Below are 57,671 nucleotides of genomic sequence, written 5' to 3'. Positions count from 1 at the left end.
CCGTGCCGGGTATGATTTCCAGCTACGCCAACCGTTGCGGCGTCGCCGCCAACTGGTGCCTGGCGGCGCCGGGGGATTTCGTATCCGGCAGCAGCGGCACACGCGTCTTCGGCACCTCGTTCGCGGCACCCGCCGTCACCGGCGCGGCGGCGCTGGTGCAGCAAGCCTATCCCTGGATGAATGCCGACCTGATCCGCCAGACCATTCTCTCCACCGCCACCGACATGCACGATACCGCCACCTATGGCTGGGGCTTGCTGAATGCCAGCAAGGCAATCAACGGTCCGGCGCTGTTCGACCAGCGGCTGGCCCTGGGTCCCAATGTCGTTGTCCAGTTCGATAACGCTGTTTCGGTGTTCAAGAACGATATCGGCGGCGATGCGGGTTTGAACAAGAGCGGCAGCGGCCAGCTCACTCTGGCCGGCAACAATACCTATCAGGGCGACAGCAATATCCTCGGCGGCAGCTTGAACATCACCGGCGCTGTCGCTGCCAATGTGAATGTCGGCGGTCTCGGCCAGCTGGCAGGCGCTGGCGGCACTGTGCACGGCAATGTCAGTAATAGCGGCCGTCTCAACAATAGCGGCGCCGGCCTTACTATTGGCGGCAATTACGTCGCCACGCCGAATGCGGTGCTGGCCAATCAACTGAATACGACCTTGATGGTAGGCGGCGCGGCAATTCTTGGCAATTCCCACCTGATCGCCACCACGCCGGTCGGCAACAGCGATCCGTCGGGTTATGTGACGCAGCAGGCGGGCGTGACCGGTAAGGTGCTCACGGCTGCAGGCGGCGTCAGCGGCCAGTTCAGCGATCTCAGCTTTGAAGCCGATGGCGTCCGCTTTACACCGGGCGTGTTCATTGCCGCCAACTTGTCGTACCAGGCTAAGGAAGTGGATTTGCACATCAGCCGCACCAACGTCGCTACCATGGCGGCGCAAACCTTCGGCAGCGACGCCACTCGCAACAATGCCGCCGTCAACCTGGAAACCGGCCTGCAAGCAGCAGACCAGATGGTTGCCAGCGGCAACACCAGCGGTGCCAATGGAGAATTTCTTGCCAGCGCCGCGGCGATACAGAAGAGCGCCAGCGTGGCGGTGGCGGGACAGGTGCTGGACAGTTTATCCGGCCAGATCCACGCCTCGGTGCAAGCCTTGACCTTTCAGCAATCGCAGGCGATCAACCGCGATCTGGCGAATCGCCTGGCGATGCTGGGCGGCCAGCCCGGCGGCCATGACGGCACCGGCCTCTGGGTCAGCGCCATCGGCGCCTCCGGCAGGCTGAGCCAGAGCGGTTATGCCACGGGCGATACGTCTTTGTGGGGTGGCCAGTTCGGGGTCGATACCCAGCTCAACGCCGGCACTATCATCGGCGCGGCGATCGCCTATTCGGACAGCAAAGCCAGCTTCGACCGGCTCGGTGGCCAATCTAAAAGCCACGATACCGGCGTTTCGCTGTATGGCAGGCATGCCTTCGGCGACTCGGGCTGGTACGCCTCGGGACGGCTTGGCGCAGCCACGGTCAACAGCACGGTGACGCGCGACGCCGTGATCGGCAATGCCACGCAGAGCCTGGGGGCAGGACATACCGATAATCTGTGGTCGGCTTATGGGGAGAGCGGCTATGTCTTGCCTTTGTCCGACAACACCCGGCTGACGCCGTATGCGGGCGTCGCCTATGACCGGCTCAAGCGCGGCGGTTTTACTGAAAGCGGCGGCGTGTTCGGCTTGACTGCAGCGAGCCAGGCGTATCAGCAAACGGCAGGACTGCTGGGTTTGCGTGGCGACACCAGCTTCCAATGGGTTGGCGGGGCCAGCGTGCTGCAAGCTTACGCCGCATGGCAGCATGCGTTCAATGACGGCAACCTGGATTTCAACGCCGCTTACGTCGGCGCGCCGGCGGCGGGTTTTACGGTGCAGGGGATAGGTTTGGCGCGCAGCACGGGCTGGCTCGGGCTGGGCTTGAATACGGCGGTGGACAAACGCTGGGGCTGGTACTTCAACTATGATGCGCAACTGGGCGGTGGCGGCTTGCGCAATAGTGTGCTGGCGCTGGGCTTGCGCTTTGCATTGGACTGACTGGATTGATGTGTGCGACGGTTGTCATCGAAGCCTGTTTTTTTAAGACCGGCGGCTCAGCAATCTGGCCGCCAACGACAACCGTCTGCCATCAATCGCAGCTTGCAATTACATTGTGCTACCGGCCGCTGTATCTTCAATTGCCGGTGTCATCGCAGGCGTTTCTGCTTCCATCGCCGGCGAGGTTTTTATGATGCGTTTCTTGCCCATGAGGCCCAGGTCCGCTCCGGTAATGCCGTATTCCTGCATCTTGGTTTTAATCTCGGTAATGACGTCAGCGATTTCAGCCTGACGCAATTCTTCTGCCTGTTTCCTCAATTGCTCGATTTGTGCTTGCAGTTCTTTGTAGGTCGTCATTTCTATTGCTCTCTATCTGCGTTTTGGACGGGCAAGTATACCGTAACCAGAGTACCGCACGAAATGCTTGCCGATAGCGCAGGGATTTCGATAGAAATCCCGCTCCCGCTTTTTTTCCTGTAAATTTTGCTTGAAGAAGTGCGTTCTTTGATACATGTTGTTGCAATCATTACCGATTTGTATCGGTCATTCGGATTGCACAATCTATATTGAATACAGGGAGACACAGTTGTGTCGCCGTAATGAGCGGCGGCATTGGAAGTTCGAGGTCTTGCTATGAAAAAATTATTGATTCTTTGGCTGGCTGTGATTGCGCTGATGTTGTCAGGCGCCTCGGGTTCGGCGTTTGCCCGTAACGGCGGCTACCATGGTGGCGGATTTCACGGCGGCGGCGGTTTTCATGGCAATGGCGGCATGCGCTATGGCGGCGGCCAGCAAGCGAACCACGGTTATCGCAGGTTCCGTGATTTCCACGGGCGCGGGGTGATCGTGATCGGCGGCCCTTTTTTCTGGGGGCCTTATTACTACGATCCTGCGCTTTATCCGGTGGGCGCAGCGTATGTCGCGCCTGATGGCAACTACAGCTATTACTGCAACGATCCTGCGGGCTACTACCCTGAAGTGCCAAGTTGTCCGAATGGCTGGCTACGCGTGGTTCCGGGTGATCCTGCCTATTAGAAACCAGCCAGAAGCCACTGCGCGTCATTGCAGCAAAAACGCTATCCGCCGGGTAGCGTTTTTGTTTGGCGAGATCGAAAGCACAGTTCGAATTCCTGTTGCCTATCTTGCTGCCAGCTAACATGGCGGGTAACATGGGGCTTGGTTCATTCGACTTTCTATCCCGGAGAAATACATGTCAATTCATATGATTGAAGCAGTGCGTTTTAATGTCGAGGGTGACCGGGTTGAGGAAGTACGCTGGGGGCGTGCGAAGCCGCAGGATGATGGCTCGATCGGATGGGAACACAAGACTTCCGAGCAGGATGTCAGCCTGGTGGTCGACGCACTGCATTTCGGCGACGAAGTGGCGACGGCATTTTCAGTGGATGGAAAAATCGTACGCGGTCCCAGTGTTGCGCTGGTGATCCACGAGCATGGCATAGAAGGAATCGGCATCGCGGAGCGCGATTCTTCCGGGCACACTCTTGCCGACTTGCCGCGTTTCTAAGTCATCCCAGGCGACGTCAGAAACTGGTGGAGGATGCCGGCCCCAGGCTGCTGCTGTTGAGCCGATTACCGCCAGTTTCGTCGTTGTGGGTTTCCCGCCATTGCTGGCGTTGCCATTCGAGCTGACTCCATTGATCAGCGCGGCGTTTTTCCCATTCATTGCGTTCACGCCAGACCGGAGCAACTGTTATCGCCGGCGGCGCCAGGAATAAGGGTGCCAGATGCATTTCCGCGCCATACAACGGAGATGGTGCAAAAATTGGGGCCTGGCCCCCAATTACCGCGCCCGTAACGCTATCGGCAATAGCCTGGCCGGGTATTGCTGCAGCAACGGCACCCAATAGCAATACTAGAAGTATCTTTTTCATATGATCTCCCGCTTGACCAGCCCACCCGAATCACAGCCGACAGTGAAATATTGCAAGTGCGTCTCCGGATTTCATTCTAGGAAACAAAACGCAGCTAAGCTAATAGAGAATTGCTACTTTGTCCGGCTTTTCGAGCATCCTGGGCAATCCGCTGCGTGAATTGGTTGCTGGTGGTAATGTTTATCTCCCGACGGTGATAAAGCTGCCGCCAGGCATCAAGAACAAACGAGGATTTTTGTTGAAAATCCCGCAAAAGCGATTTCATATTGGAGATATTGCATGCATGTCCAGATCGAGAAAGCCCGGATTTTCCAGCAGTTGCATGCGCGCGAGGGCGCTTTCATCATTCCCAATCCATGGGATATCGGCAGCGCCAGGCTGTTAGCCTTGCTGGGGTTCGAAGCCTTGGCCAGCACCAGCGCCGGTTATGCCTTCTCGCGTGGCTTGACAGATGGCGCCATAGGCCGCGAGCAGATGATGGCGCATTTGACCGAGCTGGCGGCGGCCACCGATTTGCCGCTCAGCGCCGATCTGGAAAACGGCTTTGGCGAGTCGCCGGAAACCGTGGCGGAAACGATTCGCCTGGCCGCAGCCACCGGCATCGTCGGAGGTTCTATCGAAGACGCCAGCGGCCGGCGCGAGACGCCGATTTATCCCCTGGAGCTGGCTGCCGAACGGGTGCGCGCCGCCGTCGCGGCGGTGGCCGGGCTGGATTTCCCGTTTGCCCTCACCGCACGGGCCGAAAACTACCTGCACGGCAGAAGCGACTTGAGCGATACCATCAAGCGGCTCCAGGCTTATCAGGAAGCCGGCGCTGACGTGCTGTACGCCCCGGGTTTGAAGAGCAAAGAAGAAATCGCCGCGGTAGTCAGTTCGCTGGACAAGCCGGTGAATGTCGTCATGGGATTGCAGGGTGCGCAGCTAAGCTTGAAAGAGCTGGCGGACATCGGCGTCAAGCGCGTCAGTGTCGGCGGTTCCCTGGCGCGCGCGGCGCTTGGGGCATTCTTGCGGGCGGCCGAGGAAATGCGCGAGCACGGAACATTTACTTACGGGAATGAGGCGATCGGCTCACGCCAGATCGGCGAGATGCTGCTGGCCGCCAACAAACTATAGGCAACAGACGACTCGGATAAGTTATATGCTGGTTAGTGTAAGATCCTTGCTTTCCGCGCTGAAGAATGCCGCATCATGAAAGTCTACAATTTAGCTTGTGAACAGAATCATTGCTTCGAAGGCTGGTTTGGCTCGGAAGATGATTTTCTTTCGCAGTCGGCCGGGCAGCAGATCGTCTGTCCGATATGCGAGAGCGTGAAGGTCGGCAAGTTGCCTTCGGCGCCGCACTTGAACCTCTCTGCAGCCAAGCCGGCTACCGCTAGCCGCCATGCGGCCGGAACGGCTTCGCCGGCAGCGGTGCAGATGAAAAAACAGCTGATGGACATGGCGCGCCACGTCATGGAAAACACGGTAGATGTCGGCGAAAGTTTTGCCGAAGAGGCGCGCCGGATTCACTACAAGGAAGTGCCGGAGCATGGCATACGCGGCTTGGCGTCGGCAGAACAATGCGATGAGCTGGCCGAGGAAGGTATCGACGTATTTCAACTGCCGATGCCAGCCTTGCGCAAGTCAACGCTGCAATAGGCAAGAGGTAATAGCCAAGGTCAAGCAAATACAAACGAGATTCGGTAAGCCGGTTTCAGGAGCCGCAACAACGGCTTCCTGCAAGATCAGCTACGGTCGCGCAAAATCCGTGTCACGCCGCGGATGCGGCGCACGTTGCGCATCAGCCGCGCCAGGTGTACCCGATCCTCGACCTGGATCGTGAAGACCAGTTGCGTCATCAGTTGGTCTTTATCGTCATCCATGTTGACATAGATGATGTTGGCGTCGGAATCGCCGATTTCAGCGGCAACCCGCGCCAATATGCCTTTGTCGTTATGCACCAGCACCTTGATGCGGCAATCGAAGCGGCGGTTCAGATCTTCACCCCACAGCACTTCAATCCAGCGGTCCGGATCCTTGTTGCGCTGGCGCTTGGCGATGTTGCAGTCTTCCGCATGCACCACCAGACCCTGGTCACGCTTGAGCTGGCCGGTGATATGGTCACCTGGAATCGGCTGGCAGCACGGCGAAAGCTGCACCGATATGCCTTCGCTGCCATAGATCACGACCGGATCCATTTTGGCGGGAGCGGCGATGCCTTCCATGTCTAGTAGCGGCGTCTGCAAAGGCTCGTTTTCCAGCAAACCCATGATGTGGCGCGCCACCAGGGTCGCCATACGCTTGCCGACGCCAATGTCGGCGTAGATTTCTTCCAGAGATTTGGCGCTGGACTCGTTCAACAGGCGGTCGACGACGACAGGCGCAAGCACCGGATTGAGATTGAGCGTCGCCAGTGCTTGTGACAGCAACCGTTTGCCGAGTTCTACCGACTCGCCCAGATTGACTGTGCGCAGGTGATGGCGGATCGCCGAACGCGCCTTGCCGGTGCGCACAAAGCTTAGCCAGTTAGGGCTGGGGCGCGAGCTGGCCGAGGTGATGATTTCGACGATGTCGCCGTTGTGCAGCTCGGTGCGCAGCGGCGCCGGCTCGTGATTGATCTTGGCGGCGATGGTCTGGTCGCCGACGTCGGTATGGATGGTATAGGCGAAATCCAATGCAGTGGCGCCACGCGGCAGGGCGATGATTTTCGATTTCGGCGTGAACACGTAAACCGAATCGGGAAACAGGTCGACTTTGACGTGTTCCAGGAATTCAGCCGAATCGCCGGTCTGTTTCTGGATATCCAGCAGCGACTGCAGCCAGGCATGGGTACGTTGCTGCAGGTCGCTGAGATTGCCTTCCTCATCCTTGTACAGCCAATGCGCGGCAACGCCCGATTCGGCGACGCGATGCATGTCCTGGGTGCGAATCTGGAATTCCACCGGCGTGCCGTAAGGGCCGATCAGGGTGGTGTGCAGCGACTGGTAGCCGTTCAGCTTGGGAATCGCGATGTAGTCCTTGAACTTGCCCGGCATCGGCTTGTACAGCGCGTGCAAGGTGCCCAGCGCCAGATAGCAATTGGCGAAGGTATCGACCACGATACGGAAGCCGTAAACGTCAAGCACCTGCGAAAACGACAGGTGCTTGTTATGCATCTTGCGGTAGATCCCGAACAGGCTCTTCTCGCGGCCGTCTATCTGCGCATTGATGCCGGTGGCCGCCAGCGTGGTGCTGACCGATTCCAGGATCTTGCTGACCACTTCACGCCGGTTGCCGCGGGCGGCCTTGACGGCTTTCGCCAGGGTGCGGTGACGCAGCGGATACAGGTGCGAAAACGCCAGCTCCTGCAGTTCGCGGTAGATATTGTTGAGCCCGAGCCGATGCGCGATCGGAATATAGACCTCCATGGTCTCGCGCGCGATGCGGCGTTTCTTTTCCGGGATCATCACGCCCAGCGTGCGCATATTGTGCAGGCGGTCGGCCAGCTTGACCAGGATCACGCGGACGTCGCGCGCCATCGCCAGCAGCATCTTGCGGAAATTTTCCGCCTGCGCTTCGATCTGGCTCTGGAATTCGATCTTGTCCAGTTTCGACAAGCCGTCCACCAGGGTCGCCACCGGCGCCCCGAAACGTTCGATCAGCTCGTCCTTCTTGACGTCCTGGTCTTCCATGACATCGTGCAGCAGGGCGGCCATGATCGCTTGCGCGTCAAGCTTCCAGTCGGCGCAGATTTCGGCGACAGCGATCGGATGTGAAATATAGGGTTCGCCGGATTTACGCATCTGACCCAGATGCATTTCATCCGAAAAGCGGTAGGCTTCCTTGACCTTCTTCAGCTCGGCTGGAGTCAGGTATTCGGCAAGCTTGGTGGTCAGGTGCGTAATCGAGGCGACGCCGGGCTGGAGGGCGGGCTGAGGATCTGGCAAGGTGGGGGTATTAGCGGGTTTTCTGGCTGAGCGGGAGGAGGCCGCCCGTTTTTTTGTGGTTGCGGCTGATGACATGCTTGAATCTGGAGATGTCAGGTTCATACTGGGTCGATGGCAGCCGCATGAGTTTTGCTAATTGCAGGACAGAGTCGACAAGTCACAAAGGCGTGACGCATATCTCTTCCGTCCCCAATTAAAAAAATTAACCAGGTACCTTCTTGAGCATTTCGATGCCGATCTTGCCGGCAGCGATTTCGCGCAGGGCAACCACGGTTGGCTTGTCCTTGGCGTCGACTTTTGCCGTGTGGCCTTGCAGCAGCTGGCGCGCGCGATAAGTCGCGGATAAAGTCAGCTGAAAACGGTTAGGGATCTGTTTCAAACAATCTTCAATAGTGATGCGGGCCATAAATTTCTCCAGAATGCAGTACGAGCTAAGTGGCGTTTAATGCCAGTTAGCTAAATATCAACTTAAATTTGCATGAATGCCCAATTGGGCAAATAAAGAAGCGTTGCGCACTGCCTGCTGCGAAAAGCGGCAGCGTGTAGCTTTGACAATTGCAGTTAATTCCGACAGGGCAGTCGCAAACTCTTGATTAATAATAACATATTCAAACTCGGGGGCGTGCGCGATTTCGCCGCCGGCGGCAAGAATCCGACGCGTGATGACCTGCGGTTCGTCCTGGCCGCGCTTTTTCAGGCGGTCTTCCAAAGCTGCGATGGATGGCGGCAGGATAAAAATCCCGACCGCGTGCGGAAACTGCTTCTTGACCTGTTGCGCGCCTTGCCAGTCGATTTCCAGCAAGACATCGGTGCCAGACTGCATTTGCTCGGCGATCGTGAGCCGTGAAGTGCCGTAGTAATTGCTGTGGACTTCGGCCCATTCCAGGAATTCGCCCTGTTTATGGCGGGCGCGGAAATCTTCCACTGTAGTGAAATGGTATTCGCGGCCGTTCTGCTCACCCGGGCGCGGCGGCCGCGTGGTATAGGAAATCGACAGCTTGATCGCTTGTTCCTGGGCCAGCAACGCGTTCACCAGCGTCGATTTGCCGGCGCCGGAAGGAGCGACCACCATGAACAGGCTGCCCGACATCGGGTGCTCGTCTGGCATTGCTGAGCTGTTTGCCAGCTCGGCAGGAGGAATGGGTAGCAGTGGAGGTGTCATAACAATTGAAAGATGTGCAGCCGTCAGATATGCAAAATACCTGGTTGGCTAAGTGTGACATTGTATCAGCGTGGCAATAAGGCTGCAGGGAGGATTTGTATATTTATGCATGGCGCGCACAGGCGGTATATTGGTGTAGTGATAACGCCCGGTTGCTGCATGGTGTACATTTATGGGTTTCCCAAAAAATCGCTGGTATCGGCCATGCGTTTTGAAGATGTACAACAGACAAGGAAGGACGCCATGGCGATCAAATTGCGGCAAACTGAACAGAAAGACCTGATCGGATCGATCCAGCGTTATTTTAAAGAGAACATGGAGGAGCCGATAGGCGACCTCAAAGCTGGCATGCTGCTTGATTTCTGCCTGCGCGTCATCGGCCCCGGTATCTATAACCAGGCGATTGCCGACGCCCAAGCGCATATGGAAGCCAAAATTTCCGACCTGGCCGTCGAGTGCTACGAAGAGACCGGCGATTACTGGAAGAAAAAATAAGCGTTGTTCGGACTGTTCGGCCAAAGCTGACAGCAGCAGGGTAGCGGACGCTATAATGCACATGAGCTTGCAACAGCCTGATCAGCATCTGATCTGTATTTGCCCTATATCTGACACCTACCGACTTCATTCACACATATGCATTATGTTTCTACTCGCGGCCACGCAGCTGCGCAAAATTTCTCTGAAATCCTGCTGGGCGGCCTGGCGCCTGATGGCGGTTTATATCTGCCGGAGGAATATCCGCAAGTCACGTCGGCCGAGCTGGATCAATGGCGCAGCCTGTCGTATGCCGATCTGGCGTTCGAAGTGCTGAAGAAATTTGCAACCGATGTGCCGGAAGCAGATTTGCGGGCATTGACGTACAAGACTTATACCGCTGATGTCTACCGCAACGCCCGGGCCGGCGAAGACGCCGGCCGGATAACACCGCTGAGCGTGCTGGAAGAAGAGAAGGACGGCAGCAAGCTGCTGTTGCAAGCATTGTCGAACGGCCCGACGCTGGCGTTCAAGGACATGGCGATGCAGCTGCTCGGCAATCTGTTCGAATATACCCTGGCCAAGAACGACGCCAAGCTGAACATCTTCGGTGCGACTTCCGGCGATACCGGCAGCGCTGCCGAATATGCGATGCGCGGTAAAAAGGGCATCCGCGTGTTCATGCTGTCGCCGCACAAGAAGATGAGCGCATTCCAGACCGCGCAAATGTTCAGCCTTCAGGACCCGAATATTTTCAATATCGCGGTCGAAGGCGTGTTCGACGATTGCCAGGACATGGTGAAAGCGGTATCGAATGATCACGCCTTCAAGGCCAGCCAGAAAATCGGCACGGTCAATTCGATCAACTGGGCGCGGGTCGTGGCGCAAGTGGTGTACTACTTCCGCGGCTACCTGAGCGCCACCACCAGCAACGACCAGAAAGTATCGTTCACTGTGCCGTCGGGTAATTTCGGCAATATCTGCGCGGGCCATATCGCGCGCATGATGGGCTTGCCGATCGATAAGCTGGTCGCAGCCACCAACGAGAACGACGTGCTCGACGAGTTTTTCCGCACCGGCATCTACCGCGTACGCAAGTCGGCAGAGACGTATCACACCAGCAGCCCGAGCATGGACATCAGCAAGGCATCGAATTTCGAACGCTTCATCCATGACCTGCTGGATGGCGACAGCGTGCGTGTGCGCGCCTTGTTCCACAAGGTCGAGACAGAAGGTGGTTTCAGCCTGGCCGGCGGCCCCGGCAGCGATGGCGATGAATTCGCCAAGATCGCCCGTTTCGGTTTCCAGTCCGGAAAATCGACCCATGAGGACCGGCTGGCCACCATCCGAGACATCCAGCAACGCTACAACGTCACCATCGATACCCACACCGCCGACGGCGTCAAGGTCGCGCGTGAATACATGGCGCCGGGCGTGCCGATGATCGTGCTGGAAACAGCGTTGCCGGCCAAGTTCAACGAAACCATCCGCGAAGCGCTGGGGCGCGACGCGCAACGGCCTGCCGGCTTTGAAAACATCGAAGCGTTGCCACAGCGGTTTGAAGTGATGGCGGCTGATGTCGCTCAGGTGAAAACCTACATCGCTACCCACACCGGCTTGTAAGACGCAACGAAAGCTGTAGAGAAAATGATGCAAAAGCCACCGATGTTAACTGTAGCCGAAGCTCTGGCGGTACTGTTGGCTGCCGATCGCCCGCTGGTCGCTGAAGTCCAGATTGCGCCGCTTGAGCTGATCCCGACGCTGGCCGCTAACGGCCGGGTGCTGGCAGGCGCTCAGACTTCGCAACTCAACGTGCCGCCGGCGGATAATACCCAGATGGACGGCTACGCAGTACGCGCTGCCGACTGCGCCAGCGGCGCAGCGCGCTTGCCGGTATCGCAAAGGATTCCCGCCGGCCACGTCGGCGCGCCGCTGCAGGCCGGCACCGCAGCCCGGATTTTTACCGGCGCCATGATTCCAGCCGGCGCCGATGCCGTAGTCATGCAAGAAATGTGCGAAGCCGATGGCGATGCGGTATTGATCCGGCACGCGCCGAAATCCGGCGAATGGGTACGCCGCAGCGGCGAAGACATTCGCAGCGGCAGCGTCATCCTCGCTGCCGGTACGCGCTTGCGGCCACAGGATCTCGGCTTGGCGGCATCGGTCGGCCTGGATAAGCTGCCGGTGTTGCGCAAGTTGCGGGTAGCGATGTTTTTCACCGGAGACGAACTGGCCATGCCCGGCCAGCCCTTGAAACCGGGCGCGATCTATAACTCCAACCGCTTCGTCCTGCGCGGCTTGCTGGAAAACCTGGGTTGCGAGATTACCGACTACGGTATCGTGCCGGATAACCGGGACGCCACCCGCGAAGCCCTGCGCCGCGCTGCGCAAGAGCATGATCTGATCCTGACGTCGGGTGGCGTTTCTGTCGGTGAAGAGGACCACGTCAAGCCGGCGGTTGAAGCAGAAGGGCGTCTGAACATGTGGCAAATCGCCATGAAGCCGGGCAAGCCGCTGGCTTTCGGCGAAGTGCGCCGGGCCGATGGCGGCAACGCTTTCTTTATCGGCTTGCCCGGCAATCCGGTATCCAGCTTTGTCACTTTCCTGGTTTTCGTGCGGCCTTTCATCTTGCATCAGCAAGGCGTGGCGGCGAACGCCCTGGCGCCACAGGCGCTGGCTATGCGCGCCGATTTCGACTGGCCCAAGGCTGATCGCCGCCAGGAATTCCTGCGGGTGAAAATCAATGCCCGGGGTGGCCTGGATCTGTTTCCGCAACAAGGTTCCGGCGTACTGACCTCGGCCGTGTGGGGCGATGGCCTGGTGGATAATCCCGCCGGGAAAACCATCGCCAACGGCGACTTGCTGCGTTTTTTGCCGTTTTCTGCTTTGCTGCACTAAGTTAACCTAAGCTAGCATTAAGTACCGGCTTGGACCTGATGGAACATGAGAATGCAATGAAAATCGAATTACGTTTTTTTGCCAGTCTGCGCGAGAAGCTCAGGCTGTCGCAGGAGGCGCTGGAGCTGCCTGACAGCGTGACGACGGTTGGCGACGTGCGTGCCTATCTGCGCGCGCGCGGCGGCGTCTGGGCCGAAGCGCTGGCCGACGGCCGTGCGCTGCGGATGGCTTTCAATCAAGAGTTGGCGAACGCCGACACCGTCTTGATCGACGGTGGCGAAGTCGCATTTTTTCCGCCGGTTACCGGCGGCTGATTTTTTTGCCGGCAATGAGGCTCTGACTATGCCAATTCGCGTCCAGACTGAAGATTTCGATTTCGCCGCCGAACTGGCGCAATTGCGGCTTGCCAATCCCAAAATCGGCGCTGTAGTCAGCTTTCTGGGCACCGTGCGCGATCTGAACGACGGCAGCAGCGTCGCCCAGATGGAGCTGGAGCATTATCCCGGCATGACCGAGAAGGCACTAACGGCCATCGTGGCCCAGGCCAAGCAACGCTGGGAAATTTTCGACGCCCTGGTGATTCACCGGATCGGCCCCTTGCTGCCGCTGGACCAGATCGTGCTGGTGGCGATCACTTCAGCGCATCGCGGCGATGCCTTCGCCGCCTGCGAATACATCATCGATTACCTCAAGACCGAAGCGCCGTTCTGGAAGAAGGAGCATACCGATCAGGGTGCGCGCTGGGTCGATGCTCGCAGCACTGACGACGAAGCACTCGCCAAATGGGAGCAGGACGGATTGCCGCTGCCGATGCGCGAAAGCAAAAAATGAGCTGGCTCGCGGTCGGCATCGACGCCGTCCTTGGCGCCAGACTGCGCTAGGACCTGTTGTGTATCGCTGGATTTACGACATATCGCTCCTTGCTTTCCTGGTTTCAGAATTTCCTTAGCTTGAATTGCGCAAGTTAATCGAATGTGTTGTTGAAAAAAAGAATAAGATGCAGACATCAGGCGGGGCGGGCTCTGGCAGGCATGCTTCAGCCATTGGGTGCGAAATTTCGGCTCTTGGTTTGTCTAGACCCGATGTCGGTGCGTGACTCATGACGATGGTCGATTTTGTAAGGACGGCGCAATGGAAGCTAAATCTAAGGTGCCGTACCTCAGGGAAGAAATCGGCAAAAGGAAAAATCAAACCGGGCGATCGTTTGACGGTGGCGATGGTGGCGGCTATGATGCCAATATGGAAACCAGAGTGATGAAGCTTGAAGAATTTGTGACCGATGCGCGAGATCGTCTGACGCGAATAGAAACACGCCTTGACCAGACCGCGACCAGCGCCGAAATGCACAGAGAGATGACAGATCAAACCTGGCGCCTGGTGACGTTTGTATGCGGATTTGGCGCAGCGCTGGTCACAGCGACTTACTTTATGGCCACCCAGATCAAATAATGCGGCATCAAAATAATCCCCAAGCCCTTCCCACGAAGGGCTTTTTAACTTCTGGTGCGCGCCTATCTCTTTCGTCGCGTTGATAGTGGCCCATTCTATTGCTTAGTTTCTCTGCGCGAGCTTGAAATAAACCGGCATGTCCCAATTTTCTATTCATTAGATCTCTTGGAGGAACCATGCGTTTCGATAAATTAACCACGAAGTTGCAAGAAGCTATTGCGGACGCCCAAAGCCAGGCGGTCGGTAACGATAATCAATACATCGACCCCGTGCATGCCTTGATCGCCTTGTTGAACCAGGACGACGGCAGCGCCACCTCCCTGTTGCAGCGCGCCGGCGTCAATGTCGCCGCTCTGGGCGCGGGGCTCAAGGCTGCGCTGGAACGCTTGCCCAAGGTCATCGGCAGCGGCGGTGAAGTACAGATCGGCCGCGAACTGCTGGCTTTGCTCAACCTGGCGGACAAGGAAGCGCAAAAGCGCGGAGACCAATTCATCGCCAGCGAAATGCTGCTGCTGGCCCTGCTCGACGACAAGTCCGATGCCGGCCGGCTGGCGCGTGAAAACGGCTTGACGCGCAAGGCGCTGGAAGCCGCCATTACCGCGGTGCGCGGTGGCGCCAATGTCGCTTCACAGGATGGCGAAGGGCAGCGCGAAGCATTGAAAAAATACACATTGGATCTGACCGAGCGGGCTCGCCTCGGTAAACTTGATCCGGTGATCGGCCGCGACGATGAAATCCGTCGCGCGATCCAGATACTGCAACGCCGCAGCAAGAACAATCCGGTGCTGATCGGCGAGCCCGGCGTCGGCAAGACCGCCATCGTGGAAGGCCTGGCGCAGCGTATCGTCAACGGCGAAGTGCCTGACAGCCTGAAATCGAAGCGCGTTTTGTCGCTCGATATGGCGTCCTTGCTGGCCGGTGCAAAGTTCCGCGGCGAGTTCGAAGAGCGCTTGAAAGCCGTGCTCAAGGAAATTGCCCAGGACGAAGGACAGACCATCGTTTTCATCGACGAGCTACACACCATGGTCGGCGCCGGGAAGGCGGAAGGGGCGATGGATGCCGGCAATATGCTGAAGCCGGCCTTGGCGCGCGGTGAGTTGCATTGCGTCGGCGCCACCACGCTGGATGAATGCCGCAAATATATCGAGAAAGATGCCGCACTGGAGCGTCGTTTCCAAAAGATCCTGGTGGATGAGCCTAGCGTCGAGGCCACCATTGCTATCCTGCGCGGCTTGCAAGAAAAATACGAAGTCCATCATGGCGTGGAAATCACCGATCCGGCAATTGTCGCGGCGGCGGAATTGTCGCACCGCTACATCACCGACAGGTTCTTGCCCGACAAGGCGATCGACCTGATCGATGAAGCCGCCGCCAAGATCAAGATTGAAATCGACTCCAAGCCGGAGGTGATGGACAAGCTTGACCGTCGCCTGATCCAGCTCAAGATCGAGCGTGAAGCCGTGCGCCGCGAGAAAGACGAGTCGTCGCAAAAACGCTTCGCCCTGATCGAAGACGAGATTGACAAGCTGTCGCGCGAGTACGCCGACCTGGAAGAAATCTGGAAATCGGAAAAAGCCAGCGCCCAAGGCAGCAAGCACCTGAAAGAGGAAATCGAGAAGCTGCGTCTGCAGATCGATGAGGCGACCCGCAACAGCGACTGGCAGAAAGTGTCGGAGCTGAAGTACGGCAAGCTGAACGAGCTTGAAAAAGCGCTCGAGAGCCAGTCCAAACAGGATGCGCTGGCGGCGCAGAACCCGGATCCGGATGGCAAGCCGCAATTGGTGCGGACCCAGGTCGGCGCCGATGAAATCGCCGAAATCGTCTCGCGCATCACTGGCATTCCGGTGTCGAAGATGCTGCAAGGCGAGCGCGAGAAGCTGGTCAACATGGAAGCCGAACTGCATCGCCGCGTGGTGGGTCAGGACGAAGCCATTGTCGCCGTCTCGGACGCCATCCGCCGTTCACGCGCCGGCCTGAGCGATCCCGATCGGCCGTATGGCTCGTTCATGTTTCTTGGTCCGACCGGCGTCGGCAAAACCGAATTATGCAAAGCGCTGGCCAATTTTCTGTTCGACAGCCCCGATTCGATGATCCGCATCGACATGAGCGAATTCATGGAGAAGCATTCGGTCGCTCGCCTGATCGGCGCGCCGCCGGGCTATGTCGGCTATGAAGAGGGCGGGTACCTGACCGAGCTGGTGCGGCGCAAGCCCTATAGCGTGATCTTGCTGGATGAAATTGAAAAAGCCCATCCGGATGTGTTCAACGTGCTGCTGCAAGTGCTGGATGACGGCCGCATGACCGATGGCCAGGGCCGTACCGTGGATTTCAAAAATACAGTCATCGCGATGACCTCGAATCTCGGTTCGCACCGGATCCAAGCCATGGAAGGCAGCGACCCGGCGGTGGTGAAGATGGAAGTCATGGCGGAAGTCAGGAACCATTTCCGTCCGGAGTTCATCAACCGTATCGATGAAATCGTGGTGTTCCATGCGCTCGACGAGAAAAACATCGGTGCGATCGCCCTGATCCAGCTCAAGATCCTGGAGCAACGCCTGGCGAAGATGGACATGGGCCTGGAAATCTCGGAAGCGGGCCTGCAAAAAATCGCCGAAGCAGGTTTCGATCCGGTATATGGCGCACGGCCGTTGAAGCGGGCAATTCAACAGCAGATCGAAAATCCGCTATCAAAATTGATTCTTGAAGGCAAGTTTGGTCCTAAAGACGTTGTTCATGTAAATGTTAACAATGGTGAGATAGTGTTTAAAGTAGCAAGCTAAGCTCAGATTTACAGTCGCAAAAGGGTAGAATCGCGACAAGCTTAATCGTGCTGATTTATGTTTTAAAGGTCACATGGCGCAGCCACGTGGCCTTTTTTCGGATTTATGCGGTGTAAACTGTTGTCTTGGTCCAGTAAGAATTGAATGTTATAAATTGTGCATTGCGTGTTGCCTCAACGCATCTGCACTTTTAAACATCGCCAAGATGCAGGAATGTGTCCTTAAGTCGGATATTGCCGATTCTTGTGTTATTTCGAGGCAATTTTGAAGCGAACCTCACTGCAACGCTTATTCATTTTGCCGTTTGCAGCGCTATTGTTATGTCTGGCCGTTTCAGTCGGCTGGCTTCTTTATCAGGCCGGCCAGGATGCTACCGATGCGTTATCGCAAAAGGTCCTGGCAGACATGATGGGGAGCATCAACAGTGCAATCAACAGGCAACTTTTCGACGCCGGCGCCGCGTTGCGGGTAGTCGCGCCCGATCAGGTTGCCGATGCCGGCGACAAGACACCGACGCCGATTCCTTTTCCTGCCAACGTACGGCGGCTGGAAGAGCGCATGTGGATTGCCAGCGGCCTGTTTCCGGCGGTCGGCGGATTTATCGGTTTTGCCGGCGCTGACGGTCATTTCGTCGGCATCCGCCGCACCGCCGCCAATGAATTCCGGGTCCGCCTCAGAGGCGCAGGCGAAGAACCAAGCCATCTTTACCGCAGCCGCGGGCCGGCAACCGAAATGACTTTCCTGGAATCGGAAGAGTACGATCCACGCGCGCAAAGCTGGTATCAGAATGCCGCGAGCCGGAAAAAAGATACATGGTCACCGGTCTTGTTGGACAGTAGCAGCAATGAGCCGGTACTGATGCTGGCGCGGCCGGTGTTGGGCGCCGGCCACGATATGCTGGGCGTGGTGGCCAGGGAGCTGTCATTGAAGCCGCTGCGAGAATACTTGCAGGCGCTGTCGATGGATAGAAATGGCGTTGCGTATATTGCAGAACGCAACGGCGAACTGATTGCTTCCTCCAATGGCGAAAATGTTTTCAATTCCGCTCCGGATATCAGTCCCAGCGGCAAGCCGCTGTATGTCAGGAATGAACTATCAAGCGTCGCTTCGCCGTTCATGCATCAGAGCTGGCAACTGGTACAAGCCTATCTGCAGAAACATCCCGGCGTGGTGCCGATCACCGACCCGGTCATTCCGTCGACCATCAGCCCGCCCAAGCCGGGCAAGCTGATTATCGGCGCTTTTCCCAGCAGTTCCGGACAGATCGAGGTGGCCGCCCAGCTCCATCGCGATGCCGCCGGCCTGGAATGGGTCGCGGTGGTGGCGTTGCCGCGTTCTGATTTTTGGGGCGCGATCAATTCCAGCGTCTACAAAAGCTTGTACCTCGGCTTGATGGTGATCGTGCTGGCTTTGCTGGCCGGCTATGCGATCTTGCGCTGGGCCTTGCGCGATATCCGCAAGCTGACGCTGGCGGTACGCAGCATCGGCAGCGGCCGGCCGTTTGCCAAGCTGAATATCGACCGCAAGGACGAGATCGGCGAACTGGCGGAGAGCTTCCAGGAGATGGAGCGACATTTGCGCACCGACCGCCTGACCAGCCTGCTGAACCGCGATTCCCTGATTGCACAGATCGAATTCCGCAGGCGCACCGACGTCGAGCCCCAGCTGTTCCGGTTTGCGGTACTGTTCGTCGACCTGGACAAGTTCAAGCAGGTCAACGATCACTATGGCCATGATGAAGGCGACCGGGTCTTGATCGAAGTCGGCTTGCGATTGCAAAACGCCCTGCGCAAAGAGGATGAGGTGGCGCGCTTCGGCGGCGACGAATTCATCGTGTATCTGCCGGGTGTAGCCGATGAAGAATCGGCGCTGGCGATTTCGGAAAAAATCTATGCCGTGCTGAACAAGCCGATCCTGATGAGCAATGGCGATCATTGCCAGGTCGGCGCTTCGATCGGTGGTGCGTTGTATCCGGCCGACGGCCTCGATCTGGAAACCTTGTTGAAAGTCGCCGACAAGCGGATGTATAGTGTCAAGAAATTTGGCGGACTGACCTTTTCGTCGGCGCCGCCTGAAGAGGAGTCTTGAACAACACTGTCTGCACCGGAGATGTCATGACTTTTGCAACCTGCGATCTATGCGATGCTAATGAAGACAAGCTCGGCACCGCCGCCCTGGCGGTCTTGCCGCCAGTGTTTATTGCCTTCGGCAAGCGCCAGGCGTTCAGCGGCCCGGTGCGCACCCTCAAAGTGCATGAAGACAATGTGCTGGTGCGCAGCACGCTGGAAACCGCCGGCGACGGCCAGGTGCTGGTGGTCGATGGCGGCGGCAGCCTGCGTTGCGCGCTGGTCGGCGGCAACCTTGGCGTGCTGGCGCAAAAAAATGGCTGGGCCGGCATCATCGTCAACGGCTGCGTGCGCGACTCGGCGGAACTGAATCAATGCGATATCGGCATCCGCGCGCTGGCGCTACATCCACAGCGTAGCGTCCGCAAAGGAGTAGGGGAGCGCGATATCAGCGTCTCGATCGCCGGCGTGACCATCGTGCCAGGCGCCTGGATCTACGCCGACGCCGACGGCATTCTGATCGCAAGTCAAAAACTCGCCTGAATAATCCAGAACGTCCAGTCATTAAGGACACCTCTAAAAACTCCGTCATCCCCGCGAACGCGTCACCTAGGTGGAGACGCCGAGGCGGAGGATCCAAGTTACTGATTGCAATGGATTCCCGCGTTCGCGGGAATGACGCTGTGAGAGTTATTCGAGGTCCCCTCAAGCAGGCAATACGATATTCGCGCCGCATTGCTACCCGGTTTCGCCCTCAAGCTTTTCTTTGCTCTTAAATAATTTCCTACATCTAATAAGGATATTGGTTAATGATACTGAGAATGATTCGTATTTGTGTTATCTTTGAAGATCTTCTTATCAAAGCGGAGTGAAGTCATGGCGCATGTGCATGAAGGGTCGAGGCGTTCGGCAGCGGTATCTTTGTCGAAGTTCAGTTGCGATGCATCGCTTCCCGCCGGCCCGCTGCTCGACATACTGATTGCGAATAGGCCGCTGTTCGTCAAGGCGGCGCGCAGTTTCGTCGGCTGCATGAGTCGCGCGGAAGACGTGGTTCACGATGTGTTCCTCAAGCTGGTCGATCTTCCCGGCCAGGATGTGGTCCGCCAGCCGATCGCCTACGTGATGCGGATGGTGCGCAATGCAGCTATCGACGCTTGCCGCCGCCAGAATCTTGAAAATATATACCACGCCGATGAGGATAGCGGCCTCGACATGCCGTCGCAAGAGCCGTCGCCGGAGGCGGCGTTGGTGGTGCGCGACACGCTGCGCCACGTCTACGATGCGCTGGCCCAGCTGCCGGCGCGCAGCCGCGCCGCCTTCGAGATGGTGCGCATGCGCGAAGAAACGCTGCAGAGCACCGCGCGTGCGCTCAATGTGTCGCAGACGCTGGTGCATTTCATGGTGCGCGACGTCGAAAAACACTGCAGCGATTGTCTGGAAGCCTGCAATCGCGGCGTCGCTTTCCCTGCATTCCACGGCAATAGCGCCCGCGATGGTAAAAAAGCGCGCGCCTCAATCGTCAACTAGAAGTAGAGGTAATGCCCGGGCGCTTTGTGCGCAGGGCGTCACCGTTTCCTGACATTTACAGCGAGCCCGATCATGACACAAATACAAAACCCACAAAATCCGTCCACCGTCGCCGCCAAAGAGGCGCCTGATGAAATCTATACCGTGGTCATCAACGATGAAGAGCAGTACTCGATCTGGCCGACATTCCGCGCCGTGCCGGCTGGTTGGCGCGAAGTCGGCGTGAGTGGCCGCAAGGACGAATGCCTGGCGCACATCGAGGCTGTCTGGACCGATATGCGCCCCGCCAGCTTGCGCCGGCATATGGATGGCGTCGCCGCGTCGAAGGCGCAGATCGCGTAAATCAGGTGTGAGCGTGTCTGCGGCGTTGCCCCGGATGCCTTGTTTCAGGAGAATTTCGCATGACATCACTTTCCATGCCGCGGCTCGCTATCGACGACCTTCGGATCACGCCAGGATTGCCGACCGTTGTCGCGCCAAAAGCCGGCATCGACATCTCGCTGGAAGAAGCGGCGCCGCTGCTGCGCGCCATCGTCGACGACAAGCTGGAGCGCGCCGGCGGGGTGCTGTTTACCGGTTTCCGTGTGCCCTCGATTGTATCGTTCCAGGGCTTTGCCGCTTCCTTCGGCCATCCGCTGATCGGTTACGAATACGCATCAACCCCGCGCAGCCAGGTCGAAGGCGCCGTGTATACCTCAACCGAGTATCCGCCGCATCGCTCGATTCCGCTGCATAACGAACAATCGTATACGCGCGAATGGCCGCTGCGCATCTGGTTCCACTGCGTGCTGGCGGCGCGCTCGGGCGGCGCGACGCCGATTGCCGACAGCCGCGCAGTCTATCGTGGGTTAAGTCCGGCTTTGGTAGAGCGCTTCGCCAGGCGCGAACTGCTCTATGTACGCAATTTCGGCCAGGGGCTCGATCTGCCATGGGAGCAGACCTTCGGCTCGGATGATCCGCGTGTGGTCGAACGCTATTGCGCCGCGCGCGGCATCGATTGCACCTGGCGCGACGGCGAGGACGGCGAATTGCTGTTGCGCACGCGCGAGCGTTGCCAGGCGGTGGCGCGCCATCCGCGCACCGGCGATATGGTCTGGTTCAACCAGCTCAATCTGTTTCACTTGTCCGCACTGGATGAAGACATGCAAGAGACGCTGATCGACGCCGTTGGCCTGGAAAACGTCCCGCGTAATGTCTATTATGGCGATGGCGAAGCGATCGAAGCCGAGGCGTTAGCCGAAATCCGCAGCGTGCTGGACCAGCAACGCATTGTCTTTCCGTGGCTGAGCGGTGACGTGCTGATGCTGGATAACATGTTGACTGCGCATGCGCGCGATCCTTTTGAAGGGCCCCGCAAAGTGGTAGTCGCGATGGCGCAAAGCTATAGCGAGGCAGGTGGTGGCGAGCAGAAGATGGCGCGATGATGAAAACGGTTGGAGCAGCCCTCGTCGCGCGGGCGTTGACTGTCGGTTATCGCGAGCAGATGGTGCTGGACGGGCTCGACCTGACAATCAAGGCCGGAAAGATTACAGCATTGTGCGGACCGAACGGCTGCGGCAAGAGCACCTTGCTGCGGACCCTGGCGGGATTGCTGCCGATCCGCTCCGGGCAAATAGAAATAAACGGCGCGCCACTAGCCTCGTACCGTCGGCGCGAGCTTGCGCGCGCGCTGACCATACTGGCGCAATTCAACCAGATTCCTGCCGGCTTGACGGTGCGCGAGCTGGTCGCCTACGGCCGCTATGCCTATGGCGGCTGGCTGCGCGGCCTGACCCGCAGCGACCAGGCGGCGATCGACGAGGCGCTTGCCGTGAGCGGCCTGGCCGCCGATGCGACGCGCGACGTCTCCGCCTTGTCGGGCGGCGAACGGCAGCGTGTCTGGATCGCCATGGCGCTGGCGCAGCAGGCGCCGATTGTCCTGCTCGACGAACCGACCACCTATCTCGATATCCATCATCAGCTCGACATCTTGCATGAACTACGCCGCCTGAACCAGGAGCGCGGGCTGACGATTGTCTGGGTGCTGCACGATTTGAACCAGGCGGCGGCATTCAGCGATGAAATCGTGCTGATGCGCGCCGGCCGCATCATCGCCCACGGCGCGCCCGAAGCGATGCTGGAGCCGCATCATCTGCAGCAAACCTTTGACGTTGCCATGCTGAAGATCGCCCACCCGCAAACCGGTGCGCCGATGTGCGTACCGGCTGCTCAAGGCGGATCGGCCAGGGTTGAGGCTGGACTTGAACGGGAGAATCACATCGGCAAGGACCGCGCCGCATGACCGCGCCCACGCCCACGCTTATTGCATCCAATCTGCCGCTGCGTTCCGGACAGGCGCTGGAACACCGGCAGATGGAGGCCGCAAGCCGGGCAGGGCTGATAGGCGTGGCACTGGTCACGCTGATCGTCATTGCGACGGCGATTCGCCTCGCGCCTGACATCCGGCAGTGGCTGGCAACCTCGGCGCAAGACAGCGATGCCACCACGCTTGCCCGCATACTGTTATTCGATCTGAGCGCGCCGCGCGTCATCACGGCGCTGGTCGCGGGCGGCTGTCTGGGTGTGGCGGGCGCATTGTTGCAATCGCTCACGCGCAATCCGCTGGCCTCACCCGATCTGCTCGGCATTACCGGCGGTGCCCAGCTTGGCTTACTGGCGGCGATGGTCGTGCCTGCGTTGGCGGGTGCGGCATCGGTGCCATTGCTGTTCGGCTGCGGCCTTGCCGCCGCCGCTTGCGTGGTGGCTGCGGCCGGCTGGCGCGCTTCGCCGCTGCGGCTGGTGTTGGCGGGCAGTGTTTGCATGCTGCTGTTCTCGGCGATCTCGACCCTGGTGCTGGCGTTCTTCGAGCAAAGCATCGCCGGCGCCGCGCTATGGGCCAGCGGCAGCCTCTATCAGCCGGGCGCGGACGGCCTCAAGAGCGCCATCGGCTGGCTGCTGTTGCCGTTGGCGGCGTTACCGCTGGTGATACGACCGCTCAATCCGTTCGTGCTTGGCGATGACGCCGCTGCCGCCGCCGGAGTTCGCATCGACGCCACCCGCATTGCGGCCACGGTAGTGGCGGTCGGCTTCGCCAGTGTCGCGGTCAGTATCGCCGGACCGCTTACGTATGTCGGCCTGATTGCGCCCAACCTGCTGCGCCAGATACGTGGCGCCAAAGCGGCCAAGCTTGGCGCGCTGGTGCCGCTGTCGGCATTGGCGGGCGGCGCGCTGGTGCTGGTTACCGATAGCGCGGTGCTGGCGCTGGACCTTGACGCTACGCTATCGACCGGCGTTGCCATCGCACTGGTCGGCACGCCTTTGATGCTGGCCATGATACGCAGCGGCGCAGCCTGGTCCGGCTCCGGCTCAATGACCGCGGAACCGGACCGGCCGCTATCGGATACGGGAAGCGGCGTGCTGCGCTCGCTCACCGCTTTGTCCTGGCCCGCGATCGCAGCCGGATTGCTGCTGTTTGGCGGCACGGTGCTACTGGCCGGTGCTTCGCTGGGTTCCAGCATGATCACCCCGGCCCGCTGGATCGCAGCCTTTGACGGCCGCGATGCGGTGACCCGGATGTTGCTTGACCTGCGCCTGCCGCGCTTGCTGTGCGCCTTGCTGGCCGGCGCGCTGCTGGCGGCAAGTGGCGTGCTGATGCAGAGCATCGTGCGCAATCCGCTGGCCGGCCCCGAAGTGCTAGGTGTGACACAGGGCGCCGGGTTGGCGACCTTCATCGTACTGATCGCGTGGCCGTTTGCGACGCATTCGACGCTCGCCGTCGCCGCGTTGGCGGGCGGCGCAGTGACGCTGATGTTGACCTTGATGCTGAATCGGCGTCATCGCTATGCGCCGATGGCGGTAGCACTGACCGGGTTGGTGCTCGGCACGCTCTGGACCACGCTGTCGCAATGGCTGATCACGCAGCAGAGCGTGCAGCCGGCGCGTTTCGTGGTGTGGCTGGTCGGCGGCACCTATGGCCGCAGCTGGGATGAAGTGATGACATTGCTGCCCTGGTGCTTGCTTGCGCCGCCGGTGTTTGCCTTGCTGTCGAAGCCGCTCGACCTGCTTGCGCTTGGCGATGAGCAGGCCGCGGCGCTCGGCTTGCCGGTCGGCGTCTTGCGGCTATTGGTGCTGACGGTAGCGACGCTGGCGGCCTGCGCCGCCGTGGCGGCGGTCGGCCCGGTCGGCTTTATCGGACTGATGGCGCCGCACCTTGCCGTCATGCTGGGGGCGCGCACGCACCGCACGCGGCTGTGGCTGGCGGCTGCCTGCGGCGCACTGTTGCTGGCGCTGGCCGACATCGGAGCACGCACGCTGCTCGCTCCGCGCGAAATTCCGGCCGGCGTGCTGACCGCGTTGATCGGCGCGCCTTACTTATTGATTTTATTAATCAAGCAAGTGCGCCGGGAGCGGGGAGGCGGCCGATGATGACGCCGTCGCAGGAGATTGCCGCCTGCGCCGATGCGGCCGCGCGCGCTCGTTGTTTCTCCGCATTCGCACCCGCGCCGATGGCGCAGCATCTCGATCATGTCTGGCTGGGAGAGCCGCCCGATGCGCAGGATTCGCCCGGCAAACCAGGCGCTGACGCTGAATCAGCCTCCATTCCGTTGACGCAGCTAGGCGCTTACCGCAGCGAACTGCTGGCCGTCATGGTGCAACACTACGGCGGCGATGCGGAAATCCATGCGCGGGCGTTGCTGTCGCAATGGAGCAAGTACTACTTCTGGCTGGCGGCCCCTGCCGGCGTCGCCGCGCTGCTACTGCGCCGTCCACTCGATATGTCGCCTGCGCGCACGCGGCTGGTGCTGCGCGCAGGAATGCCGGTCGCGCTGTATTTCACCGCCGATGCGTTGCAGCCTGCCGAAAATGACGTCAGCCATTGCTATGCGCCGCTTGTCGATCATCTACAGGCGGTAATCGAGACCGTCGCCGGCATGACGCGGATTGCCCCGCGCGTATTGTGGGGCAATGCCGGCAATCTGCTCGATTACCTGGCGGCTGAATGCGCGGCAATTCCTGGCGCAGCTGACGATATGGCGCGCTTGTTCAATCCGCTTTTGGCGGATGGCTCATCCAATCCTTTACGTCATCCGGTGCGTCAGGTCCAGCCTTGCTCGGCGCTGCTGCCCAATCCTTTCCGCGCACGCCGCGTTTGCTGCATGCGCCATGAAATCCCTGGAGAAACCAATTTGTGTGGAAGTTGCCCTTTGTTGTTGACGATGCCCGATCACGCTCTCGCGTTGCAGGAGGCCATACGCTGATGGATGGTTCGTGGCGTTTGCGGCTGATGGCCGCGGCCTGTGCGGCGCTTTTCTGCACGCAGGTCCAAGCCGGGGCGGTAGCCGTTCATGCCCCTTTGGCGTGCGAACCTCTGGCCGACAATCTGGTTGTCTCGCAATTCAACCCTGCAACGCCGCAGCGGCCCAAGCGGATCGTGGTGCTTGAATACATGTTCGCCGAAGACCTGGCGGCGCTTGGCGTAACGCCGGTCGGCATGGCCGACGCCGCGAACTACGCTGGCTGGTTCGACTATGACAAGGAACGCTTGGCCAATGTGCGCGATGTCGGCACGCGGCAGGAGCCCAGTTTTGAAGCGATCGCAGCCCTGCAGCCTGATTTGATTCTCGGGGTAGGGCTGCGTCACTCTTCGATTTTCGCGGCGCTCAACGGGATCGCCCCGACCGTGCTGTTCCAGTACAGTCCCGACCTCGAAAAAAATGAAATATCGCTGACGCAGCTCGACTGGGCGCGCAAGATCTTCCATACCATCGCCTGCCTTGCCGGACGCACTGATGCCGCCGCAGCCGTCGAAGCAAAACTCGATGCCGGCCTGGTGCGCGACGCCCGGCGCATCGCCCAAGCCGGCCGCAGTGGCGAGCAAGTCGCCTGGCTGCAAGAGCTGGGTTTGCCGGATCGATATTGGGCGTTTACCGGCAACAGTATGGTCGGGGGCGTCGCGCGTGCGCTCGGCCTCAAGCTCGAACCCGCCGAGCCGACACGCGAAGGCACTACTTACGTGACGTCGAAAGATTTGCTGCAGAAACCCGATCTAGCTGTATTGTTTGTCAGCTCGACCGGACCGGAAGTGGCGCTCGACGGCAAGCTCGATTCGCCGATCTGGCGCTTCGTGCCGGCGCGACGAGCCGGACGGGTGGCGCTGATCGAGCGCAACCTGTGGGTGTTTGGCGGACCGATGTCGGCGCTGCGCCTGGCGGACACCATGACTGAACAACTATTGGCGTTGCCGCCACCGGCAAAGCGTTGATTGCGACGTGCTCGCTTACCGTGCAATGACGGTTTACCGCCGTGGCGTGATTTCTTCCCGTTGTAAAGTAAAAAAGCCGCAGCGCTGAAATGCGCTGCGGCTCATGGCTTGTTTCCGATTCAGCCTTAGCCTTCCGTGCCGTTCGCCGTTCTGGCGACCAGTGCGGTCGGCGCGCCATAGGTTTCACTGATGATGCTGCCGTTGTCCAGCTTGAGTACGCGGTCGGCCAGAGGGAAGTAGCGGTCGTCGTGCGTAATCACCAGCACGGTCTTGCCGCGTGCGCACAGCTCCGGCAGCAATTGTTCATAGAAGACTGCCTTGAACGCTGGATCTTGGTCGGCCGCCCATTCGTCGAACAGGTAGAACGGCCGGTCTTCCAGGTAGGCCACGACCAGCGCCAGGCGCTTGCGTTGACCGGTAGACAGCGCCCGCGTCGAAAAGGCGCCATCGACTACTTGCACCTTGTGATCCAGCGCCAGTTTGGCGACCAGGGCGTTGGCGCGTGCATCGGCCTGTGCCCGGGAAGCATCGTTCGGATCGATGATGCCAAGCAGCGCATCGAACAGGTGGAAGTCATTGAAGACCGCGGTGAAGCGCTCACGGTATGCCGCGCGTCCGGCGGAGGTGATCGCTTTGCCGTCCACCTCGATCACGCCTTCTTCCGGTTCGTAGAGGCCGGTAAGCACTTTCGCCAGGGTGGTCTTGCCGCTGCCGTTGCCGCCGACCAGGAACACCAGTTCGCCCGGTTTGAAGGTCAAGTCGATCGGTCCGACCCGGAACATGCGTTCGTCGCGTTCATGGAAATAGGAGTGGGTGACGTTGCGCAGCGTTAGTGTCTTGAAAGGCTCGTGCGAGGCACTTTCACTGAGTGGCTGCACAAGGGATGAATGTACGACAGGCAGGCTGCCGAATTCTTCCATCACTTTTTCGATACGGTCCAGCGATACCCGCGCCGCGTTCAGGGTCGGCACGTTGTTGAGCAGCCCGTCGAGAGGAAGTAGCATGAATAAAAAGACAACGATGTAACCGGAAGCGGCGGCCGGATCGGCGCGCACACCCAGCGTCGGCCAGAATGTGGCGGCACCAAGGAATACATAGAACAGGAAGACGATCCAGCCGACCCCGACCGCATACGAGCTGAAAGCGCGCCGGCGATGATCGCGCACCTCTCCGATCGCCGCGCCCAGCTGGCCGTCGAGGAACTGGCGGGCGCGTGCCTGGTGCAGTTTCAATTCCTTGGCGCCGGTAAACAGCGCGCCGAGATAGCCGAACAGCTTGTCCTGCGAGCGGCCGGCCGCTTCCAGCGATGCAATGGCGCGCTTGTCGCCGCTGTGATAACCGATCGAGCCGACCACTATCGCGGTCAGCGCCAGCAGGCACACAGGCCAGGACAGCCAGGCCAGGTAGCCGAGGCAGCCGAACACGATCGAACCGTGCATCACGATATTCGGCAGCGCGAAAAACAGCATCGAGACATTGGTAGCGTCATCGGTCAACACCGATTGCACCGGCGCCGCGCCGATTCTTTCGACATCGCTCAGCTCAGCCGCAGCGACGCGTTTGGCGACATGTTCGCGCAACTGCGCCATGGTGTCTTGCGACAACCGGGCAAAGAGGACGCCGGTAATGATCCGGGTGACCAGCGCAATGACTGCGCAGAGGCCGAAGCGCAAGGCCATCGTACTGTCAGCCGCGGCGGAATCGGATAGCGCGCGGTTGAGAGTGGCGACCAGCAGCACGCTCGCGATGCCGTTCAGCACACAGGCGGTGAGCGCAATCGCCAGCGCGCCGCGCGAGCGTTTTAGCAATGCAAGGATAAGGCGCATGGCCGGTTTGGCTTGCGCCGGAGGAGCAGTGAGGGGCGGAAAATTGTAGCGCTCGTTGGCAGCGGTCATCGGCAGTCAGTCGGTTGGAGGTTATAAAAATAAACAAGTCAAATTGAATAGAACATGAGGCTCTTAACCGTAATGACGAACGGCCCGTCCAAATATTTAGCGCTCGGCGATAAAAGAAGAGAAAAAGATGATTTCAGCAGAAATGGCTAAAAATTCTGCCTTGCGGTTCGTCAAGTTAGCAAAGAGGCCTTTTTACGGCTGCACAGAGGATTTACGTCTATGAGCTTTCCGATTGCGTTGCACCACCAAATCCGTGCGCAAGCACGCCTCTCACCCGATGCGCCAGCGCTGGCGTCGTTCTCGCCGCATACCGTGCGGCTGTCGCGCGGCGAACTGGATAGCCGCGCCGCCCGCCTGGCCGCCAGGTTGCGCGCTGCCGGTGTCACCACTGAAGTGCGCGTCGGCGTCTGCGTTGAGCGTTCCTGCGATCTGTTTGTCGCCTTGCTGGCGGTAATGAAGGCTGGCGGCGTGTTCGTTGCTCTTGATCCACGCCATCCGGCTGCCCGGCTCGACTGGATTGCGCAAGATGCCGGGCTGGCTCACGGTATCGTCGACGTTTCCGCCGATGCAGCGATGCGGACCCGATTCATGCAGTGTTTCACTGTTGGCGCTGACGACCAGAGCATCGCCCAACCGGAGTTGAGGGAAGAGGAAGTGGTTGTGCATCCACGTGCCGCCGCCTATATGATTTACACGTCCGGTTCGACCGGCACGCCGAAGGCGGTTGTGGTCGAGCATGGCCCGCTGGCCGTCCATTGCGCCGCGCTGGCCGAGTCGCTGCCGATCGGCCCGACTGACCGCCTGCTGCATTTCGCCTCGGTGAATTTCGACGTTGCGATTGAGGCCTGGCTGGCGCCGCTGGCGCTTGGCGCCAGCGTGGTGATCAGCAGTCCGCCGCCATTTTCGCCTGAAACCGCGCGTGAACTGATGGAGCGTGAAGGCGTCACCAATACCACTTTGCCGCCAGCCTATCTGCGCGAATTCGCTGCCGCTTGCGCCCGCTCCGGCATACCGTCTGCGCTGCGCGTGCTGCTGTTTGGCGGCGAGGCGATGTCGCAGGATACCTTCGACGAAATCCGCCAAGTGCTCCCGGCCATCCGGCTGGTCAATGGCTACGGCCCGACCGAAGCGGTGATTTCTCCGATGCTGTGGCCGGTCGATCCTGGCAGCATGCCTGGGCTGGATCAGGCGCAAAGTTATGCCTCGCTGCCGATCGGCTGGCCGATCGGGCCGCGCGTGGCGCGCATCGACGAGGTCGCGCAAGGCGCTGCCGGCGAACTGCTGCTGGGTGGCGTGTGCCTGGCGCGCGGCTATCATGGCCGTCCGTCGTTGACCGCAGAACGTTTTTTTCCTGACCCGGCAGGTGAGGCCGGCGCCCGCATCTACTGCACCGGCGACCTGGCGCGTGAGCGTGCAGACGGCTCATTCGATTATCTCGGCCGCATCGACGATCAGGTACAGGTCCGCGGCGTGCGGGTAGAGCCCGGCGAGATCGCGGCTTGCTTGCTGACTCATGCTGCGGTAAGCGATGCCGCCGTGCTGGCCGAAACCGTAGTCGGCCGCACCCAGTTGATTGCCTGCGTGGTGCTGGATGCGGCGTTTTCTGATGAGTTGTTGAAAACATATTTGGCCGAACGGCTTCCGCAAGCCTGGCTGCCGCATCGTTTTGTGCGCTTCGAGCGTCTGCCATATACCTTGAATGGCAAGCTGGACCGGGCAGCGCTGCGCGGTGCGGTGGCAGCGCTGCCGGTGGTGGCAGGTGCGGAATACGTGGACCCGGAAACCGCCATTGAGCGCGGCCTTGCCGAACTCTGGCAGCGGTTGTTGAACGACCCGCTGCCCATTGGCCGCACGGACCGTTTTTTTGCGCGCGGCGGCGATTCGCTGGGCGCCATGCAGATGCAAGTTGCGATTCGCGCTGAATGGCGTGTGAACCTGCGGCTGGAGACGTTGTTCGACGATGCGACGCTGGCCGGGCTGGCGCTGCGGATCGACGGCAGCGAACTGGAAACCGGAACGCAGACCCGCGGCATCCCGGCTCCCTACCGTTCCGGATATCCAATGGGCACAAGCTATATCGACCGTCCCGCATCGTTCGCCCAGCAACGCTTCTGGGTGCTGGCGCAGACGCGCGACGCCGGTTCGGCCTATCACATCGCCGTGCAATGGGAGGTGAAGGGCGCTTTGGACGCCGCTCTGCTGCAACAGGCGCTGGATCTGGTGATCGCACGCCACGAAGCGTGGCGCACGACCTTGGTGGAAAACGATGATGGCATCGTGATGCAACGCATCCATGCCGCCTTGCCGGTGCAGATCGCCCAAGTGGATCTGCGTGCATGTGGCGCTACCGAACGGGCGTTGCAAGCTGCCGATTTGGCAGAATGCCACGTGGCAGAGGCATTCAACTTGTCCGCCGGGCCGCTGGTTCGAGCGACATTGGTCACGCTCGCCGAGGATGCGCAGCGTCTGATGCTGACCTCGCATCACGCGATCAGCGACGGTTGGAGCTCGCGCTGCGCCTTCAATGAACTGACCACGGCTTATGCGGCGCTGGCAAGCAATGGCGTTACCGAATTGCCGACGTTGCAGATCCAGTATGCCGACTATTCCCGATGGCAGCGCGACCTGCTGGCAGCGGGTGAAGATCAACGCCAGCTTGGCTACTGGCGCAGCGCCTTGCGCGACGCACCTGAGCCGCTGGCGCTGCCGCTGGACCGCCCACGCGCCGCCGAGCGCGATTATCGCGGCGGCCGCGTCGTGCTGCGGCTATCCCTGGCGACTTCCGATGCAGTACGTGAGATCGCCCGCCGTACACGCTCTTCGCCGTTTACGGTGTTACTGGCTGCCTTCGACGCCTGGCTGTATCGCCTGACCGGCGCTACCGACATCGTCGTCGCCGTACCCGTCGCCCATCGCCAGCGTGCGGAAACTGCGCCGCTGCTCGGCTTGTTCCTGAATACCTTGGTCCTGCGCGCAAGCGTGGCGCCGACCCAGTCGTTCGCCGCACTGCTGGAGGCTGTCCGTACGACGGCGTTGGACGCCTTCGACTATCAGGACCTGCCGTTCGACCAAGTGCTTGACGCCGTCAAGCCGCCGGTACGGCGTGGCGATGAATGGCTAAGGGTCAAGTTCGCGCAACAGTTCGATCTGGAACTGACGGCCGCACTGCCGGGCGCCAGCGTCCAGATGTCGCCAGGCTCCGATCTGGCCGCGCGTTTCGATTTCGCCTTGGATTTCACGGACGATCCGCGTGGCATCGAGCTGGTTGCCGCCTATGCGCTGGATGGCATAGATAGCGCCACGGCGGAAGCCTGGCTGCATAGCTTTGGCGCCCTGGTTGCGGATGCAGCGAATGCGCCGACGCGTAGCATCGCCGAGCTGGATTGCGCGGATAGCGTCGAATACGGCGCCGCGCAACAGGGGCGTCGATTGCCGCAGGAGTTTGCTAGTGTGCTGGCGTTGTTTGCCCGGCATGCAAGCGGCACGCCGCACCGGATCGCCCTGGCCGACGCTGACACGCAACTCACGTTCGCGGAGCTGGATGATGCTTCCGACCGTATCGCCATAGCGTTGCAGCAGCAGGGCGCAGGCGCAGAGTTGCCGATCGCGGTCTGCATCGAGCGCTCGGTGCATTTCGTGGTGGCGTTGCTAGGCGTGCTGAAGTCAGGCGCCTACGCGGTGCTGCTCGATCCGGCTTTGCCGCTTGAACGGCTAGCGACAGCGGTAGATGCTTGCCATGCGCAAGCGGTGCTGGTCGTTAATCACAGCGAAATGCAGCGTTATATGGGCGTTGGCAAAGTGTTCGGCCTCGATGTGCTGATGCAAACTCCTGTGCTTGCCAATGGCGCCGCGCGCAGAGTGCAGCCGCTGCCTGAGCAGGCTGCCTACCTGATCTACACCTCCGGTTCGAGCGGCGCACCGAAGGGCGTTGTGATCTCGCATCGCGCGCTGGCGGACTACGTGCAAGGAATGCTGGACGAACTGGCGTTCAGCCCCGATGCATCGATGGCGATGGTATCGACCGTAGCGGCCGACCTCGGCCATACGACCCTGTTCGGCGCCTTGTGTTCGGGCCGTACGCTGCATTTGCTGCCTGCGCAATGTGCGTTTGATCCTGACCGTTTTGCACATGAGATGCGCAGCCGTAATGTCGGCGTGCTGAAAATCGTCCCTAGCCATCTGCATGCGTTGCTCGATGCGCAGCAGCCGGCGGATGTCTTGCCGGCGCATGCCCTGGTGACTGGCGGCGAAACCTTGCCGTGGGCGCTGGTGGAGCGGATCGCGGCGCTCAAGCCAGGTTGTCGCGTGATTAACCATTACGGTCCGACAGAAGCCACGGTAGGTGCGCTGACTTGCGATACCTCGGCGCTTGCGCAAACCGGATTGCGCGCAGCGGCGACTGCTGCGCACGGCGTGCCGCTCGGCCGCCCGTTGCCAAATGCGCATGTCTATGTGCTTGATGCACACGGCGCCAGCGTACCTCCTGGCGCTATCGGCGAACTGTACCTTGGCGGTCCGGGCGTCGCCCGTGGCTATCTCGGCCGCGCTGCCGACACCGCCGAGCGTTTTGTACCGCATCCTTCCGTTCCTGGCGAACGGCTGTATCGTACCGGCGACCGCGTGCGCTTGCGCGCCGACCGCCGCCTCGATTTTCTCGGTCGTCTCGACGACCAGGTAAAAATCCGTGGCTATCGGGTCGAGCCGGGTGAAGTCAGCACCGTGCTGCGCGCTCTCGATAGCGTCGCCCAGGCGGAAACGCTTGCGGTCGAACACGAAGGGCGCATGCGGCTTGCCGCGTTTGCAACGCCGCATGCCGGCGCCAAGCTGAGCGAGCCAGTGTTGCGTGAGGCATTGGCGACGCGTTTGCCCGACTATATGTTGCCCGCCGTGCTGCTGGTGCTTGAGGTATTGCCGGTAACCGCCAATGGCAAGGTCGACCGCCAGGCGCTGCGTGCACTGTCCGCTGCCCCGACGCCTTGCTCGACGGCCAGCGAGGAGCCGCGCGGCACGATGGAGGAAACGCTGGCTGCGGTTTGGAAAGAGGTGCTGAAGACCGAGTCGGTCGGCCGGGAAGATAATTTTTTTGAGCTGGGCGGAGATTCAATTCTCGTGCTGCAGGTAATCGCCAGGTCACGCAAGCGTGGTGTGCGCTTCACGCCGAAACAGTTGTTCGACGGCCCGACGATTGCCCGTCTGGGGCAGGTGGCGACTGTGATCGAGATTGCTGTTGCTGCTCCCGAACAGGCAAAATCGGAGGCGCCGCAACGCGAGCAGGCCTTGATGCTGACGCCAGCGCAATTGCGGTTTTTTGCCCTCGATATCCCACGGCGCGGTCATTGGAACCAGGCGATCCAGCTGGACATGCAGGAAACCCTTGACCTGGATGCATTCGCGCGCGCATTCGAGGTTTTGCTCACACATCACGACATCTTCAAGCAACGTTTTGTACAGGACGGCGCGCAGGGACCGTGGCAGATAAGACTCGCACCGCAAGCCTTCGATGCCTTGCCGTTCGCCGCCGCTGCCGCACACGACGAGGCCGATGCGCTCGCGCAGTTCGATGTGCTGCAGCGTTCGCTGGACCTGACTCAGGGGCCGCTGGCCTGTGCTTTTGCCGCCGCCTTGCCCGACGGCCGGACGCTGCTGTATTTCGCGATTCATCACGTCATCGTCGACGGCGTATCCTGGCGCGTACTGCTAGAAGATCTGGACGGCGCCTATCGGGCCGCCCGGGAGCGCCGCAGCGTGCGTTTTTCGTCCACCGGCAGCAGCGCCCAGGAATGGGCCGCACGGCTGGCTCGCGCCGGCAGCGATGCCGCGTCGCCGTTCGTGGCTGAAGCGCCATATTGGACATCGCTTGCGACACCGCAGCATGACCTGGCGTTTGATTATCCGCAGGCCGCAGCGACCAATGCCGATGCGACAACAGTCGTGCAGACCCTGGATGTCGAACTGACGCGCGCCGCATTGACGGAGGCAAACGCGGCCTACCGTACGCAAATGATCGAGCTATTGATCGCAGCGCTGGCGCAAGCATTGGGCGCGCATACAGGGCAGACTTCGTGCCGCGTCGAACTTGAAGGTCATGGTCGCGAAGCGTTGTTCGACGAACTGGATGTCAGCCGTACTATCGGCTGGCTGACCAGCCATTATCCGGTGGCGCTGGCGATAGAAAACACGCATGTCGCCACCCTCTGCGGGATAAAAGACACGCTGCGCGCAGTGCCGCATAAGGGGCTAGGTTTCGGCGTGCTCAGCCATTATGGCGACGCCGCGACGCGCGCCGCGCTGGCGGCGGTGCCGCGTCCACGCGTAACTTTCAATTATCTCGGCCAGTTTGAAGCACCGCGCGATGCCGCGCTCATCCCGCGCTTTGGCGGCGCCGGTTGTGAACGCGACCCTGCCGGGCCGCTGGGCAACGCGCTGGCGATCCACGCCTATATCGATGCCGACGGTCCACGCATGCTGAAGCTGCACTGGGTATACGGCGCGACGCAGTTCGAGCGTGCGACGATTGAAGCGCTGGCCAAACGTTTTGAAACGGCATTGGCCGAGTTGACCAGCGCTTGCGCCGCACGCCTGGCGCAACGCGGCGGCGGCGCTACGCCTGTCGACTATCCGCTGGCGCGCAGCGGCGGCCTGACCCAAGCTGCGCTGGAACGCTTGCCGCTAGACTTGCGCACGATCGATGACATGTATCCCTTGTCGCCGATGCAACAGGGCATCCTGTTCCATTCGCTGTTCGCTCCTGAACAAGCTACATATGTGAACCAGTTGGTGGCGACGCTGCTGGCGCCGGATGTGGCGCGGTTGAGCGCCGCCTTCGAAGCGGCAGTGCCGCGCCACGACATTTTGCGCACCGGCTTCACGCCTGACGAAGCGGTGCCCATGCAGCTGGTTCATCGCCAGGCAAAATTGCCGGTCGAATTACAGGATTGGCGTGAACGCGGCGAGGGCGCGCAAAGCGCGTTCGAAGCCTGGCTCTTGGAAGATCGGGCACGCAGTTTCGACCTGACTGCGCCGCCCTTGATGCGCGTCGCCTTGATACGTATGAGCGAAGAGGAGTGGCGCCTGGTCTGGACGCGCCACCATTTGCTGCTGGACGGCTGGAGCACCGCGCGCTTCTTTGCCGATGTATTGCGCGACTATATGGCGCCGCCACGGCCGCAACTATTTGCCGCGGCTGCAAAGACGCGCTATCGGGACTTCATTTCCTGGCTGGCTGCGCGCGATATCGAGACCGAACGTGCATTCTGGCTGCAACGCCTGGCACGGCTGGACCAGCCGACCCGCATTGCCGAACGGGAGGTGGAGGCCGGACGCTCGGCAGAGCAGCGTACCTGGCGCGCGACAATTACTGCCGATACGACGATGCGCATGGGCGATACCGCGCGGCGTCTGAAGGTAACGCTCAATACGCTGGTGCAGGGCGCGTGGGCGCTGGCTTTGCAACGCATGACCATGCAAACGACGGTGGCGTTCGGCGCGACGGTTGCCGGCCGGCCTGATGTCTTGGCCGACGTCGATACCGTGCTTGGCCTGTTCATCAACACCTTGCCCGTCATTGCAACGCCTGCGCCGCAGCTGTCAGCGGCCAAATGGCTGCATCAACTGCAAGGCGACAATGCCGCAGCGGCAGAGCATGCCCACACGCCGTTATATGAAATCCAGCAGTGGGCAGGCCAAGGCGGGGCTTTGTTCGACTCGCTGGTGGTGTTCGAGAACTATCCGGTCGACGAAGCATGGCAGGGACGCGATCCGCGCGCGCTGCAGATGCGCGACCTGCGCAATATCGAAGCAACTGATTTCGCCTTGACGCTGGTGATTGAAGCCGGATCGACGCTGACCATAGATTACGGCTACGATGCTGCGCGCATCGGACAGGCGCGCGTTGTCGCGCTGCATGCGGCATTCGCGGTTGCCATCGATACCTTCATTGCCGACCCGGAGGCGCCGCTGGGGTCCATCGCGGTGGCGGCCACCGACTATCTCGCCGTCGTGAAGCAGCACAATGCGACGATGAAAAACTGGCCGGAAGGACAGCAAATTGCACTGCACCGCCAATTCGAAAGCATTGCGCGTGAATCGCCGCAAGCCGTGGCGTTGGAATTCGCCGACGCACAAGGGCGTCTGCAACAGATGAGCTACGCCCAACTCGACCGGCGCGCCGCGCGCGTCGCCGCCGCGCTGCTGAACGCAGGGATACAGCCGGACACGGCTGTGGCATTGTGCGTCGAGCGTTCGTTCGACATGGTGGTGGCGCTGCTTGGTATCCTGAAAACCGGCGCAGCCTATCTGCCTGTCGATCCGGATTATCCGGCCGAGCGCATCGCTTATCTGCTCAACGATGCGCGGCCCGCCGTCGTGATCACGCAAGCCCACCTGCGCGAGCGTGTGACGGCTGCGCTTACCCATAGCGATGCGGGCATCCTGACTGTCGATGATTTGCTGCAAGGTGCGGACGCACTGGCACAGACCATCGATGTCGCCGCCGATCAGCTGGCCTACCTGATTTACACATCCGGTTCAACCGGCAAGCCGAAAGGCGCTGGCAATACGCACGGCGCGCTGGCAAACCGGATTGCCTGGATGCAGTCGGCATACCAGCTGAGCACCGATGACGTCGTACTGCACAAGACGCCGTTCGGTTTTGACGTTTCGGTCTGGGAGTTCGTCTGGCCACTTGCGGTCGGCGCCAAGCTGGCGATTGCCGCCCCGGGCGATCACCGCGATCCGGCACGGCTGGTAGCGACAATTGCAGCGCAACGGGTGACGACCTTGCATTTCGTGCCGTCGATGCTGGCCGCCTTCCTGGCCTATATCGATGACTTCAAGGTGGCTGCAAGCTGCGCCAGCATAACGAGAATCATCGCTAGCGGCGAGGCGCTGGCGCCGGAACTGGTGGCGCGCGCAACCCAGTTGTTGCCGCATGCGCGGCTCCACAATCTGTATGGCCCGACGGAAGCCGCCATCGATGTCTCGTACTGGCCTTGCCAGGCGGAGGATGGCAAGGCCGCTGCCGTGCCTATCGGTCATGCCATCGCCAACATCCAGCTGCACATACTCGATATCGCTTTGCAAGCCGTTCCTGAAGGCGGGCTGGGCGAGCTATACCTGGGCGGCGCAGGCCTGGCGCGCGGCTATCTTGGCCGTCCGGCGTTGACCGCAGAGCGCTTTGTGCCCGATCCGTTTGCACCAGGCAAGCGCCTGTACCGCACCTGCGACCTGGCGCGTCGCCGCAGCGATGGCGCGCTCGACTATCTTGGCCGCATCGATACGCAGGTAAAGCTGCGCGGCCAACGCATCGAACCGGGTGAAATCGAAACCTTGCTGCGCAGTGCGCAAGAGGTACATGACGCCGTGGTTATCGTACGCGACGAGCAATTGATAGCCTACGTCGCTCGCGCCACCGACAGCGCGCTCGACCGGGACCTCCTGTTCGCCCTGTTGCGTGCGCAGCTGCCGGCCTACATGGTGCCGGCCCAGCTGATCGAGTTGGACCGTTTGCCGGTGACGCCTAACGGTAAATGTGACCGTAACGCCTTGCCAGCGCCGGCACGCCAGGAAAGAAACGTGGCTGCTTTGCATACCGATACGGAGCGTACCTTGGCTGCGATCTGGCAACGGGTGTTGCGGCTGGAGGCGATTGACCGCGACGACGATTTTTTCATGCTTGGCGGCCATTCGCTGCTGGCGACCCAGGCCAACGCCCAAGCCAACCTGCACTGGGCGCTGTTGCTGCCGTTGCGCGCTCTGTTTGAAGAACGCACGCTGGTGCGCTGCGCGGCGTTGATCGATGCCGCGTTGGCGGAACGCAGCACCAGCACCGGCCCGGATGCCGCCAACGCGATCGACGCGCTGCTGGGCGAGCTGGAAATGGAATAAAGACATAGAGGTTATTGATGACGACTGTAAAACCAGACATGCTTTCCCTGGCCGCGCGTTTCGCGCAACTGCCGGACGCCCGGCGTACATTGTTTTTGCAGAAACTGGAGGCGGCAGGGATCGATTTTCGCTTGTTGCCGATTCCGCCACGCGCCGAACGCGCCGCCAGCGTGCCGGCCTCGTTTGCACAAACGCGCCTGTGGCTACACGCCCGCATGATCGATGAACCGGCGGCGTACCACATCACCGAACGGCTACAGCTTGACGGCGCCCTGGATGGGAATGCCTTGCGCCTCTCTTGCGACGCCTTGATTGCGCGCCATGAGGCCTTGCGCACCACTTTCGCCGAAAGTGCCGATGGCGTGCAGCAGACGGTGCATGCGCCAGAACGCTGCCCGTGGCATGGCGTGGATTTGTGCGATTTGCCGCTTTCCGCCCGCCATGGACGCGCAGAAGACATCGCCCGCCAGGATGAAGCGCGACCGTTCGACTTGACCCAGGGGCCGCTGATGCGCGCTTGCCTGATACGGCTGGACGCCAGCACGCATTGGCTGGCGCTGACGATCCATCACATTGTCTCGGACGGCTGGTCGATTGACGTCATGCTGGCCGAACTGAGTTCTTTCTATCGCTCATATGCGATGAAGGAAGCGGTTTCACTGGTGCCGCTGCCGATCCAGTATGCCGACTTTGCTCTATGGCAGCGTCGCTGGCTGGATGCCGGCGAACGCGAACGTCAACTGACGTTTTGGCGCACGCAACTCGACGCCAGCCGCGATGTACAGATGCTGCCGGGCGCCGCGCCGCGTCCGGCGCAACGCAGCGCACGCGGTGCGCGTCTCCAGTTTCGTATCGAGGCGCCGCTTGCGGCGCGTGTGCGCGCCGTGGCCAACGCCCGCCGGGCGACGCCGTTCGCAGTGTTGTTGGCGACTTTGAACGCGTTGCTGGCCCGGGCCTCCGGAGAATCGCATATCCAGATCGGCGTACCGTCGGCCAACCGCGAGCGTAGCGAGACTGCCGGTTTGATCGGCTTTTTCGTCAACACGCTGACGCTCGCTGTATCTAGCGGTCTCACGCAGCCTTTTGCGACGCTGGTCGAGCATACCCAGCAAAGTCTGATGGATGCGCAGTCGCATCAGGATGTGCCGTTCGAGCAGGTGGTCGAAGCGTTGGGCGTGGTGCGCAGCGCCAGCCATAATCCCTTATTTCAGGTAATGGCCGCCTACGGCGCGCGTCGCCATCTGCCGTCGCTGGCCGATGTCGCCATGCACGTGCTGCCATCGGGTACGCCGTTTGCGAAATTCGATTTGACGCTCGGCTTCGAAGAGAACGATGACGGCGGGATCGACGCCGGTTTGACTTACGCCCTCGATATGTTCGATGCCGATGCGATTGAACGGCTTGCCGAGCGCTTCCTGACTTTGCTGAAAAGCGCCACCGCCACGCCGGAAACGGCTGTTTGCGATCTGCAATGGCTGCCGGCTAGCGAACTCTCCCGGCTGAACGCGTGGAATCAACATCAAGCCGTGACGCCGGTTGGCTTCAAGGCGGTGCACGAACATATCGCCGAACATGCGAGAAACAGGCCAGATGCACGCGGGGTGGCCGACATGCAGCGTTCCCTTAACCGCGGCGAAGTTGATGCGCGCGCCACGCGGCTGGCGCAACACCTGGTCGCTGCGGGCGTCACTGCCGAGATGCGGGTCGGCGTAGCGCTCAGCCGCTCGGTGGACTTGCTGGTCGGCCTGATCGCGGTGTTGAAATCGGGCGGCGCCTTTGTGCCGCTCGATCCGGCGCATCCGCGCGAACGCCTGGCGCAAATGCTGGACGATGCTCGCATCACCCATGTCATCACTGAAAGCCAAAGTCTGGCCATGCTGCCGGTCTCCGACGCCATACGTTTGTGGCTGATCAATGACGATAATGACGATAATGACGATAATGACGATAATGGCGAGGATGATATCCACGATGCGGAAACTGCATCGATAGCGTTGCCGGTGGTCGCGCCAATGCAGGCAGCCTATGTCATCTATACCTCCGGCTCGACCGGCAAGCCGAAGGGCGTGGTGGTCGATCACGGTTCCTTTGCCGAGCATTGCGCCGCCATTGCGCAACGCTATGGCGCCGGCGAGAAAGATGTTTTCCTACTGTTCCAGTCGGTCAATTTCGATGGCGCGCATGAAGGCTGGTTCTCGCAGTACATGTCCGGCGCCGCCGTGGCCGTGACGGCCGACACGCTCTGGCCGCCGGCGCTGACCTGCAAGATGATGCAGCGCGAAGGCGTCACGATGACCTACGTGCCGCCCGGCTGCGCAACACAGCTGGCCGAATGGGCGCTCACGCATGGCGCGCCGCCGACCTTGCGTTCGTTGACAGTGGGCGGCGAAGCCACATCGCGCGAGGCGTTCGCGCTGATGCGCCGCGCCTTTCCGAAGGCGCGCATCGTCAACGGCTACGGGCCGACCGAAACCGTCATCACGCCGATGTTGTGGATGTTCTACCCGGATGACGATAGCGCCAAACTGGCCGATAGTGCCTACCTGCCGATCGGCACGCTGGTGGGCGCACGTACCGCCCACGTGCTGGATGCGCGTCTGAACCCGTTGCCGGTCGGCGTGATCGGCGAACTCTACCTGGGCGGCGAGGGCGTGGGCGTGGCGCGCGGTTACCTGGAGCGGCCGGCGCTGACCGCCGAACGTTTTGTGCCCGATCCGTTCGGCGCCGCAGGTGCGCGACTTTACCGCACCGGCGATCTGGTCAAGCGCCGCGCCGATGGTGTATTCGATTTCATAGGCCGCGCCGATCACCAGGTCAAGCTGCGCGGCTTGCGGATTGAACTGGGCGAGATTGAAGCGCAACTCGCCGCACATCAGGATGTGCGCGAAGCGGTGGCCGTCGTCCACGGCAAAGGCGCGCAGGCGGCGCTGGTCGCTTATGTCGAACTGAACGCGGAGGCCCGGGCGCGCCGGTTGCAGGCGGATGCCGCCGAACTGGACGCACACTTGCGCCATACGCTGCCTGACTACATGGTGCCGGCCCATATCGTCGTGCTCGATGCGTTGCCGCGCAATACCAATAGCAAAGTCGACCGCGCTGCCTTGCCTGAGCCAAAAAGAGTGGAGCGGGTGTACGAATCGCCGACGGCAGGCATCGAGGCGGCGCTGGCGCAGATCTGGCGCGAGGTGCTGTCAGTCGAACGGGTCGGCCGTGCCGATCATTTTTTCGAACTCGGCGGGCATTCGCTGGCCGCGGTGCGCGTGGCGACACGGGTCGCCGAACGGCTTGCCCACGACGTGCCGGTGCGGGCGCTGTTTGAAGCGCCTGTTCTCGCGCAGTATGCGCTGCGGGTGATGGCGGCGGCACGCACCGAGCCTCAACCGGGTGCCGACAACCATGACGTTGGCGCTACGCTGGTAGCCGATGCGGATGGCGTCTTGCCTTTGTCTGCGGCCCAGCTTGGCCTGTGGTTCCTGTGGCGCACGCAACCGGAAAACGCCGCCTACAATATTCCTGTGGCGCTGCGTCTGCGTGGCGCGCTCAACATCGAAGCGCTGCGCGAAGCCTTTTCCCTGGCTGCCGCGCGCCATCCGGCCCTGCGTACGCGACTGCTCGAGCGCAACGGCAGCTTGCCAGGCCAGCGTATCGAAGCGCTGTGGCAGGTGGCATTGCCGCTGGTCGACCTGAGCGGCGAAGCTGCCGCGGTGGCTGCAGTTGCTCTGACCGACGAAGATGCGCTGGCGCCGTTTGACCTGCTTGGCGCCAAGCCATTGTGGCGGGTGCGGCTGCTGCGTCTGGCCAAGGACGACCATGTCTTGTCGCTGGTAGTTCACCACATTGTGTCGGATGGCGATTCGATCGATCTGTGGCTTGACGATGTGCGCACCACGTATGTTGCACTGGCATCGGGCTCCGCTCCGGCTCGGGTGTTGCCGGCAACGCTACCGAGCACACCTGTTTTACCGATTGCAGCGCCGCGCTCTCGCCTGGCGTTCTGGCGCGACGCGCTCAAGGATGTTCCTGCCACCGTGTTGCCGGCACCGCCGGCAGGGCGGGCTACAGAACCGTCCTGGGCGGCAGGCCGGATTCCCTTTGCGTTGGATGAGGCCTTGGTGCGCCAGGTGCGGACGATGGCGAGGGATACCCATGCGACCTTGCCGATGGTGTTGCATGCCGTCTTGAATCTCGCCTTGTATCGGGCCACCGGCGTTACGGACCAACCGATCGGCGTGCTGGCATCGACGCGCGAGCTGACCGGCGACGCCGCACGTCTTGCCTTCGGATTGTTCATCAATGCAGTTGTGGTGCGGACGCGTCTGGTGGTTGGCGATTCACCGGCAACGGTGCTGGCGGCGGTGCGTGATGCTGCATTAGCCGCATACGCCCATGCGGACACACCGTTCGCCGAGGTCGTGGCCGCACTGCGCATGCCACGTACAGAGATCGGCAATCCCTTGTTCAAGGTGATGTTCAACTATATGCGGTCGGCCGGAGCCGCTGCGCATGACTGGGCCGGCCTTGCACTGAGCGATTTCAATGACGTCAGGCACCGTGTTGTATTTGAACTGGAACTGGATATTGTCGAGCGTCCGGACGGGCGGGTGACGGGCGCTTTTTCCTACGCGAAGGAATTGGTGGATGCGGCATTTGTCGAGGCGCTTTCGAGGGATTACCTGATGGTGCTACAGCAGTTTGCCGATGCGCCTGACGCGGCCATTGCATGCGTCCAGCCGCGCTTCGCCGCAGAACTGCCGTCTGCCGCAGAAATAAAAATTGAAACCTACGGCCTGCAAACAGAAACGGCAAACCTGGCGCAGGCGCTGAAGCGCATCTGGGCCGATATGTCCTGCTGCAGCTCGCCTTCGCTGCAAGATAACCTGTTCGAGGCCGGCGCCAGCTCTTTCGATATCGTGCGCTTTGTCGATGCAGCGCAAGCGGCCGGTCACGTATTAACGATTGCAGAGGTATTTGCGACACCGTATTTCAGTGCGATGGCGGAGCGCCTGGCGCTGCGCTCGTCCGCCGCGATGATGGCGGACGACGTTAATTGATTCCTGGCTGAGCCGACATGCGACCTTCCCGGGGTTCCATTGCCAAGCATTTTTTATTTGACCGGCGCGTTTGACGTGCCGGCTAAAACTGATAAGGACCTTAGACATGCAACGAGATAGCATATTTGACATGGTTGGCGTCGGCTTCGGACCGTCCAATCTAGCGCTTGCGGTACGCCTTGCCGAAGAAACCGGGGCCTCCAACCTGGCGCATTGTTTTATTGAGCGGCAGCCTGAATTCGGCTGGCATCGCGGCATGCTGCTCGACGATTGCCGCATGCAGATTTCCTTTCTCAAGGATCTGGTCACCTTGCGCGATCCGAAGAGCCGTTTCACGTTCATCAACTATCTGTTCGAGCGCGGCCGCTTGCCGGATTTCGTCAACCTGAAGAGTTTTTACCCGACCCGCGTCGAATTCCATGATTACCTGAACTGGGTCGCCCAAGCCTTCGACGACCGGGTGCACTATGGCGTAACCGTGGTCGGGATCGAACCGGTGCCGGCAGCCGGCGGCAGCGGCCAGATCGATACCGTGCGCGTCTTTTCGCGCGATGAGGCGGGGCGCGAATGGCAGCGCGTGACGCGCGCGCTGTCGGTGGGCATCGGCGGCACCGCACGGGTGCCGGAAGCGTTCGCGGCGCTGGGTCCGCATAATGTGATCCATACGGCCAACTACCTGAACTCGATCGATCGCGTGGTCGGCGCTCCACAAAGCGGTCCTCGCAAGCGGATTGCAGTAATCGGAGCGGGGCAAAGCGCGGCGGAAGTGTTTCTCGACCTGACGCGGCGTTTCCCTGGCGTTGACGTCAGCCTGGTGACGCGCTCCAGCGCGCTCAAGCCGGCCGACGACAGTCCGTTTGTGAATGAAATTTTCAGTCCGGCCTTTACCGATGTCATCTTCGCCCAGAACAAAGACATGCGGCGTTCGCTGATAGACCGCTTCCGCGACACCAATTATGCCGTGGTGGACCGGGCGCTGATCGAACAGATCTATGAAATGCTGTATTTGCAAAACGTTGCCGGCGCACCGCGTCATCGCTTGCTGGCCAATACCGCGATCGAAACCGCTGTGCGCAGCAGCAACGGCCAGATCGAACTGACCTTGCGTGACCGTTTGGACGGCCATGCCCGCGCCGAGCGTTTCGACGCGCTGGTTCTGGCGACCGGCTACGGCCGCGCTACGCATCTTGGACTGCTGGACGGGCTGGCGCCATATCTGGGTGATGCGCTGACGCAAGGCAATGTGGGCCGCGATTACCAGCTTTCCACGCCGGCGCACTTCAAGCCGCGCATATACCTGCAAGGCTGCTGCGAGGATAGCCACGGTCTGTCCGATACGCTGCTGTCGGTGCTGGCCTTGCGCTCGGATGAAATCACCGCATCGCTGATGCAAGGTGTAGAGCAAGACCGTCAAGACCGGGCAATCAGTCCGGCAACGGCGAAAAATAATAATGGGGTGGGCGGCGGCCGCATGGCTTCCGCTCTTTAACGAGGAACGCGGTTGGGGCTAAAGACCCTGTATACCGCACTGCAATTGGAGTTATAAGAAGATGGAATGGATAACAGGTACGCGTCGGCGTGCAATGGTGGTGGCGATCAGCGTGATATTTGATGCTGGTATCGTCGGCTATGCGCACGCTCAACAAGCGGGACAGCCGGCAGGCGACGTGCAGAAAAGCGGCAAGGTACAGTCAGACGCCAAGCAAGACAGTACGCTACCCGAAATCAGCGTCAGCGCGGGGGGTGACGACAATACCACGGTCGGCCTGGTGGCCAAGCGCAGCGCCACCGGCACCAAGACCGATACGCCGCTCAACGAGATCCCGCAGACGATTAACGTCGTGACGGCGGCGCAGATCGAACAAACCGGCGCCGCCAGCGTCAATGACGCCTTGCGTTATGTGCCGGGCTTCTCGACTTATGGCTCGGAAGTGCGTTCCGACTGGTATTCGGTATTGCGCGGCTTCACGCCTACCGTGTACACCGACGGCCTGGCGGTACCGACCACCATCAACCTCGCCAGTTGGCGGGTTGATCCCTTCATGATCGACAGCATCACCGTGCTGCGCGGCCCTAGTTCGGTGCTGTATGGCCAGGGCGATCCGGGCGCCATCGTCGACGTCCAGAGCAAACTCGCCAATGGCGAGCGGATCCGTGAAATGGATGTGCAGCTAGGTAACTACGCCCGCAAGCAGGTTTCCTTCGATATCGGCGACAAGATCGATCCTGCAGGCACCTTGTCGTATCGCCTGCTGGGCGTAGGGCGTGACGGCAACTCCCTGACCGGCCCGAACGGCGAGCGCCGGATTGCCTTTTCGCCCTCGGTCAGATGGCGGCCGGACGCCAATACCTCGCTGACCGTTGCGCTGACCTACCTGCAAGACCATGGCGATGCCTCCAACAATTTCCTGCCGGCGCAAGGCACCGTCCTGCCTAACCCGAATGGGACCATCTCCGAAAACCTGTACACCGGCGATCCGAATTTCTCGCACTACCGCAAAAAGCAGTGGTCGGCCGGCTACCAGTTCGAGCACAAATTCGATCCGGTCTGGACCTTCCGCCAGAATCTTCGCCTGATGCACTTGTCGCTTGATCAGGGCCAGGTATTCGGCGGCGGGCTGGATGATACCGATCCGACCCAGCAATCGTTGCTGCGCTATGTTGGCGACTACCAGTTCAACTACAGCCGCTTCGACCTCGACAACCAGGCACAGGCCAAGTTCAAGCAAGGCCCGTTCGACCACACAGTGCTGCTAGGCCTGGAATACAATCGCCAGCGCACCAGCGACACCGAACTGATGGCGCAGGCGCCAAGTCTGAACATGTATAACCCGGTCTATGCTCCGATCACGAATGCGATCTTTTCCGGTCCTACAGCTTACGGGCCTACCGACACCAAGACCACGCTCAGCATGTTTGGCGCCTATGCCCAGGACCAGATCAAGTGGCGGCGCTGGACCCTGACTGTCGGCGGCCGGCAAGACTGGAGCGACACCAAGCAGGACGACCTGGTTGGCGCCACCCACTTGCAACAGAACAACCACGCATTCTCCGGCCGGGTCGGCCTGGTGTACCTGGGCGACTACGGTCTGTCGCCGTATGTCAGCTACTCGACCTCGTTCAACCCCGTCATCGGCGTCAAGCTGGCAAGTGGCGGACTGGCCGCTCCGACCAAGGGCCGGCAGATCGAAGCCGGCGTCCGCTGGCAGCCGGAAAACAAGAATGTGACGATTAACGGCGCGCTGTACCAGATCTTGCAGAACAATGTGCTGACGCCTGATCCGACCGATCCGACCGGAACCTTCTCGGTGCAGACCGGCGAAGTGCGTTCGCGTGGTTTTGAGTTGAGCGCGGTCGGCAATATCTCGCGTGAATTCTCGATCATTTCCGCCTATGTGTACCAGGATGTGAAGAACACCAAGGCCAATGATTCGTCGCTGGGTAAATGGCCGGTCGATATTCCACGGCCGCGCCAGATGGCGTCGTTGTGGGGCGACTGGACCTGGCATACCGGCGCCTTGGCGGGCTTCGGCCTGGGTGCGGGCATCCGTTACCAGAGCAGTGCCGCAGGAGCGTCCGACAACTCCCTGCTGGTGCCGAGCAATACGGTGTACGACGCCGGTGCGCATTACGACATGAGCAACTGGCGCTTCTCCCTGAACGCCACCAATCTGTTCGACCGCCGCTTCGTCAGCGGCTGCCAGTCGGTGAATACCTGCTTCTACGGTAATCAGCGCACGGTGGCTGCTACCGCGAAGTACATCTGGTAAATACTTGAGCGAGGCGACGCGGAGAATCCGAACCGCGTTGCCTCATTGATGAAGGTAATCATGCAAAAGAAAAAACTCGTCTATATCTGGTCTCTCAGAAACGCCGCCGCCGACAAGGCAGGACAGGAAGTCGCCTACAAGGACGGCACGCGCTACATGAAGTCGGTGCTGGAGTCGCTAGTTGAAGCGCTCAACGAGATGGAACTGGGGCAGATGTATTCGCTCGAAAAAGTCATTTATGACGACGACGCCGAGCTGGCCATCGACCGCGAAAAACTGAAGGAGTACGGCTTTTCCTACGCACCGGGCAAGCGCTGGTTCTATCCGCCTGCGCTGAGCGTGCAAGGGCGGCCTGTGAATGATTTGCTGCTGGCGATTCCATCGGCCTACCGGCGGCATGCGATGAATGCGCCGCAACGGGCGGCAGGGAAGAGCGCGTTTGAAAAGCACCTGCTGGATACCCTGCTGGAACTGGAAGCGGACATCGTGGTGCTGGACGGCCTGCTGATCATCCTGGATGAACTGGTGCGGCCAGACAGTCTGTTCCATCGCAAGATCGTCAACATCCATCCAGGCGTCACGCGCCTCGAATCACCTTATGAACGGCGCGGCGCCTATGCGACGCTGGATGCGCTGCATGGTGCGCGTGGCAAGAAGATCGTCAACTGGCAAACCATGGAAAGCGTGCCGGTGAAGCCGCTTTACATGACGGGCGCGTCTTTCCATTATGTGGATAACGGCATCGATTCGGGCGAAGTGATCCATGACGTCTTGAAAACAGAAATCGACAAGGAAGACACGATTCTCGAATTGCGCTGGAATAATTTCAACCGCAGCTTGTTCCTTGCATTGCATGAGGGGCTGGCCAAGATCTATCAAGGCCACCTCTAAAAATTCCGTCATTCCCGCGTTCGCGGGGATGACGGAGCTGGGGTTATTCGAGGTGCCCTTAAATGATAACGGCCATGCAGGAGAAATCGCATGGCCGTTATTCGTTACCGCAAGATGACGCTTAGCTCTTCTTCAACTGATCCCTGATCGGCAGGTTGCGGATGCGCTTGCCGGTCGCCGCGAAAATGGCGTTGCACAAGGCCGGTGCGATAGGCGGCGTGCCCGGTTCGCCGACGCCGCCCAGCGGCATGTCGTACTTGTGCGGCACCATGTGCACCCGCAGGTCGCGCGGTGCGCTGAAGGCGCGCAGCACTTCGTACTCATGGAAATTGCCTTGCTCGGCGCTGCCGTTCTTGAAGGTGATTTCCCCCGTCATCGCCAGGCTCAGACCCATGATGCAGGCGCCTTCGACTTGCGAGCGGATACGGTCCGGCGTGATCTGCGGGCCGCAATCGATTGCCATATCGACCCGAGGAATGCTGATCTCGCCATCATCGCCAACCACCACTTCGATCACCGCCGCCACATACGACATGAAGCTATAGGCAACCGCCAACCCAAGGCCATGGCCCTTGGGCAGCTTGCGCCCCCAGCCGGCTTCCTTGGTCGCCAGCTCGACCACTTGCCGCATGCGGCCGGTATCGAGCGGGTACAACACCGGCGATTCGCCATAGTTGGTGGTGTCCGACATGTCTTGCGGATTGATCTGGCGCGCCGGACCGATCAGCTCCAGCAGGAATTCCCGATGATCCCGCTTGGCTTCCGCCGCCAGCTCCGCGACAAACGACTGCACCGCGAACGCATGCGGGATGTTGTAGACCGAACGGAACCAGCCGATCCGCGTGTGGGCCTCGACTTCGGGCGCTTCGATGCGGATATTCGGGATCACGAACGGGATATTGATCGCGCCCATGCCGAGTTCACCAGGCTGTTCACCCTTGGCGCCGGCGACGAAGGTGGAAGCAATGGTCGGCGCCGCGCTGCGGTGTAGCCAGGCCACAGGCTTGCCCTTGGCGTCCAGCGTGCTTTCCAGATGTTCCAGCGAAACAGTATGGAAATAGTCGTGGCGCAAGTCGTCTTCGCGAGTCCAGGTGACCTTGACCGGCACGCCATCCATCGCTTGCGACAGCAATGCAGCTTCCGCCACGAAGTCGGGCTTGGATTTGCGGCCAAAGCCGCCGCCCAGCAAGGTGACGTTGACTTTGACGTCATCGGTCTTCCAGCCCAGTTTGCCGGCAACGGTATCGCGCGTGGCTTGCGGGTCCTGTACGCAGGCCCAGACTTCGCATTTGCCGTTGGCGGTGCGGGCAGTGGCGGCCGGCGGTTCCATGGTGGCGTGCGCCAGATGCGGAATGTAGTATTCCGCTTCAATTTTTTTACCGGCTTGGGCCAGTGCGGCCATGGTGTCGCCGTTGTTGCGCACCACTTTGGCTGGCTTGCGCGCCGCTTCTTGCAGGGTGATCTTGAAGGCCGTGGAATCGTAGTCGCCGTGCGGGCCGTTATCCCAGGTAATCTTCAAGGCTTCACGGCCCTTGATCGCCGCCCAGGTATTGCGCGCAATGACGGCGATGCCGCCGAGCGGGTTGAACTTGGCCGGAGGAGGGCTGCCTTTGAGTTCGATCACACGTACCACGCCCGGGATTTTCAGGGCTTCTGCCGAATCGAAACTTGCCACCTTGCCGCCATATACCGGCGGTCGGGCTATGACTGCATACAGCATGCCGTCGAGACGGGTATCGATGCCGTAGCGGGTATTGCCAGTGACGATGTCGCGGAAATCGACGCTGTTGAAGACGTCTTTGCCGATATAGCGGAATTGCGCCGGATCTTTCAGTTGCACCTGGGCTGCAGGCGGCACCTGCAGCTTGGCGGCATCGACCGCCAGTTCGCCGAAGCCCAGCTTGCGGCCGCTCTTGGCATGCAGTACTTCATGATTTTTGGTGCTGATTTCCGCCGCCGGCACCTTCCAGCGCGCCGCCGCAGCGGACACCAGCATCAGGCGGGCGGTGGCGCCAACCTGGCGCATCGGCGTAAAGAAGTGGCGCATGCTGCGTGAGCCGTCGGTATTCTGGTTGCCGTAGCGGCTTTCATCGGCATTGGCTTGCACCACGCGCACCCGGCCCCAGTCGGCGTCGAGTTCATCCGCGACCACCAGCGGCAGGCTGGTACGAATACCTTGCCCCATTTCAGAGCGGTGGGCAATGATGGTGACAATGCCGTCGGCGCCGATGGTGACGAAAATCAGCGGATCGTTGACTGTGCCGCCCGGCATGCCGGCGCCGCCGTATTTTTTAGCCGGTGCGGCAGCGTCGGCCGCACTCACCAAGCCGTTCACGCCGACGGTCAAGGCCAGGCCGGTGAATGCGCCGACGCCTTTGAGCCAGGTGCGGCGGCTCATGGAGGCCACCGCTGGTGTGGCGGCGTCGCTGATAGCGCTATCTTTATCGAAATCGAAAGCGGCGCTCATTTGGCGACTCCTTTTTCTGCAACCTGCTTGATGGCTGCGCGGATGCGGGTGTAGGTGCCGCAACGGCAGATATTGCCGCTCATGGCGTCGTCGATTTCCTTGTCGGTCGGCTTGGCGGTGGTTTTCAGCAGGGCGGTGGCGGACATGATCTGGCCGGCCTGGCAGTAGCCGCATTGCGGCACGCCCAAAGCGATCCACGCTTCCTGTACGGCATGGCCGACCTTGTCTTCGGCCATTGCCTCGATAGTGGTGACTTTCTTGCCGGCGGCAGCGCTGATCGGCGTGATGCAGGAACGGATCGGGTCGCCGTCCAGATGTACGGTGCAGGCGCCGCACAGCGCCATGCCACAGCCGAATTTGGTGCCGGTCAGGCCGACGTCGTCACGCAGGGCCCACAGCAGCGGGGTGTCTTCCGGTAAATCGATATTGTGCTGCTTGCCGTTGATGTTCAGGCTAGTCATGGTGGTTTTTACCTTTCCAACTTGGGGTTGATAACCTATTGATGAACTTTATTCGTTATAGTGTAGCTTAATTGATAATATTATTTCGAGGCCACGCGAATTTTCCTCGGTTCAGCTCACCACAGCGGCATTGTAGACCCAAGTCAAATTTTTGAATGGAGAGCAACTGTTTCGAGGATAATTGGCGCATTGCAATTTTTAGTGATGGAGTTCCGATGTCCGCAGTTTTTAACAAAACAGGTCGTATTGCCGACAATGTTTCCCTGCCCGAACTGACGGTGCGGGGTATCATTCTCGGCGCTTTGATCACCGTCGTCTTTACTGCCTCAAATGTCTACCTGGGCTTGAAAGTCGGCCTGACTTTTTCTTCCGCGATTCCCGCCGCCGTGATTTCCATGGCGGTGCTGCGCATGTTCAAGACCGCCAATATTCTTGAAAACAATATGGTGCAGACCCAGGCTTCGGCTGCGGGTACCTTGTCGTCGATCATCTTTATCCTGCCGGGCCTGGTCATGATCGGCTACTGGCAAGGCTTCCCTTACTGGCAAACGCTGGCGATCTGCGCCGCCGGCGGCATGCTGGGTGTGATGTTCACGATTCCTTTGCGGCATGCGATGGTGGTGCAGAGCGATTTGCCCTATCCGGAAGGTGTGGCGGCGGCGGAAATCCTGCGCGTCGGCAGCGCCGAGGTCGAGCTGGACGCCAGCGGCAAACCGGGCGCAAAAGCCGAAACCGGTATTGTCGACATCATGGCTGGCGGCTTGGTGGCTGCCGTCGTCACATTAGCGTCGTCCGGTTTCCGTATCCTCAGCGAAGGCATCAGCCTGTGGTTTGCGGCGGGGCCTGCGGTGCTGCGAATTTCCAGCGGCTTTTCACTGGCCTTGCTGGGCGCGGGTTACCTGATCGGCATCGTTGCCGGTATCGCCATGCTGATCGGCTTGCTGATTGCGTGGGGCGTCGCGGTGCCGGTGCTGACTTCCATGCACACGATTCCGGATGGCATGACGCTGGCTAAATACGCCACCGGCTTGTGGAGCAAGGATGTGCGCTTCATCGGCGCCGGCACGATCGGCGTGGCGGCGGTATGGACGCTGATTACCTTGTTCAAGCCGATGCTGGAAGGTATCAAGACTTCGTTCCAGGCGCTGAGCGGCGGCAAGGGTCGCGTCAATATTCCGCGTACCGAGCAAGATCTGTCGCCGGCCTGGATCATCGGCATCACGCTGGTGCTGGTGGCGATCCTGGTGGCGACCTTCGGCAGCTTCCTCAGCGCCGCGCCGCTGAGCTCCGGCATGATCTGGGGCCTGGTGGCTTACAGCGTACTGTTTGCCGTGATTTTCGGTTTCCTGATTGCAGCGGCTTGTGGCTACATGGCGGGTCTGATCGGTTCTTCCGCCAGCCCGATTTCCGGCGTCGGCATTGTCGCCGTGGTGCTGGTATCGTTGCTGATCCTGCTGGTCGGCAGCGCCGACGGCTTGCTGGCTACCGAGGCCGGCAACAAACTGGGGATTGCGCTGGCGATTTTCACTACCTCGGCGGTGATCGCGGTAGCGACCATTTCCAACGATAACCTGCAGGACTTGAAAACCGGCTGGCTGGTTGGTGCGACGCCTTGGCGTCAGCAGGTAGCCTTGCTGATCGGCTGCGTAGTCGGCGCCGTGGTGATTCCGCCGGTGCTGGAACTGCTATACAACGCCTACGGTTTCGCCGGCGCCATGCCGCGCGCGGACATGGACGTGGCACATGCCTTGTCGGCGCCGCAAGCAACCCTGATGACAGCGATCGCCACCGGTATTTTCACGCATCAACTGAACTGGGACATGATCCTGATCGGCCTCGGTTTGGGTGTGGTGCTTGTGATTATCGATGAAATCCTGCGCCATCGCGGCGGTTTTGCCCGCTTGCCGGTGCTGGCGGTGGGTATCGGCATCTATCTGCCGCCGACCGTGGCGTCGACGCTGGTGCTGGGTACGTTGCTGGCATGGGGTATCGAACGCATCCTCAAGAAGCGTGCAGAGAAGCAGGGCGTACCGTACGAGAAATTTGCCGAAGGCTCCAACCGCCGCGGCGTGTTGCTGGCGTCCGGCCTGATCGTCGGTGAAAGCCTGGTTGGCGTGGTGCTGGCAGGCGTCATCGGTTTCAGCGGCAGCGATTCGCCGCTGGCGCTGGTCGGGCCGGCGTTTGAAGGTACGGCGCAGTGGCTGGGCCTGATCGTGTTTGTGGCGGTAGCCGGGGTTTTCGCGCGGCGCGTATTGAGTGCAAAGAATTAATCGGCTTAAGATGTGTCCTGATTAGTTACCTGTCTCAGGTGACACATTTTTCAGTATGGAAACCTCAGCAGCGTCATTCCCGCGAACGCGGGAATCCATGTTGAATCAGCTACTTAAGATGGATCCCCGCGTTCGCGGGGACGACGACATTTCAGTCGGAACAGGCTTTTTATCCTCAATCTGAGGTTGGTAACTCAGGAGATGTGTTAAGTAAGGTCTTGCCTTGGCGGGATCTTGCTGAAGTTAAATGGATCGCATGATTTACGCAGTTTTCCTGCGCAAATCATCCGGTCCATTTTCTTTTGCCCCGGGAATGCGCCAGCACCTCAATGGCTGTGCCGATGGTGAATATCAGGGTAGTGCGCGTGGCTATGGCTGATTGGCAAATGGCGGTGAGGGTGGCTGTGCGGCTCGCGGCCATCCCAGTCGAAATCATGTTGATGCTGGTGGTGCAGGTCATGACTGTGGCTATGGCCGTGATCGGTTTCCTGGTGCGTATGCTCGTGCTGATGCTTTTCGCTCAAGTGCAGCCAGATGCCAAGCGCCATCAAGCCGGCGGCCAGCCAGAACATGCCGCTGACTGCATCGTGCAGGACCAGCAGTGAAATCGCTGCCCCGATGAACGGCGCCACCGAAAAATAGGCGCCGGTACGGGCGCTCCCCAGATGACGTAGCGCCAGCACGAACAGCACCAGGCTGAGGCCATAACCGCTGAAGCCGATCAAGGCCGCGGCGCTGATTTTTGCAATACCCGGCAGCGATGCTCCCAACAGCAAGGCCAGGGCGAGATTGACGAGACCCGCGACCAGTCCCTTCAATGCAGCAATCTGAACCGCATCGCTGGCCGAAATCCGCCGCGTCAGGTTATTGTCGATGGCCCAGCACAAGCAGGCTGCCAGAATCGCCAATGGCCCCCAGGGCATGCCGAATTCCGGCGCCTGCTGCCACGACAGCAACACGCCGGCCAGGACGATGGCGAGCATCCCCAGGACGATGCGGCGGTCAAAATTTTCCTTGAATACAAACCACGCCAGCGCGGCGGTCATTACGCCTTCCATATTTAGCAGCAGCGATGCGCTGGAAGCCGGGGTCAGCGACAAGCCGAGCATCAGCAGCACCGGGCCGGCGATGCCGCCGCTCAGGATCGCTGCGCCCAGCCATGGCAAATCCGCTCTCCGCAAACCGTCCGCTGCCGCTTGACTGGCAGGGCGCAGACGGCGTAACCCGTACCAGAGCGAGAGGCCGATGCCGCTTCCCAGATACAGCAAAGCAGCCAGCATCACCGGCGATATCTGGCCGAGCAGCAGCTTGGCGAACGGGGTGCCGGCGCCGAAGAAGGCGGCGGCCAGCAATGCGAATAACACACCTTGATGCATGGTTTGTTTCCTGCGAGTTGACAGATCCGCGCCTGAGCGTCAGGCCTGATCCAGGGCGATGCCGAATTGCATTGCCAATGCACTGCGGCCCTCGGCGGTGATTGTCACCACTCTTGAATGTTTACTGCGGGTCAGCCAGCCCAGTTCAATCATGCGCTTGGCCAGGGTCGCACCTAATGCGCCGGCCAAATGATCACGGCGTTCGCTCCAGTCCAGGCAGGGGTAGGCGAACTGGCGCCGGCTCTTTTGCAGCGCCAGGGTATCGATGCCAAAGTCGTTGAACCAGGCTTCGCCCGGCTCGGAGAGGGAAAACGTGTCATCGTCGGTGTTCAGCAAGCCGCGCTTTACCAGTACTTCGGTCAGGCGGGTGCCCAGCTTGCCGGCCAGATGGTCGTAGCAAAAACGCGCCGTGCAGATGGCGTCGTTGCCGGTGGACGCTCCAACCCGTTTACGTTTCGGCGCAAACACCATCAGCGATTCGATCAGCCGCGCCACTTCCGGAGAAGCCAGCCGAAAATATTTGTGCCGTCCCTGGCTGGTCATCTCCAGCAAGCGGTCTGCCACCAGCTGTTTCAGGTGGCTGGTAGCAGTGGCCGGCTTGATCTCGGTGCCATACGCCAGTTCCTTGGCGGTCAGGGCGCGTCCCTCCATCAGCAGCGCCAACATCTGAATGCGGGTAGGATCGCCTATCGTGCGGGCGAGCCGGCTGAGGTCGGGTTCGTTTTGCGTGCTTTCCATAGTTTGATGGTAACCGTACTGTTGTTGTGTGACAAGCGACCTGCCGTGAGTCAGAATCAAGTCTTGATTACTCAGGTATTGGATGGCCGCAATGACTTCTCCCCAAGTGCTATCGGCAGTCAAGCCGACGCCTTCAGTTGCAAATGAAGCAACTGCCGCAGTCAAGTGGACGATCGCCGCCAGCAGCTTCGCTTTCATCATCGTCCAGCTCGACGTCACCATCGTCAACGTCGCCTTGCCGCAAATCGGCGGCGATCTCGGTGCGCGCGTTTCGGCCTTGCAGTGGGTGGTGGACGCCTATACGCTCGGCTTCGCGGTATTCCTGTTGTCGGCCGGCGCCTTGGGTGACAAATTCGGATCGAAACGATTGTTTTTGGCCGGTTTCCTGTTATTTGCCATGGCGTCCCTGGCCTGTGGCATGGCGCCGAACGCCGGCTTCCTCAACATCGCCCGGGCGATCCAGGGCATAGGGGCAGCGTTGCTGGTGCCCAGTTCGCTGGCGATCTTGAATCATGCTTGCGCCCATGACAAGAAGCTACTGGCCAAAGCCATCGGTCTGTGGACCGCCGCCGGCGGCGTCTCGATTGCGGCCGGCCCGGTGATCGGCGGCCTGTTGCTGGCGACTGCGGGATGGCGCAGCATCTTCCTGGTCAACCTGCCGATTTGCGCGCTCGGCTTCCTGCTGACTTTGCGGGTGGTGCCGGCGATAGCCGCCAGCACCCATGCGCGCTCCTTCGACCCGTTCGGCCAGCTATTGGCGATCATTACGCTGATCGGACTGGTCGGCGCGGTGATTGAATTCCATCCGCTGGGCATGCAGCATCCGCTGGTCATCGCCGGATTTTGCATCGCCTTGATCGCCGGCATGGCTTTCATCATGGTGGAGCGCAAGGTGCAGCACCCGATGCTGCCGCTGAATTTCTTTCACCAGACCAGTTTCAGCGCGGCGGTGCTGTTCGGGGTGTTGGTGAATTTTTCCTATTACGGCGTGATCTTCGTCATCAGCTTCTATCTGCAAAAAGTGCAAAACTACAGCGCGGTCCAAGCCGGGCTGGCGTTTCTGCCATTGACCGGCACCTTCATTTTCTCCAACCTGGTCAGCGGCTGGCTGATCGGCAAGGCCGGTATCCGTTTGCCGATGGTGCTCGGCGGTTTGATCGGCGCCTTGGGTTATGGCTTGTTAGGCAGCATCGGCATCGCCACCCACGCCAGCTTCCTGCACATGCTGCCCGGTTTCATACTGATTCCAGCCGGGATGGGCCTGGCTGTCCCGGCCATGACTACCTCGATCTTGTCGAGCGTGGAAAAGAGCCGGGCCGGCACGGCTTCAGCGGTGTTGAATACCGCCAGGCAAGTCGGGGGCGCGGTCGGTGTCGCAGTATTCGGCGCGCTGGTGAGCGATGGCATGGCCGGCGACATGACCAACGGCGTCAGGATCGCCATGGCGACGGCGACGGTGCTGTTGTTGCTTGCGGCAGGAATGGGTTGCCTGGTCAAGCCGAAAGCTGCGGCACGATAACCGGTATTGTTGAGATTTGTTGAAAAAATCCGATGGCTGCCTGAAAGCGCTTCTACAATTGCCGGCAACGCAATAGCATGTAGCAAGCAGTTTTCACCCAGGAGCCATCAATGAAAAAACGCCAGTTCATCTCGACCGCCGCCGCCTCCATCGCCGGCGCTTTGAGCGCATCGGCATTACCTGCATTAGCCGCAAGCAGTACCATCCAGGGCGCAAAGCCGGCCGGTCCGGCCATCCTGACCGTCGCCGGCGCCATCGAACAAAGCAACCGCGGCCCGGTCGATCCCGTGATCGACCAGATGATGCACAAGCAGAACGTGCAATTCAAACGCGCTTTCAGCTTCGACCTGTCCGCGCTGGACCAGCTGCCCGCGATAATCATCAACCCGACCCTGGAATACGACGGCAAGCCGCATCAGCTGCGCGGCCCGCGCCTGGCCGCGGTGCTCGACATGCTGGGCGCCGGCAAAGCGGCGGGTACGCAGATTGTGTTTCATTCGGTTGACGGCTATATGCCGCAGATCGGCTTCGATCAGCTCCGCAAGTACGATTACATCCTGGCGACGCAGGTTGACGGCATGCCATTGTCGATAGGCGGTTTCGGCCCGGTCTTCGCCATCTATGATGCCGACCGGGTCCCTGAAATGGCGCGGAAGCCGCTGGGTCAGCGCTTTGCGCTTTGTCCTTGGGGGTTGTATTGCATTGAGGTGGTTCAAGGAAAGTGATGCGAAACCGTCAGGAAAATGAAGGTAAGCGGTCATCCGCTCCACCTATGAATTCGTTCTCGGCGTCGTCACACTGTCACTTTCGGTTATTCGGGAGAGCGGATAGTGTTGAATTCAGAACGTGAGAAGGTCTGGCAAGAACGGGTCATGC

General features: G+C 60.5%; 39 protein-coding genes (1 of these 39 running past the window's edge). 29 read left to right on the top strand and 10 right to left on the bottom strand.

Translation table 11 applies throughout. The features are described from left to right. Nucleotides 1–2,078, top strand: partial view of an autotransporter domain-containing protein gene (locus ABI171_RS09565; RefSeq protein WP_348099295.1) — the 3' portion only. Its footprint begins 739 nt before the window's first position; only the last 2,078 of its 2,817 coding nucleotides appear in the window; the start codon falls outside the window, past its left edge; the stop codon is at nucleotides 2,076–2,078. 108 nt (nucleotides 2,079–2,186) lie between these two features. On the opposite strand, the gene ABI171_RS09560 is transcribed toward ABI171_RS09565, so the two are convergent. Next, the gene (locus ABI171_RS09560) at nucleotides 2,187–2,435 is read right to left on the bottom strand and encodes an H-NS histone family protein (RefSeq protein ID WP_348092330.1); all 249 of its coding nucleotides are present in this window, start codon (nucleotides 2,433–2,435) and stop codon (nucleotides 2,187–2,189) included. 276 nt (nucleotides 2,436–2,711) lie between these two features. Between ABI171_RS09560 and ABI171_RS09555 the strand changes: the two genes are divergently transcribed. Continuing rightward, nucleotides 2,712–3,113, top strand: a complete 402-nt coding sequence (locus ABI171_RS09555) for a hypothetical protein (RefSeq protein WP_348092329.1) — start codon at nucleotides 2,712–2,714, stop codon at nucleotides 3,111–3,113. Between the two features lie 175 nt (nucleotides 3,114–3,288). Next, a complete protein-coding gene (locus tag ABI171_RS09550) occupies nucleotides 3,289–3,603 on the top strand; it encodes a hypothetical protein (protein WP_348092328.1) in 315 nt (104 codons plus the stop codon). 16 nt (nucleotides 3,604–3,619) lie between these two features. Here the strand turns inward: ABI171_RS09550 and ABI171_RS09545 are convergent, their stop codons facing one another. Beyond that, the gene (locus ABI171_RS09545) at nucleotides 3,620–3,829 is read right to left on the bottom strand and encodes a hypothetical protein (RefSeq protein ID WP_348092327.1); all 210 of its coding nucleotides are present in this window, start codon (nucleotides 3,827–3,829) and stop codon (nucleotides 3,620–3,622) included. Between the two features lie 420 nt (nucleotides 3,830–4,249). Between ABI171_RS09545 and ABI171_RS09540 the strand changes: the two genes are divergently transcribed. Both ABI171_RS09540 and ABI171_RS09535 read left to right on the top strand, forming a co-directional pair. Further along, on the top strand, nucleotides 4,250–5,083 hold the full coding sequence (locus ABI171_RS09540; protein WP_348092326.1) for an isocitrate lyase/phosphoenolpyruvate mutase family protein: 834 nt from the start codon (nucleotides 4,250–4,252) through the stop codon (nucleotides 5,081–5,083). 75 nt (nucleotides 5,084–5,158) lie between these two features. Next, the gene (locus ABI171_RS09535; RefSeq protein ID WP_348092325.1) at nucleotides 5,159–5,608 is read left to right on the top strand and encodes a DUF1178 family protein; all 450 of its coding nucleotides are present in this window, start codon (nucleotides 5,159–5,161) and stop codon (nucleotides 5,606–5,608) included. An 86-nt stretch (nucleotides 5,609–5,694) separates the two neighbouring features. On the opposite strand, the gene ABI171_RS09530 is transcribed toward ABI171_RS09535, so the two are convergent. The 3 genes from ABI171_RS09530 to gmk form a co-directional block, all read right to left on the bottom strand. Beyond that, nucleotides 5,695–7,977, bottom strand: coding sequence for a bifunctional (p)ppGpp synthetase/guanosine-3',5'-bis(diphosphate) 3'-pyrophosphohydrolase (locus ABI171_RS09530; protein WP_348092324.1), 2,283 nt, complete (start codon nucleotides 7,975–7,977; stop codon nucleotides 5,695–5,697). Between the two features lie 100 nt (nucleotides 7,978–8,077). Beyond that, nucleotides 8,078–8,281, bottom strand: coding sequence for a DNA-directed RNA polymerase subunit omega (rpoZ, locus tag ABI171_RS09525; RefSeq protein ID WP_061533270.1), 204 nt, complete (start codon nucleotides 8,279–8,281; stop codon nucleotides 8,078–8,080). A gap of 57 nt (nucleotides 8,282–8,338) precedes the next feature. Next, nucleotides 8,339–8,983, bottom strand: coding sequence for a guanylate kinase (gmk, locus tag ABI171_RS09520; protein WP_348092323.1), 645 nt, complete (start codon nucleotides 8,981–8,983; stop codon nucleotides 8,339–8,341). Nucleotides 8,984–9,280: 297 nt separating this feature from the next. On the opposite strand from gmk, the gene ABI171_RS09515 reads away from it, so the two are divergent. The 16 genes from ABI171_RS09515 to ABI171_RS09440 all read left to right on the top strand — a co-directional run bounded on the left by ABI171_RS09515 (nucleotide 9,281) and on the right by ABI171_RS09440 (nucleotide 26,472). Beyond that, a complete protein-coding gene (locus tag ABI171_RS09515) occupies nucleotides 9,281–9,532 on the top strand; it encodes a DUF2164 domain-containing protein (RefSeq protein WP_348092322.1) in 252 nt (83 codons plus the stop codon). A gap of 138 nt (nucleotides 9,533–9,670) precedes the next feature. Continuing rightward, entirely contained in the window at nucleotides 9,671–11,134 is a 1,464-nt protein-coding gene (gene thrC / locus ABI171_RS09510; RefSeq protein ID WP_348092321.1) for a threonine synthase, read from the top strand. A 42-nt stretch (nucleotides 11,135–11,176) separates the two neighbouring features. Further along, nucleotides 11,177–12,409 (top strand): gephyrin-like molybdotransferase Glp, encoded by a 1,233-nt coding sequence (gene glp, locus ABI171_RS09505; RefSeq protein ID WP_348092320.1) that lies wholly within the window; start codon nucleotides 11,177–11,179, stop codon nucleotides 12,407–12,409. A 56-nt stretch (nucleotides 12,410–12,465) separates the two neighbouring features. Beyond that, the gene (moaD, locus tag ABI171_RS09500; RefSeq protein ID WP_348092319.1) at nucleotides 12,466–12,723 is read left to right on the top strand and encodes a molybdopterin converting factor subunit 1; all 258 of its coding nucleotides are present in this window, start codon (nucleotides 12,466–12,468) and stop codon (nucleotides 12,721–12,723) included. A 28-nt stretch (nucleotides 12,724–12,751) separates the two neighbouring features. Then, a complete protein-coding gene (locus tag ABI171_RS09495) occupies nucleotides 12,752–13,240 on the top strand; it encodes a molybdenum cofactor biosynthesis protein MoaE (RefSeq protein ID WP_348092318.1) in 489 nt (162 codons plus the stop codon). A gap of 300 nt (nucleotides 13,241–13,540) precedes the next feature. Continuing rightward, nucleotides 13,541–13,858, top strand: coding sequence for a hypothetical protein (locus ABI171_RS09490; protein ID WP_348092317.1), 318 nt, complete (start codon nucleotides 13,541–13,543; stop codon nucleotides 13,856–13,858). 176 nt (nucleotides 13,859–14,034) lie between these two features. Beyond that, nucleotides 14,035–16,638, top strand: coding sequence for an ATP-dependent chaperone ClpB (gene clpB / locus ABI171_RS09485; RefSeq protein WP_348092316.1), 2,604 nt, complete (start codon nucleotides 14,035–14,037; stop codon nucleotides 16,636–16,638). A 264-nt stretch (nucleotides 16,639–16,902) separates the two neighbouring features. Continuing rightward, nucleotides 16,903–18,726 carry a diguanylate cyclase gene (locus ABI171_RS09480; protein ID WP_348092315.1) on the top strand — a complete coding sequence of 608 codons (1,824 nt, stop codon included), beginning with the start codon at nucleotides 16,903–16,905 and terminating at the stop codon, nucleotides 18,724–18,726. Between the two features lie 26 nt (nucleotides 18,727–18,752). Further along, nucleotides 18,753–19,247 (top strand): ribonuclease E activity regulator RraA, encoded by a 495-nt coding sequence (gene rraA, locus ABI171_RS09475; protein WP_348092314.1) that lies wholly within the window; start codon nucleotides 18,753–18,755, stop codon nucleotides 19,245–19,247. Between the two features lie 333 nt (nucleotides 19,248–19,580). Then, nucleotides 19,581–20,231, top strand: a complete 651-nt coding sequence (locus tag ABI171_RS09470) for an RNA polymerase factor sigma-70 (protein ID WP_348092313.1) — start codon at nucleotides 19,581–19,583, stop codon at nucleotides 20,229–20,231. Between the two features lie 72 nt (nucleotides 20,232–20,303). After that, nucleotides 20,304–20,573, top strand: a complete 270-nt coding sequence (locus ABI171_RS09465) for an MbtH family NRPS accessory protein (protein ID WP_348092312.1) — start codon at nucleotides 20,304–20,306, stop codon at nucleotides 20,571–20,573. A gap of 59 nt (nucleotides 20,574–20,632) precedes the next feature. Next, nucleotides 20,633–21,655, top strand: a complete 1,023-nt coding sequence (locus tag ABI171_RS09460; RefSeq protein WP_348092311.1) for a TauD/TfdA family dioxygenase — start codon at nucleotides 20,633–20,635, stop codon at nucleotides 21,653–21,655. Then, a complete protein-coding gene (locus ABI171_RS09455) occupies nucleotides 21,652–22,512 on the top strand; it encodes an ABC transporter ATP-binding protein (protein WP_348092310.1) in 861 nt (286 codons plus the stop codon). Before ABI171_RS09460 ends, ABI171_RS09455 begins: the two co-directional genes overlap by 4 nt. Nucleotides 22,513–22,583: 71 nt before the next feature. Then, the gene (gene fhuB, locus ABI171_RS09450) at nucleotides 22,584–24,635 is read left to right on the top strand and encodes a Fe(3+)-hydroxamate ABC transporter permease FhuB (RefSeq protein ID WP_348092336.1); all 2,052 of its coding nucleotides are present in this window, start codon (nucleotides 22,584–22,586) and stop codon (nucleotides 24,633–24,635) included. Continuing rightward, on the top strand, nucleotides 24,635–25,468 hold the full coding sequence (fhuF, locus tag ABI171_RS09445) for a siderophore-iron reductase FhuF (protein ID WP_348092335.1): 834 nt from the start codon (nucleotides 24,635–24,637) through the stop codon (nucleotides 25,466–25,468). Before fhuB ends, fhuF begins: the two co-directional genes overlap by 1 nt. Further along, complete coding sequence (locus tag ABI171_RS09440; protein ID WP_348092309.1) at nucleotides 25,468–26,472, top strand: iron-siderophore ABC transporter substrate-binding protein; 1,005 nt, start codon at nucleotides 25,468–25,470, stop codon at nucleotides 26,470–26,472. The genes fhuF and ABI171_RS09440 overlap by 1 nt, the downstream gene beginning before the upstream one ends. 125 nt (nucleotides 26,473–26,597) lie before the next feature. Here ABI171_RS09440 and ABI171_RS09435 read toward each other — a convergent pair whose 3' ends face one another. Further along, nucleotides 26,598–28,298, bottom strand: coding sequence for a cyclic peptide export ABC transporter (locus ABI171_RS09435; protein ID WP_348092334.1), 1,701 nt, complete (start codon nucleotides 28,296–28,298; stop codon nucleotides 26,598–26,600). A 288-nt stretch (nucleotides 28,299–28,586) separates the two neighbouring features. On the opposite strand from ABI171_RS09435, the gene ABI171_RS09430 reads away from it, so the two are divergent. The 5 genes from ABI171_RS09430 to ABI171_RS09410 all read left to right on the top strand — a co-directional run bounded on the left by ABI171_RS09430 (nucleotide 28,587) and on the right by ABI171_RS09410 (nucleotide 47,964). Next, nucleotides 28,587–38,252: an amino acid adenylation domain-containing protein gene (locus ABI171_RS09430; protein ID WP_348092308.1), complete on the top strand. Its 9,666-nt coding sequence runs from the start codon at nucleotides 28,587–28,589 to the stop codon at nucleotides 38,250–38,252. A 17-nt stretch (nucleotides 38,253–38,269) separates the two neighbouring features. Further along, complete coding sequence (locus ABI171_RS09425; protein ID WP_348092307.1) at nucleotides 38,270–43,303, top strand: amino acid adenylation domain-containing protein; 5,034 nt, start codon at nucleotides 38,270–38,272, stop codon at nucleotides 43,301–43,303. Nucleotides 43,304–43,409: 106 nt separating this feature from the next. Then, complete coding sequence (locus tag ABI171_RS09420; RefSeq protein WP_348092306.1) at nucleotides 43,410–44,792, top strand: lysine N(6)-hydroxylase/L-ornithine N(5)-oxygenase family protein; 1,383 nt, start codon at nucleotides 43,410–43,412, stop codon at nucleotides 44,790–44,792. A gap of 61 nt (nucleotides 44,793–44,853) precedes the next feature. Continuing rightward, on the top strand, nucleotides 44,854–47,073 hold the full coding sequence (locus ABI171_RS09415; RefSeq protein ID WP_348092305.1) for a TonB-dependent siderophore receptor: 2,220 nt from the start codon (nucleotides 44,854–44,856) through the stop codon (nucleotides 47,071–47,073). A gap of 60 nt (nucleotides 47,074–47,133) precedes the next feature. Further along, the gene (locus ABI171_RS09410; RefSeq protein ID WP_348092304.1) at nucleotides 47,134–47,964 is read left to right on the top strand and encodes a formyltransferase family protein; all 831 of its coding nucleotides are present in this window, start codon (nucleotides 47,134–47,136) and stop codon (nucleotides 47,962–47,964) included. Nucleotides 47,965–48,085: 121 nt separating this feature from the next. On the opposite strand, the gene ABI171_RS09405 is transcribed toward ABI171_RS09410, so the two are convergent. Both ABI171_RS09405 and ABI171_RS09400 read right to left on the bottom strand, forming a co-directional pair. Further along, nucleotides 48,086–50,431: a xanthine dehydrogenase family protein molybdopterin-binding subunit gene (locus ABI171_RS09405; RefSeq protein WP_348092303.1), complete on the bottom strand. Its 2,346-nt coding sequence runs from the start codon at nucleotides 50,429–50,431 to the stop codon at nucleotides 48,086–48,088. Then, complete coding sequence (locus ABI171_RS09400; protein ID WP_348092302.1) at nucleotides 50,428–50,892, bottom strand: (2Fe-2S)-binding protein; 465 nt, start codon at nucleotides 50,890–50,892, stop codon at nucleotides 50,428–50,430. The genes ABI171_RS09405 and ABI171_RS09400 overlap by 4 nt, the downstream gene beginning before the upstream one ends. A 215-nt stretch (nucleotides 50,893–51,107) precedes the next feature. Here ABI171_RS09400 and ABI171_RS09395 point away from each other — a divergent pair, with 215 nt between their 5' ends. Then, nucleotides 51,108–53,162: an oligopeptide transporter, OPT family gene (locus tag ABI171_RS09395; RefSeq protein WP_348092301.1), complete on the top strand. Its 2,055-nt coding sequence runs from the start codon at nucleotides 51,108–51,110 to the stop codon at nucleotides 53,160–53,162. A gap of 326 nt (nucleotides 53,163–53,488) precedes the next feature. Here ABI171_RS09395 and ABI171_RS09390 read toward each other — a convergent pair whose 3' ends face one another. Both ABI171_RS09390 and ABI171_RS09385 read right to left on the bottom strand, forming a co-directional pair. Further along, nucleotides 53,489–54,538 carry a DMT family transporter gene (locus tag ABI171_RS09390; protein ID WP_348092300.1) on the bottom strand — a complete coding sequence of 350 codons (1,050 nt, stop codon included), beginning with the start codon at nucleotides 54,536–54,538 and terminating at the stop codon, nucleotides 53,489–53,491. A 39-nt stretch (nucleotides 54,539–54,577) separates the two neighbouring features. After that, nucleotides 54,578–55,276, bottom strand: coding sequence for a winged helix-turn-helix domain-containing protein (locus ABI171_RS09385; RefSeq protein ID WP_348092299.1), 699 nt, complete (start codon nucleotides 55,274–55,276; stop codon nucleotides 54,578–54,580). Nucleotides 55,277–55,367: 91 nt separating this feature from the next. Between ABI171_RS09385 and ABI171_RS09380 the strand changes: the two genes are divergently transcribed. Together ABI171_RS09380 and ABI171_RS09375 are read left to right on the top strand one after the other, a co-directional pair. Further along, nucleotides 55,368–56,795, top strand: coding sequence for an MFS transporter (locus tag ABI171_RS09380; protein ID WP_348092298.1), 1,428 nt, complete (start codon nucleotides 55,368–55,370; stop codon nucleotides 56,793–56,795). Between the two features lie 110 nt (nucleotides 56,796–56,905). Beyond that, nucleotides 56,906–57,520, top strand: coding sequence for a molybdopterin-dependent oxidoreductase (locus ABI171_RS09375; protein WP_348092297.1), 615 nt, complete (start codon nucleotides 56,906–56,908; stop codon nucleotides 57,518–57,520). Nucleotides 57,521–57,671: the final 151 nt, after the last annotated feature.

It is taken from the genome of Collimonas sp., assembly GCF_039923675.1.
Classification (GTDB): Bacteria; Pseudomonadota; Gammaproteobacteria; order Burkholderiales; family Burkholderiaceae_D; genus Collimonas.
The sequence above is the reverse complement of the archived record's forward strand: the minus strand, read 5'-3'. Positions and strand labels throughout refer to the sequence as shown.

Coding starts and splice junctions, on each gene's coding strand:
- ABI171_RS09560 (WP_348092330.1), bottom strand. CDS start 2,435: ATGACGACCTACAAAGAACTGCAAGCACAAATCGAGCAATTGAGGAAA.
- ABI171_RS09555 (WP_348092329.1), top strand. CDS start 2,712: ATGAAAAAATTATTGATTCTTTGGCTGGCTGTGATTGCGCTGATGTTG.
- ABI171_RS09550 (WP_348092328.1), top strand. CDS start 3,289: ATGTCAATTCATATGATTGAAGCAGTGCGTTTTAATGTCGAGGGTGAC.
- ABI171_RS09545 (WP_348092327.1), bottom strand. CDS start 3,829: ATGCATCTGGCACCCTTATTCCTGGCGCCGCCGGCGATAACAGTTGCT.
- ABI171_RS09540 (WP_348092326.1), top strand. CDS start 4,250: ATGCATGTCCAGATCGAGAAAGCCCGGATTTTCCAGCAGTTGCATGCG.
- ABI171_RS09535 (WP_348092325.1), top strand. CDS start 5,159: ATGAAAGTCTACAATTTAGCTTGTGAACAGAATCATTGCTTCGAAGGC.
- ABI171_RS09530 (WP_348092324.1), bottom strand. CDS start 7,977: ATGAACCTGACATCTCCAGATTCAAGCATGTCATCAGCCGCAACCACA.
- rpoZ (WP_061533270.1), bottom strand. CDS start 8,281: ATGGCCCGCATCACTATTGAAGATTGTTTGAAACAGATCCCTAACCGT.
- gmk (WP_348092323.1), bottom strand. CDS start 8,983: ATGCCAGACGAGCACCCGATGTCGGGCAGCCTGTTCATGGTGGTCGCT.
- ABI171_RS09515 (WP_348092322.1), top strand. CDS start 9,281: ATGGCGATCAAATTGCGGCAAACTGAACAGAAAGACCTGATCGGATCG.
- thrC (WP_348092321.1), top strand. CDS start 9,671: ATGCATTATGTTTCTACTCGCGGCCACGCAGCTGCGCAAAATTTCTCT.
- glp (WP_348092320.1), top strand. CDS start 11,177: ATGTTAACTGTAGCCGAAGCTCTGGCGGTACTGTTGGCTGCCGATCGC.
- moaD (WP_348092319.1), top strand. CDS start 12,466: ATGAAAATCGAATTACGTTTTTTTGCCAGTCTGCGCGAGAAGCTCAGG.
- ABI171_RS09495 (WP_348092318.1), top strand. CDS start 12,752: ATGCCAATTCGCGTCCAGACTGAAGATTTCGATTTCGCCGCCGAACTG.
- ABI171_RS09490 (WP_348092317.1), top strand. CDS start 13,541: ATGGAAGCTAAATCTAAGGTGCCGTACCTCAGGGAAGAAATCGGCAAA.
- clpB (WP_348092316.1), top strand. CDS start 14,035: ATGCGTTTCGATAAATTAACCACGAAGTTGCAAGAAGCTATTGCGGAC.
- rraA (WP_348092314.1), top strand. CDS start 18,753: ATGACTTTTGCAACCTGCGATCTATGCGATGCTAATGAAGACAAGCTC.
- ABI171_RS09470 (WP_348092313.1), top strand. CDS start 19,581: ATGGCGCATGTGCATGAAGGGTCGAGGCGTTCGGCAGCGGTATCTTTG.
- ABI171_RS09465 (WP_348092312.1), top strand. CDS start 20,304: ATGACACAAATACAAAACCCACAAAATCCGTCCACCGTCGCCGCCAAA.
- ABI171_RS09460 (WP_348092311.1), top strand. CDS start 20,633: ATGACATCACTTTCCATGCCGCGGCTCGCTATCGACGACCTTCGGATC.
- ABI171_RS09455 (WP_348092310.1), top strand. CDS start 21,652: ATGATGAAAACGGTTGGAGCAGCCCTCGTCGCGCGGGCGTTGACTGTC.
- fhuB (WP_348092336.1), top strand. CDS start 22,584: ATGGAGGCCGCAAGCCGGGCAGGGCTGATAGGCGTGGCACTGGTCACG.
- fhuF (WP_348092335.1), top strand. CDS start 24,635: ATGACGCCGTCGCAGGAGATTGCCGCCTGCGCCGATGCGGCCGCGCGC.
- ABI171_RS09440 (WP_348092309.1), top strand. CDS start 25,468: ATGGATGGTTCGTGGCGTTTGCGGCTGATGGCCGCGGCCTGTGCGGCG.
- ABI171_RS09435 (WP_348092334.1), bottom strand. CDS start 28,298: ATGCGCCTTATCCTTGCATTGCTAAAACGCTCGCGCGGCGCGCTGGCG.
- ABI171_RS09430 (WP_348092308.1), top strand. CDS start 28,587: ATGAGCTTTCCGATTGCGTTGCACCACCAAATCCGTGCGCAAGCACGC.
- ABI171_RS09425 (WP_348092307.1), top strand. CDS start 38,270: ATGACGACTGTAAAACCAGACATGCTTTCCCTGGCCGCGCGTTTCGCG.
- ABI171_RS09420 (WP_348092306.1), top strand. CDS start 43,410: ATGCAACGAGATAGCATATTTGACATGGTTGGCGTCGGCTTCGGACCG.
- ABI171_RS09415 (WP_348092305.1), top strand. CDS start 44,854: ATGGAATGGATAACAGGTACGCGTCGGCGTGCAATGGTGGTGGCGATC.
- ABI171_RS09410 (WP_348092304.1), top strand. CDS start 47,134: ATGCAAAAGAAAAAACTCGTCTATATCTGGTCTCTCAGAAACGCCGCC.
- ABI171_RS09405 (WP_348092303.1), bottom strand. CDS start 50,431: ATGAGCGCCGCTTTCGATTTCGATAAAGATAGCGCTATCAGCGACGCC.
- ABI171_RS09400 (WP_348092302.1), bottom strand. CDS start 50,892: ATGACTAGCCTGAACATCAACGGCAAGCAGCACAATATCGATTTACCG.
- ABI171_RS09395 (WP_348092301.1), top strand. CDS start 51,108: ATGTCCGCAGTTTTTAACAAAACAGGTCGTATTGCCGACAATGTTTCC.
- ABI171_RS09390 (WP_348092300.1), bottom strand. CDS start 54,538: ATGCATCAAGGTGTGTTATTCGCATTGCTGGCCGCCGCCTTCTTCGGC.
- ABI171_RS09385 (WP_348092299.1), bottom strand. CDS start 55,276: ATGGAAAGCACGCAAAACGAACCCGACCTCAGCCGGCTCGCCCGCACG.
- ABI171_RS09380 (WP_348092298.1), top strand. CDS start 55,368: ATGACTTCTCCCCAAGTGCTATCGGCAGTCAAGCCGACGCCTTCAGTT.
- ABI171_RS09375 (WP_348092297.1), top strand. CDS start 56,906: ATGAAAAAACGCCAGTTCATCTCGACCGCCGCCGCCTCCATCGCCGGC.